Genomic DNA, 49,958 nt, shown 5'->3' on the forward strand with positions numbered 1-49,958 from the left:
CGCACGGGTCGGGCTCGACGTCGACCTGGCCGCACCGCTCGCCTCGCTGTCGCTGGCCGACCAGCAGCGCGTGACCCTGGCGCGTGCGCTGGCCGGGCAGCCATCGTTGCTGATTCTCGACGAGCCGACTGCCAGCCTGTCGGCGGCGGAGGCCGAGCGGCTGTTCGTGCTGGTGGACGCGTTGCGCCGCGACGGCGTTGCCATCCTGCTGGTGTCGCATCGGCTCGGCGATTTGCGCCGCATCGCCGATCGCGCGGCGATCGTTCGCGACGGGCGGATCGTCGCCGACCTGGCCGCGCCGATCGATTTCGACGCGGCGGTGGAAACGATGATCGGCCGGCCGTTGCCGCGTACGCGTGCATCGGTGCCGGAGCGTGCCGGGCTGGCCGGAGCCGGGGCAGGCCAAGGCTTCAGCGTGCGGCAGATGCGGCTGACGCCGACCAGTACACCGTTCGACCTCGATGTCCGGCGTGGCGAGATCGTCGCGATCGCGGGCCCTGTCGGCGGCGGCAAGTCGCGCTTCGCGCGGACGATCTTCGGCGCGGTGCGGGCGGCGGCCGGCGAGATGACGCTCGACGGCCGGACATGGCGGCCACGTTCGCCGGCTGACGCGATTCGCGCCGGCGTATTCCTGGCCGGCGAGGACCGCTGGCGCACGTCGCTGTTTCCCGACAGCGTTCCGTTCGCGTCGATCGCGGGCACGATCGGCTTTCCGTTCCTGTCGCGCTGGTTCGCGAACGGCACGGTGCGCCGAACGCGCGAACGCACGGCGGCCGCGACGGCGATCGCACGGTTCGGCATTCGCTGCGACGGGCCCGACGATCGCGTCGCGCACCTGTCCGGCGGCAACCAGCAGAAGGTCGTGCTCGCGCGCTGGCATGCCGAGCCGGCGCGGCTGTTGCTGCTCGACGAGCCGTTCCAGGGCATCGATGCGGGCGCGCGCGCCGATATCGTCGATACGCTGCGGCGTCATGCGCATGAGCGCACGACGATCGTGTTCGTCAGCGATCTCGAGGAAGCGGCCGAGATCGCCGATCGTATCGTGCGATTCGACCGCGCGACGCTTGATTGCGTGCCTCCCACTTCTTCCATCGTGCGTGCCTGCTCATGAAACCCGTGACTTCTTCCGCTGTCCGCCATGCCGCATCCGCCGAACGGTCGTCGCGCCCCGGGCCGGCGCGCATCCGCGATGTGCTTGAACGGACGGGCATCCTGCTCGTGCTGGGCGTCCTCGTGGTCGTGTTCGCGCTCAGGGAGCCGGCGTTCCTGAACGTCGACAATCTGTTCAGCATCCTGCAGGCGGTGTCGATCGTCGCGTTGCTCGGCATCGGCGTGACGGTCACGCTCGCGGCCGGCGGCTTCGACCTGTCGGTCGGCAGCGTGGCCGCGACCGCGCAAATGGCCGCGAGCTACGTGCTGGTCGTCTGGCACGGCAGCGCATGGGCGGCCGTGCTCGCCTGCGTCGTGCTTGGCGTGGCCGCCGGCTTGTTCAACGGCTTGCTGATTACGCGGCTGCGCGTGCCCGACCAGCTCGCGACGCTCGGCACGCTGTTCCTGCTGGCCGGCCTGCAGTTGATCCCGACCGGCGGCCGTTCGCTCGCGACCGGTTCCGTGCTGCCCGACGGCACGGACGCGACGGGCGTGTTCCCCGATGCGTTTCTCGCGCTCGGCCGGTTGCGCGTGTTCGACGTCGTACCGTTGCCGGTGCTGCTGCTCGCGGCTGTGACGGTGCTGGCCTGCGTGACGATGGAGGCGACCCGCTGGGGCCGCGTGATCTACGCGATCGGCGGCAACGAAACGGCCGCGCGGCTGGCCGGCGCGCCGGCCGCGCGCTACCGCGTCGCCGCGTATGTCGTGTCGGGTGCGATCGCGTCGCTGGGCGGCGTGCTGATCGCCGCGCGGGTCGGCCGCGGCGACGTGAGCGCGGGCCACTCGCTGCTGCTCGATGCGGTGGCGGCCGCGCTGATCGGTTACGCGGTGTGGGGCGCGAAGCGGCCCAACGTATTCGGCACGGTCGTCGGGGCGGTGTTCGTCGGCGTGCTGCTCAACGGGCTCACGATGCTGAACGCACCCTACTACATGCAGGATTTCATCAAGGGCGTACTGCTCGTGCTGGCCCTTGCATTTACGTTCGGCATCGGTCGCCGTACGGATGCCCGGGCGTGATGCGTGAGCTCGACGAGACCAGGCTCGGGCATCCACGGTTCGGAGAATTTTCAGGCAGGACGGTTTGTTATCCAAAATAATATCCATTGCTGAATCAGTCGGTTTGAATTCGCGCGGCGCGCTGATAGATTGAGCCGATATCGTCCTATATGGAGACAGACACGCCATGCGCTCGTTGCTTCGCCGGAAGTCGCGTATCGAACTGAAACTCGGTGCACTCGTGCTGGGCACTGCGCTCGTGTTCGGTGTGCCCACGGCCCACGCCGGTCCGCTCAAGGGGGCGCCTGCGCCGTTCGACAAGGGCGGCGTGAAGATCGCGCTCGTCAACTACCTGTCGACCGGCGATTTCTTCCAGGCCTACGAAGCCGGCGCGCAGAAGCAGGCGCGGGCGCTCGGCGTCGATCTGCGCATCTACGAAGGCCGGCAGGACGCGGCCGAGCAGCGTGAGCAGATTCAGCAGGCGATCAGCATCGGCGTGTCTGCGATCATCGTCAATCACGGCTTGCCGGAATCGCTGAAGGACGTCGTTCAGCGCGCGCTGGACAAAGGCATCAAGGTCGTCGCGTTCGACGTCGATCTCGCCAATCCGAAGGTGCCGCAGATCGAGCAGAACGATCGCGACCTGGCGAACCTGCTGCTGAATCAGGCGGTGAAGGACAACGGCGACACGTTCGCGGCAGGGTACGTGTACGTGGCCGGATTCGCGCCGCTCGACCGGCGCGATGCCGCGTGGCGCGATTTCAAGCGTGCGCACCCGAAGGTGCAGGAAAAGGCGCGCTGGGGCACCGTCGACAATCCGATCGCGCAATCGGTCGCGAACCAGGCGGCGGCCGTGTATCGTGCGAATCCCGACATTCGCGTCGTGTTCGCGCCGTACGACGAGTTCGCGCGCGGCGCAAAGCTCGCGGCGGACGAGGCCCGGCTCTCGTCGAAACTCCGCATCTACAGCGCGGACGTGTCGACGGCCGACATCGAGGCCATCCGCGCGCCGAACAGCGCGTGGGTCGCGACGGCCGCGACCAATCCGGCGGTCGTCGGCGCGGTCTCGGTGCGGGCCGCCGCGCTGCTGGTCGCAGGGCAGGACCCGGGCGCGCGCATCGCGGTGAAGCCGACGCTGATCACGCGTGACGATCTCGTGAAGAACGACATTCATACCGTGGCCGAACTCGCCGCGAAGTTTCCGGCGTTCCGCGCGAGCGACGCGGCGACTGCCGCATGGATTCCGGCAGTCGACTGAGCGCCTCGGCACGTAGCGCGCGACGATCACATTCTCGAGACGCGGACGCTGAAGGTGACCGCGCACGCGCCCGGTCGCAGCGGCGTGCGCGAGATCCGGATACGCGTGCGGTATTCGCCGTCGTGACCGCGGTACTCGTCTGGGGCATCGTGCGCGTGCGGCGCATCAGGTGATGCGCCGGCCACGTGTCGCGTGGCCGCTCGAGTGCGGTTATCCTGCGCGTTCGTCTATTTCATCGAGAAATCAAGAACGTCTTCGATTCGCTCTTCGGGATGGGGTAGCGCGACGGAGCCGTCCCGTCGCCCACTCAATCGCCCGATGGCCCCGGCCGGCTGAAGCGTTGCTCGACCACCTCGGTTCCCCAATGCGTGCCCGCGGATTCGCTGGTCAACGCAAAGCCGAACGACTCGTACAGATGGCGCGCCGAGTCCAGCCCCTTGAACGTCCACAGGTAGGTTTCGCGAAACCGCTGCGCGTCGACGAAGCGCATGGCTTCCGTCATGAGCCGGCGCCCGATGCCCGACCCGCGCAGCGCGTCGTTCACGATGAACCAGCGCAGGTGCGCGATGCCGGTTGCCGGGTCGCCGTCGATCGCGAGCGACGCGAGTGTCCGCCCGTCTTCCTGGCATAGCCAAAGCGCCTTGCCGTCGGCCGGCAGCACACCGGCGAACTCGGCCAGCTCGGTCGCCACCCGCTTTTCGAAAAAGGCGCCGAAGCCCCAGTGTTCCGCATAAAAACGCGCGTGAAGGCCCGCGATATCGCCGATGCAGCCCGGTTGGTAACCTTCTCGGATCGCGGGCGCGTCGAGTGCCGCGACGGGCGCTTTCGCGGCGTTGTCCTGCGCGAGCGCATCGGCATACAGCGCGAGCGAGCGCAGCAGCGCCTGCTGGTCGGCGGGCACCATGCGGCGCAGCGCATTCGACACCTGGTCCGTCGCGAACGTGTCGATTCTCTTCTGAAGTTTTTTCCCTTCGGCGGTCAGGTACAGCTCGATCGCGCGCGCATCGTCGCTCGACACGCGCCGCTCGACGACACCGGCCGCCTCGAGGCGCGCGAGTTGCCGGCTCGTGTTCGATTTGTCCAGCCGCAAGATGTTGCCCAGATCGCGGGCGTTGATGCCGGGCGCCATCCCGATCTCGAGGATCGCGTGGACGGCCGACGGCGCCCAGTCGCTGTCGGCCAGCGTCGCGCGCATGAAGCCGAGCTCGCGAACCAGTTTGCGGGAGAAGTCGCGCAGCTCGAGGATCGTGGCTTCGCGAGGCTTGGCGGGCGGGTCGATGAGGTCCATGGGTGGCCTGGAAAGGTTGCGGATCGCAATCAATAATAGTTGCGGGTCGCAACTTGATCAAGGCGGATTTTCATGGGGACGGGTTATGCCGACGGAGTCTTTCCGGAGGCCGGTGTCGGCGTGAACCAGGGCGGCGACGAGTGGTACTGACGCGGATGGCGGCGTGCCGCGAACCGGACGCATACTGGGTGCATCCGGCCTGCCTGCCATGCGCGCACGGGCGTCGGCTGGCCATCGATCCGCGGCGGCGGACAACGGAGCTCACCATGAACCATCTGAAGCCGATGACGATTGCGTTGCTTGCCGGATGCGGCATCAGCGCCGGCGCGGTCCACGCGGCCGGCAGCATGGATGCGCCGCCGTGCAGCGCGGCGCATGCGGCGGACCCGGGCGGTGTCGCCGCGATGCCGGGCACGTCGGTACGCAGCTTCTCGACCGCCGGCTGCTCGGGCGCCGTACTGCAGGGCGAACGGGCCACCGCGACGGTCAATGGCGACCGGGTCGAGCTGCGGGACGGCATCGTCTATGTGAACGGCCGTTCGTACGGCGCCGTCACGCCCGCGCAGACGGTCGAATACGAAGCCGCGCACGACCGCCGCACGCTGAAGGTCGACGGAGTCGTCCGCACGCCGGTGCGCTGACCCGCAAGCAGTTCAGGCTCAGGCGGACGGCAACCGCGCCGCGCTCATTCGACCAGCGTCAGCCGGCCGTCGCTGAGCCGCACCTCGCGCCCGACCCACGCCGCGTCGACACGCGGCAGCACGGCCGACGGCTTGCGCAGTTCGCGCAGCAGTGTCGCGCCATGCGACAGCCGGCCGCCCATGCGCGCGATCACGGCGCGCGCGGCCTGATATTGCGCGTGCCGGCCCGGATCGAGCGTGTCTTCCAGCAGGATGTCGTGGCCGAGCACCCCTTGCGTGTGGCCCGGATAGATCATGAAGCCGGCCGCTTCGTCGGTGCCTTCGCCGCCGTCCTGCCAGAAGCTGCCGTTGCGTTCGCGGCGCTCGGGATGGGGCGCGAACCACGCGTCGCGATCGGCGGCCGGCATCGCATGATGCAGGCGGAAGAACACGCGCATCAGGTTGTCGCGATACCACTCGCGGACCTGCAGATACCAGCCGCGCATGCCGGGCGCGCCGAGCGCGTGGAGTACGCGAACCGGCAGCGGCCAGTCAGGAAACGCCTGCAACGGCAGGCGGGTGGGCGCGGGCCGCGCGGTGCCCGGATCGGTTTCCCACGGCAGGCGATGCGGGCTGTCGTCGAGCTGGCCGTATGCGGTCGGCGGACGGCCCCACAGTGCGCCGCCGCTGCTGGCCAGCGACGACGCGATGCACAGGTTGCCCTGCACGACGAATACGTAGAAGCGCGTGAACCAGTCGGCCAGTTGCTGGCCGTCGGCGTGTTGCTCGACGAGCGTCGCGAGTTCCTGGTCGAAGCGCTGCAAGCCGCGCTCGAGCGTTGGCAGATGCCCGCGCGCGACGCGCAGCATGCGCCAGAACACCGGCAGCGAACGCAGCAGCCGCAGCGGGCGCCAGCGCAGCGGCGGCGTCGCGCCGCCGATCTCGCCGCTGTAGTTGCCGGCCGACACGCCCCAGTCGGCGAGGCGGGCGAGGAACAGGTCGTTGTTGATGTACGACGCGCCGCCATAGAGTGCGGTGAATGGTTCGTTATCCTGCAGTACGCGTGCATCCCAGCGCGCCATGATCGCCGGGATGCTGCCGGCCGCGCGTCGTTGCGCGTACTCGACCAGCCGGCTCGGCTGCGGCGGCAGGATCTCGGCGATGTTCGCGGCGGTCAGGTGGCGATGCCAGCCGTAGCTGCTGATCGGACGGTATTGCAGCAGCCACAGCTGCCGGCCGTCCCACGCCCATTCGACGTCGCCCGGCACGTAGTGGAACGCGCGCAGCACGCGCTGCAGGAAAGCCCACAGCTGCGGCGCGCCCAGGCCGTGCGCGGTGGGGAACGTACCGCGCTGCCAGGGCTCGCCGAGCCGCGACAGGATCGCGCGTTGCGGGCTGGCCTGTCCGTCGGCGAGCGTTTCGAGGTGGCCTTCCACCCATTCGACTTCGACCGCCAGATGCCGCACGAACGCGATGCCCGACAGCACGGGCGTGATGAAGCGCTGCACGACCGCTTCCTCGAGGCCGCCATCGAGCAGCTCCGCCACACGCGCGGCCGCCTGCGCTGCCGGTACGCGCAGGAACGTCGTATGCAGGCCGGCGTTGGCCGCATCGGCCTGGTCTTCACCGTGGCTCGACGAGCGGATCGCCCACTCGGCATCGGGCTGGCTCGCGAGAAAGCCGGGCAGGCGCGGATCGTCGGCGCGGGTCAGCGACAGCGCGGGCGGCACGGGCAGGCCGGCCATCGTCGCCAGCGCCAGGCGCCCGCCCTTGGTATGCGCGACGAAGCCGGCATCGCCCGCTTCGAGCCAGTGCACGAATGCCGCCGGCGCGTCGATCCACGGATAGTGTCCCCAGCCGGCCTGCAGCGTGACGGTGAGGTCGGCGCGCGCGAGGATCGCCGACCATGCGGCGGCCTGGCGCACGCCGAGCACGTTGTCCTGGTCGCCCCACACGAGTTCGATGCGATCGGCGACCCACTCGAGCAGCGGCAGCGCGGTATCGGCGCGCACGAGATCCCAGTGCGGCAGGAACGCACGGCAGCGCGCATAGCCGGCGCCCATGCGGCGGTACTGTGCGCGTGTCCAGGCCAGGTTCGAGAACTTGCGGGCGAACAGCGTCGGGTAGTGCGCGAGCAGCCAGTGGATGGTCTTGCGCAGCGGCTTCGGCGCCATCAGTTTCGGCAGGCGCCGTTCCCACAGGAACGCGCCGACGGGCGCGAGCAGCACGCTGCGGCTGAAGTGGCCGGGGCGTCGCTGCAAGGCGTGCAGCACCAGCAGCGCGTTCACGCCGACCGCCATGATCGCGTGGCCCGGCTCGGTCATGTCGAGCAGCGCTTGTGCATAGGCGGCGAGATCCTCGCAGGGCGGCGCGGGGTTGCCGCCGAACCCCGGCAGTTCCAGCGGCACAGGCTGGTAATGCCGGAAGTGGGGCAGCGCATCGTCCCACCAGTCGGCCGCGCTGCCGTTGCCGGCGAGGAGGTACAGGATCGGTTTGCTCATGGAGGCTTCGTCGGCGGGCGATCGTCGCAAGGGCGCGCGGTCGGGGCGGCGCCGTTTGCGGATGCCACGGGTCGTGTCCGTGTTGTCTTGTTCGCGTTGCGCCGGTGCGAGTGGAATGGAAGGGCGGCCCGCTCGGCTTGATGTTCGATTGTTGCGGGCATTCTACGCGAGTCGAATTCATGCAATGCGCGATGCATTCGGCGCTCGGATTTTTCTATACGCGCTCGATAGGCGTGACCGGATGTCGATTGGAAGAAATGATTTGAAGTCGGTGAATGATCCGGTTTGAATCGCGCACGTCACGCAACCGGAGAAAGTAGAATCAGGCCGCCGGATTTCACCGAACCGGATTCGAGGAATGAAAATGAAAAGACGCTGGATTGCGGGTGCATTCCTTGCGCTCGTCGCAAGCGGGGCATGGGCCGAGAGCTGGATCACGCTTGGCCCCGGCCCGGCCATCGCGCTCTATGTGGATCCCGCTTCCGTCGAGCGTTATCCGCTCAATTCGTGGGTGACGGTCAAGATCGTTTATGCCGAGCCGCGCCGTTACTCGGCGCCGTTTCCGGTGAAGCGCCTCGTTTCCGATTGGTCGTTCGACTGCGAGAACAAGACCTGGGCGATGGGCAAGACCAGCATGGTCGGAGCGCAGCCGGGCGAGGTCTACGTATCTCGCGAAAATTCGGATGATTACCGGTATGTCGAGCGCGACTCCATTCAGACGCTGGTCATGGATTACGTCTGCGGCAAACGCGGATGATGGAAATGGCGTCCGCTCGCCGGTTCCGGTTCGACGGTTTTCAGTTGAAGGCGGGTCAGGCGGCGTTTGATCGCCGGGCCTGGCCGCACGTTTTTTTCCATCACGCACGGTATCGATTCGCTTGGCCGTGCCGGTGCGACGCTGCACCGGCACGGAGACGAATCAGTGCGTGGCGCTTGCCGCGACCGCATCGGCCGGGCTGCCGGGCGGCTGGCCCGTCTGCCGGCGCGAGCGGCCCGAGCTGAGGTACGCGGCGATCGAATCCTGCGTGATCTCGCCGAGCCATGCGCCGTCGGGGTCGAGCACCGGCATCCACGACGCGCTGTACTGGTACATCTTCGACAGCACGATGCGCAGGTTGTCGTCCGCCGCGACACCGGCCGGGAAGGGCGTCACGCGCTCGCCGCACACGCCGCCGCCGGTGCGCGCCGCGCGGCGCGTCACGTAGCCGAGCGCGCGGCCCGCGTCGTCGAGCACGGTCAGGTAGCGGCAGTCGGTTTCGTCCATCACGGCGAGCGCGTGCGCGAGCGGCGTATCGACCCGTGCCGTTTCGGGCTGCGTGGCGGCGTCGCCGGCCTTCACGAGCAGCAGGCGCTTGAGCGTGCTGTCCTGGCCCACGAACTGCGCGACGAATTCGTCACGCGGGCGGGCGAGCAGCGTGTCGGGGTGATCGTATTGCACGAGCTGGCCGCGCCGGAACACGGCGATGCGATCGCCCAGCTTGATCGCTTCGTCGATATCGTGGCTCACCATGATCACGGTCTTGTTCAGTTGCCGCTGCATCTGGAAAAACTCGTTCTGGATCGATTCGCGATTGATCGGATCGACCGCGCCGAACGGTTCATCCATCAACAGCACGGGCGGATCGGCGGCCAGCGCGCGAATCACGCCGATCCGCTGTTGCTGCCCGCCCGACAGTTCGCGCGGATAGCGTTTCAGGTACAGCTTCGGATCGAGCGCGACCATCGCCATCAGGTCGCGCGCGCGCTCGGCGCAGCGCTTCTTGTCCCAGCCCAGCAGGCGCGGCACGACGGTGATGTTTTCCTCGATCGTCATGTTCGGGAACAACCCGATCTGCTGGATCACGTAGCCGATGTGGCGCCGCAGGTCGACCTCGTTCAGCTGCGCCGTATCCTCGCCGTTGATCAGCACGCGGCCGGACGTGGGGGCGATCAGCCGGTTGATCATCTTCAGCGTGGTGGTCTTGCCGCAACCCGACGGGCCGAGGAACACGCAGATTTCCCCCTCGGCCACCGAGAGGCTCACGGCGTCGACGGCGCGCACGGCCTGGCCGTCCTTGCGCGTGAAGGTCTTGGTCAGTTTGTCGAGTTCGATCATGTCTTCTGGACTCCCTTCGGTGTCAATGCTCGCTGCAGCCTCTGCAGGAGCCGGTCGGCGACGATCGCGAGCAGGCTCACGAGCACCGCGCCCACCAGCAGTTTCATCATGCTGCTCTGGCCGATGGCGCGCAGGATCAGCGTGCCGAGCCCGCCCGCGCCCACCACGGCGGCGATCGTCATCACGCCGATGTTCATCACGACCGCGGTGCGCACGCCCGCGAGAATCACGGGCACCGCGAGCGGCAGGTCGACGAGCCGCAGGCGCTGCCACGACGTCATGCCGATGCCGGTGCCGGCTTCCTTGATGCCCGCATCGACGTTGTGCAGCGCGAGGTACGTGTTGCGCATGATCGGCAGCAGCGAGTACAGGAACACGGCGGTGATCGCGGGGGCGGCGCCGATCCCCTGGCCGAAGCGCGAGAAGAGCGGGATCATCAGGCCGAACAGCGCGATGGACGGCAGCGTGAGCACGATGGTCGCGACGCCGAGCAGCGGCCCGGCAAGCCAGTCGTGGCGATTGATGAGGATGCCGAGCGGCACGCCGGCCACGATCGCGCAGCCTACGGCGATGCCGACCAGCCAGATGTGCTGCAACGTGAGTTGCAGCAGCTCGGGCCAGCTCGATGCGAGATAGTCGAATACGCTCATCGGTTCTCCTTCAGGGCAGCTTGTGCGTGCGCAGGAATGCGTCGGCGACGTCGCGCGGCGACTTGCCGTCGAGGTCGACCTCCTTGGCCATCGCCTGCATCACGTCGTTGTCGAGCGCGGCCGACAGCGCGTTGAGCTGCGTCGCAAGTTTCGGATTGCGATCGAGCGTGCCCTTGCGCACCACGGGCGTCGCGTTGTACGGCGGGAAGAAGTGCTTGTCGTCCTCGAGCGGCACGATGCCGAAGCCCTTCACGCGCCCGTCGGTCGTGTAGACGAGACCGATCTTCAGCTGGTTGTTGTGCAGCGCCGTGTAGACGAGCCCCGGGTCCATCTGCTTGAGCTGCGCGCGGCTGAACTGCATGCCGTAGGCGGCGAGCAGTGGCTTCAGCCCGTCGGGGCGATTCGCGAATTCCGCGTCCATCCCGAACACGTAGTGCTTCGCGGCCGGGTCGGTCTTCAGGTGCTCGGCGAGCTGCGAGACGGTCCGGATGCCGGTGGCCTGCGCAAGCGGGCTGGGCAGGCCGATCGCATAGGTGTCGTTGAGCGGCGACGCGTCGAGCCAGACGAGCCCGCGCGGCACGTCGAGCGCCTTGACGCGCCGGTACATTTCCTCGGGCGACAGCTTGTCGTTGATCTTGTTGTAGACGAGCGCGGCGGTGCCCGTGTAATCCCACATGAGATCGAACTGGCCGTTCTCCAGCGCGCTGCGCACGAGCGTGCTGCCGAGGCCCGAACGGACTTCCACGTCGTAGCCGCGCGCGCGCAGGTACTGCGCGGTGAGTTCCGCCAGCACGTATTGCTCGGTGAAGTTCTTCGCGCCCAGCACGAGCTTCGCCGCGCAGGCCGGTGCGCTCGCCGCCACGCACAACGCGGCGACGGCGCACAGGCGCGCGAGCGATCGAATGGTGCGGTGGAGCGTCATGCGGCACCTCCGTGGCGGGCGAGCCAATGGCGGCTGCCGGCCGCGACGAGGCCGTCCAGCACGAGCGCGAGGATCGCGGTGAGCGACGCGCCGAGCAGCAGCAGCGGCTGGTTGTCGAGATAGATGCCGGGGAAAATCAGCGAGCCGAGACTGTCCGCGCCGATCAGGTAGGCGAGCGGGGCCGTGCCGACGTTGATCGCGAGCGCGGTGCGCACGCCGCCGACGATGATCGGCAGCGCATTGGGCAACTCCACGCGCACGAGCGATTGCCAGCCCGTCATGCCGATGCCCTTGGCGGCTTCGCGCAGCGCGGCCGGCACGTTCTTCATGCCTTCGTAGGCATTGCGCGTGATGGGCAGCAGCGACGCGAGGAACAGCGCGACGATCGCGGGCACGCTGCCGATGCCGAAGATGCCGAGCGCGATGGCGAGCACGGCGAGCGACGGGATCGTGTTGCCGATGTTGAAGACCTGCATGAAGCGCTCGGCCTGATGCTGGAAGCGCGGCCGGCTCAGCAGCACGCCGGCCGGCACGCCCACGGCGATCGCGAGCGCCATCGAATAGACGACCAGCAGCATGTGCTGGCCCGCGTAGTACGCGAGATCGTCCGCGCGCTGGCTGAATGTGTCGGCGCCGATGCCGCGGGCGAGTGCCCAGGCGATGGCGACGATGGCGATCAGGCTGCCCACCAGCTGGACAGTGCGTCGAGTCATGAAGATACACCCCCTCAATCTCGGTGCGGCACACGCACGGGCGCGCGCCGCGTGGACGCCGGATGGCGCCGCGATGGAAGTTCGTGATCCCGGCATGGCCGCGATTTGAACTGACGGAAACAGTCATGCCGGCCGCAACGAGGTGCGACTGGCGGTCGAGTGAACGCAATGCTGCGTTCGTCTGATTGTCATGTTCAGCCCGGCGGCGCCGTCATGGCGAGGCGCGTTCGAGCAGGGCACCGTCTCGTGAAGACGGCATGGATGCGGCGGGCATGAAACCTGCCGCTGGAGCCGGAGGCCCCCTTGACGTGGCGAAACGGATGCATGCGCAACGAATTGCGAAATGACATCACGTTGCACACGAGATCATGCATTTTGTGATGAAGTTGGGCTGAGTATAGAGTAATCGAATGATCGCGTCTACCGTGGGGGGCGATCGGGATTGCGTGCCGACGATCATGCGGTGGCGATGAAACGGGGAAGGATCAGGTGTTTGAAAAATGATTCGAATTCCGAATCGATTGGCGAGGGCCGTCAACTTGAAGCGGGTTTCGCGAGCGCCCCAGCGTCGTGCCCGACCGTCACGCACCACCATGTCTCCACGCGCGCCCGGCCTATTCGCTTCCGTCCTGATCGGCGCGCGGTGCCCTGCCGGTCCAGCGTCGATACGCATGACGGAAACTGCGCGGCTCGCTGTAGCCGAGACGTTCCGCGATGGCCGCGACCGTCAGCTCGGGATCGTCGAGCATCCTCACCGCCTCGTCGCGGCGCACGTCGTCGAGGAGCGACTGAAACGTGAGACCGTCCTTGTCGAGCCGCCGGCGCAGCGTGCGCTCCGTCAGGTGCAGGGCATCCGCGAGCGACGTCATCGACTTGAAGCGCGCGAGGTCGCGCGCCATCAGCTCTCTCGCGCGATCGGCGAAGCGCGTGCCGACCGACGCGGCCCACTGCCGTTCGAGCGCCTCGCACTGGCCATGCAGCGCATTGAAGCTGACTTCGTTCGCGAGCAGCGGCGTCTCGGTGCCGTTCACCGACGTGAACACGAGACGGTTGTCGCCCGCATTGAACACGACCTTGCAGCCGAAGTGGCGCGTGTAGTCGGCCGCGTTGCGCGGCGTGCGGCGCGCGAGCTGCACCTGCTCGGGCCAGACCGGCTTGCCGACGAGATCGGACACGATCAGCCGCAGGCTCGACAGGCACATGTCGACCTGGAACACCTCGAGATCGGGCTCGCCGTTGTAGCGGCTGATCGTCACGCTCATGCCGTCCGCGTGCGCATCGATACGCACATCGAAATACAGCCCCATGAACAGCGGAAACTGGCCCATGCACCGGAATGCCTGCATCACCGAGCCGCTGATCAGCATCGCATAGCCGGCGAGGCCGAGCGTCGACACATGCAGTCGCGCGCCGATCGACAGCCCGATCGACGGCACGCCGCTGCACTGCAGCAGGTTGTGGAAGCAGCGCTGCTCCTGGCCGCGATTCACGTGCAGGTTCGGCGACGCGACTTCGTCCGCGCCGAGCCCCGTGCCTTCGAGCAGTGCGGCGCCGTCGATATGCCGCACGCGGCACTCGTCCAGCGCGACCGCGATCGCGTGGACGGTGGCGGGAATGTCCTCCTGGCGCCCGGCCGGGCGTGCGAGGCCGAGCGACGAGCGCAGGCTGCGCTCGGCCCGGCTCTGGTCTGGATGGGGGCGACTGTTCATGGTGCTGAAGGGGCGACGGGGTCGCGTAGAACATAGCCGGAATGTCCGCAAAACGCCAGTGCCGCACAGCAGCATGCATGGCTCGCGGGCGCGACGCGCGGCGGTGTGTCCGGAAATATCCCCTGATTACGTCCGCTTTTCTCATTCGTGGCCGATTTTTTGGCGCACCACACTTTCTCCCAGTCGTGCGCCGCCGGCCGTGCCGGGCGAACGAGTGTTGCAGCCGTGAACGCCACCCACGTGAGGACAGCATGGACAACGACAGCCCAGGTCGATACGCATCAGCCGCCGTGACGCATGACGTCGGCGCGCACGCGATGCGAGGCGACGCGGACCCACACCGCAAGCCGCATCTGCTCGGGCTCGCGACGCTGGTGATCTTCGGCCTCGCGTACATGCTGCCGATGACGGTGTTTACGACTTACGGGATCGTCACGAGCGAGACGAACGGGCACCTGACCGCCGCGTATGCGGTCACGCTGGTGGCGATGCTGTTCACCGCGCGCAGCTACGGCCACATGGCGCGGCTGATGCCGAGCGCCGGGTCGGCCTATACGTTCGCGAGCCGCAACTTCGGCACGTCGGCCGGCTTCATGGTCGGCTGGGCGTTGCTGATGGACTACCTGTTCATCCCGATGATCAGCTACCTCGCGATCGGCATCTACATGAAACAGATTTTCCCCGGTGTGCCGGCCGGCGTGTGGATCGTCGGCAGCATCGTGCTGATCACCGGGCTGAACATCGTCGGCATCCGGCTCGTCAATCGCGTGAACCTGATCCTGATCGCGAGCCAGCTCGTGTTCATCGCGATCTTCTTCATCGCTTCCGCGCGGGTCGCGTCGGGCGAAGGGCTGTCGATGGCCGTCGCGCTGCCGTCGTCGGGCGATGCGCGGGCGATCTTCGCCGGCTCGGCGATCCTGTGCCTGTCGTTCCTCGGCTTCGATGCGGTCACCACGCTGTCGGAGGAGACACGCGAGCCGAAGCGCACGGTGCCGCGCGCGATCCTGCTCTGCACGCTGGCGAGCGGCGTGCTGTTCATGCTGGTCGCGTACGTCGGGCAAGTGGTGTTTCCCGACTGGCACGCATTCAAGGATCTCGATTCGGCCAGCCTCGACCTGATGCGGCGCATCGGCGGCGGCACGCTGTCGGCGTTCTTCGTCGCGGTGTACGTGGCCGGCTGTTTCGCGAGCGCGATGGCGGGCCAGGCGAGCGTGACGCGCGTGCTGTTCGCGATGGGCCGCGACCGCGTGCTGCCCGAACGCGTATTCGGCCACCTGCATGCACGGTTGCGCACGCCGGTGCGCGCGACGCTCGCGGTCGGCATCGTGTCGCTGTCCGCGCTGTTCATCACGCTCGATCTTGCGTCGACGATGATCAGCTTCGGTGCGCTCGTCGCGTTCGCGGTGGTGAACCTGTGCGTGATGCGCAGCTATCTGTGCCGGCCCGAGCATCGCCGCTTCGCGGGCTGGATCACGTTCGGCGTGATGCCGGCGATCGGCTTCGCGATGAACGTGTGGCTCTGGTCGGGCCTGTCGCGCCAGACGTTCTACGTCGGCATCGGCTGGCTCGTGCTCGGACTCTGCCAGCTCGTGTGGCTCACGCGCGGCTTCACGCGCCCGGCGCCGACGCTGTCGATGAATTGAATGACCGGTGGCCGACTGCCGGCCGCCGGCTCTGAAAACCCTGAAGGAGGAACGACCCATGAACGCTGTTGACGTCAATCTCGATGCGGACCTGCAGGCCATCGGCAAACGCCACCTGCTGATGCATTTCACGCACGCCGATGCGTATCGCGACCACGCGCTCACCGTGTTCGACCGCGGCGAAGGCTGCTGGCTCGTCGACCGCAACGGCAAGCGCTACTTCGACGGGCTGGCCGGGCTGTACTGCGTGCAGGTCGGCTACAGCCACGGCGCGGAAATCGGCGACGCGATCCGCGAGCAGATGGTGCGGCTGCCGTTCGCGACCAACTGGGGGGTGGGCCACGAGCCGGCGATCAAGCTCGCGCACAAGCTCGCGGCGCTCGCGCCGCAAGGGCTGAACCGCGTGTTCTTCACGTCGAGCGGCTCGGAGTCGAACGAATCGGCGATCAAGCTGGTGCGCCAGTATCACCAGTCGCGCGGCGAGCCGCAGCGGCGCAAGTTCATCGCGCGGCGCGTCGCGTATCACGGCACGTCGTTCGGCGCGCTCGCACTGAACGGGATGACGAACTTCCGCAAGCATTTCGAGCCGCTGATGTCGGGCGTGCGGCACGTGGGCAACACGAAGCGCTACGGCCGCCCGGCGGGCGAGACGGAAGCGCAGTTCACGCGCCACCTGCTCGACGAGATCGAATCGCTGATCGTGCAGGAAGGGCCGGATACCGTCGCCGCGATCGTCGTCGAGCCGCTGCAGAATGCGGGCGGCAGCCTGACGCCGCCGGCCGGCTATGCGGCCGGGTTGCGCGACATCTGCGACCGGCACGGCGTGCTGCTCGTCGCCGACGAAGTGATCTGCGGGTTCGGCCGGCTCGGCGAATATTTCGGCTCCGCGCGCTACGGGCTGAAGCCGGACATCATCACGTTCGCGAAAGGCATCGCGTCGGGCTACGTGCCGCTCGGCGGCGTGATCGCGAGCGACGCGGTGGTCGACACGGTGCTCGACGGCCCGCAGCAGATGTTCCTGCACGGCGCGACCTACGGCGGCCACCCGGTTGCCTGCACGGCCGCGCTCGCGAACCTCGCGATCATGGAGCGAGAAGGCGTGCTGGAGAATGTCCGCAGCAACGAAGCGGTGTTCCGCCAGACGCTCGACGGCCTGCTCGAACTGCCGTGTGTCGGCGACGTGCGCGGCGACGGCTATCACTACTCGCTCGAACTCGTGACCGACAAGGCCGCGCGCCGCTGGGCGGCCGGCATCAGCGCGCAGGCGTTCGTGTCGACGCTGCTCGCGCCCGCGATCTTCGACGCGGGGCTGCTGTGCCGCGCGGGCGTCGATCACGAAGGCACGCCGATCGTGCAGTTCTCGCCGCCGCTCGTGATGTCGCGCGACGAGATCGTGTGGTTCGTCGCGAAGATTCGCGACATCCTCGTCGACACCTATGCGCGGGCGACGCGCTGAGCGCGGTGTCCATCATTTCAGGAGCATTCGATGAGAACGACACGACAGTCCTATATCGACGGCCAGTGGCTCGATCCGGCCGATGCACGGTCGATCGACGTGATCGATCCGAGCACGGCGCGGCCGTATGCGCAGCTCAGGATCGGCGGTGCGGCCGATGTCGATCGCGCGGTCGGCGCGGCGAAGCAGGCTTTCGACACGTATTCGCGCTGGCCGGTGGACGAGCGCGTCGCGCTGCTGCGGCGCGTGCTCGACATTTACCAGCGCCGCTACGAGGAGGTCGCGCGGACGATCAGCCAGGAGATGGGCGCGCCGATCGCATTCGCGCGCGCGATGCAGGCGGCCGTCGGCACCGCGCACCTCGAACAGACGATCCGCGCGTTGCAGTCGTTTCGCTTCAGCACGCAGACCGATTCGCTGCTGGTGTCGCACGAGCCGATCGGCGTGTGCGCGCTGATCACGCCGTGGAACTGGCCGATCAACCAGATCGTGTGCAAGGTCGCGCCGGCGCTCGCGGCCGGCTGCACGATGGTGCTCAAGCCGAGCGAGATCGCGCCGTTCAGCGCGATCCTGTTCGCGGAGATCCTGCACGAAGCCGGCGTGCCGCCCGGCGTGTTCAACCTCGTGCACGGCTACGGGCACGAAGTGGGCGACGCGCTGTCGCGCCACCCGGATGTCGACATGGTGTCGTTCACGGGCTCGACGCGCGCCGGTGTCGAGGTCGCGAAGGCCGCCGCCGATACCGTGAAGCGCGTGCACCAGGAGCTCGGCAGCAAGAGCCCGAACCTGATCCTGCCCGACGCCGATATCGAGGACGCGGTCACGCGTGGCGCGCGCAGTTGCTTCAGCAACAGCGGCCAGTCGTGCAATGCGCCGACGCGCATGCTCGTGCACGCCGATCATCTGGCGCTGGCCGAGCAGGCCGCGCGGCGGGAGGCGGAACGCACGGTCGTCGGCGATCCGCGTTCGACGGAAACCGGTATCGGGCCGGTGGTCAGCCGCACGCAGTTCGACCGTATCCAGCACTTCATCCGGCTCGGGATCGAAGAAGGCGCGACGCTCGTCGCCGGCGGGCCGGGGCGGCCGGACGGGCTCGGCGACGGGTTCTACGTGCGGCCGACGGTTTTCTCGAACGTCACGCCGGACATGACGATCGCGCGTGAGGAAATCTTCGGGCCGGTGCTGTCGATCATGACCTACCGGACCGAGGAAGAAGCCATCGCGCTCGCGAACGATTCGGTCTACGGGCTCGCGGCCTACGTGCAGTCGAAGGATATCGAGCGTGCGCGCAGGGTGGCGGCGCGGTTGCGGGTGGGCAACGTCCACATCAACTACCCGGCATGGAACCCCGCCGCGCCGTTCGGCGGCTACAAGCGCTCGGGCAACGGCCGCGAGTATGCGGAGTTCGGCCTCGTCGAGTATCTGGAGACGAAGGGCACGACGGGGTACGCGTGAGCAACCGTACGATGCGGCGCCCGCCCGGGTGAATCGCGGCGCGCATGCGCGATTGCCTGCGCCGCTCGCGGCGGCCGGCCGCCACGGCCACGCACGGCGTCGGCAATTACCGCGTGGCTGATACTTCCCGTGCGCTGCGGAGCACGCGGCGTCGCGCCGACGCCGCGCTTGCCGGCAGTCAGTCCTCGTCGGGATCCGTTGCGCCCGCATCGGATCCCGCAACGGGCGCGGCGGCCCGCCGGCGGATCTCGGAATCGAGGATCAACCGCCCGCGCAGCTTGCCCTTCATCCGCTTCACATGCTTGGGCGCCTCGGTCATGTGCTCGACCATCAGCGCCCGGACGCGCTCGGCGTCGCGCTCGCGCGCGGCTTGCAGGATCGCCTTGTGGATCGACACGTTCGCTTCGCCGAAGCGCTTGTGCTCCACGAGCGGCGTATCGTTCCGGAACTCGATCAGCTGCCGGATCATCTCGTTGATCAGCTCGCAGCTGAAGCGCAGGAACGGGTTCGGGTTCGCGGCCGCGAGGATGTCGTGGAACGTCGTGTCCTCCTGGCGCTGGCGCAGCATGTGCCCGCGGTCGTGCACGCCCGACGCGCCGTCGCAGCACGCGATGTTCGCCTCCAGCGCCGCGAAGTCGCGCTCGCCCAGATGCGGCACGGCACCGGCCGCCAGCTCGGGTTCGAGCAGCTTGCGCACGGTGTAGATGTCGTCGATCGTCACGTCCTTGAAGAACAGGTAGTTCTGCAGCAGCTGCAACGTGCGGTCGAGCGGCACCTCGACGACCATCCCGCCGCCGGACGGCCCCGTGGTGACCTTGATCAGCCCTTGCACCTCGAGCGACTTCAGCGCCTCGCGGATCGTGCTCTTGCTCACCGCATAGAGCTGCTGCAGCTCGGCTTCGCGCGGCAGGCGATCGCCCGGCTTCAGGTCCTTCTCGGTGATCAGCCGCTTGATCTCCTCGGCGACGAGGTCGGCCCGCTTCGGCTGCTTGATTTCGACCGCGAGGCCCGCCCTGGCTCGGTCCATGACCATCTTCACGACTCCTTTGTCTGACTCCGCGCCGCGTCATCGTCGACGATCCGTTCCGGCGCGGGTACGGAATTTTGCCTGATTGACACCAATTTTGATCAACTCTAGCATCAGGTTCATTCTATTTATCATGATAAATAGGATCAACCGGCGGCGCGCATCCTGCAGGGCGTGGGCACGGTTTGGCAGTCGGTCGCATCGCGTGTGTCCCCCTTTATCAGGAGCGTCAACTTGAATCGCCGAGAACTGTTGAAACTGGCCGCGCTGTCGGCCGTGCCGGGTGCGCTCGGCAGCATGTCGTCCCGCGCCGCGTTCGCGCAGGGTTCGTCCATCCAGCTCGCATGCCCGGTGCCGATGTCGGGGCCGTTCGCGGCCAACGGCAAGTACGCCGATCTCGGCATGCAGCTCATCGTCCAGCAGTACGGCAAGGTGCTTGGCGCGCCGCTCGCCTACACGGCGCTCGACACCGAGGGCAAGCCCGCGACCGCCGTGCGGCGCGTGCAGGAGATCGCGCAGCAGAAGGGCGTGCGTTTCTTCGCGGGCGGCATCCTGTCGTCCGAGTCGCTGGCGATGGGCAAGGAAGTCCAGAAGGCGGGCGGCGTGTTCATCACGACGGCCGGCGCGGACGAGATCACCGGCAAGGATTGCAACGCCGCGACGTTCCGCTGGTCGGTGCCGACCTTCGGCGCGATCGAGCAGACGGTGCGCCCGTTGACCCGGATGCTGCCGAAGGCGAAGCGCTGGTACACGATCACGCCGCAATACGTGTTCGGCGAGGGGCTGCTGTCGGCCGCGAAGGCGATCTTCAAGGAAAAGGGCATCGAGCATGTCGGCAACAGCTACCACTCGCTCGCCGAGAAGGAGTTCAGCGGCTACCTGACGAATGCGGCGGCCGCGCAGCCGGACGTGCTGCTGATCCTGAACTTCGGCTCGCAGTCGTCGGACACGCTGCGCCAGGCCGTCAGCTTCGGGATGAAGCGCAACTGCACGATCCTGCTCGCGTGGGCGTCGGGCCTCGAGCAGTTCGAGGCGCTCGGGCCCGACATCTGCGACGGCGTGTATTTCGGCGCGCAGTACTGGCACGGCATCGATTCGCCGCTGAACCGCGACCTCGTGAAGCGCGCGAACGCCACGTTCAAGGCGAACCCGAACTACAGCCTCGCGGGTTCCTACATCTGCTCGAAGATCCTGGTCGACGCGATGGTGAAGGCCGGCAGCGCCGATCCGAAGAAGGTGGTCGCGGCGATGGAGGGCATGAAGTACGACGGCCTCACGGGCCCGGAGGAAATCCGCAAGGGCGACCACCAGGTGCTGAAGAACTACTACCTGCTGAAGGGCAAGCCGAAGAGCCGGATGAAGAACGCGGACGACTACGCCGACATCGTCAGTTCGGGCCAGTCGTTCCTGCCGGTCGACAAGACGAGCTGCAAGCTCGCGTGACGCAGTGCATGCGTCCGCGGCCGTCGCGCGCCGCGGACGTCCGTTACCTTCCTTTCTGACACGGAAGCCATGAACGTCTATCTGCTGCAGATCGTCAACGGCATCGGCGTGGGCATGCTGTATTTCCTGCTCGCCGTCGGCCTGTCGATCGTGTTCGGCCTGCTGCGCTTCGTGAACTTCGCTCACGGTGCGTTCTACCTGCTCGGTGCGTATCTCTGCTACCAGGCGCTGCAATGGTCGGCGAATTTCTGGGTCGCGCTCGCGGTCGTGCCGCTCGTCGTCGGCGCGTTCGCGTGGAGCGTCGAAAAGCTCGTGCTGCGTCATGTGTACGCGCAGCAGCACGAATTCCACATCCTCGCGACGGTCGGGCTCGCGCTCGTGCTGCAGGAGTGCGCGATCCTCGCGTGGGGCCCGCTCGGCGACAACGTGCCGCCGCCCGACGCGCTGAACGGCGTCGTGATCTGGGGCGGCTTCGTCTACCCGAAATACCGGCTGTTCGTGATCGCGTTCACGGCCGTGCTCGCCGCGCTCCTGTGGTGGGTGCTCGAAGGCACGCGGCTCGGCAGCACGGTGCGCGCGGGCAGCGAATCGACGGAGATGGTGTCGCTGCTCGGCATCAACGTGACGCGCGTGTTCAGCCTCGTGTTCGCGCTCGGCGCGGCGACGGCCGCGCTCGCGGGCGTGCTCGCCGCACCGATCCGCGGCGTCGACCCGTTCATGGGCATCGAGGCGCTCGGTGTCGCGTTCGTCGTGGTCGTCGTCGGCGGGATGGGGAATTTTCTCGGGGCGCTGGTCGGCGGGCTGCTGGTCGGCATCGTGCAGAGCCTGATGAGCACGCTGTGGCCGGAAGGGGCGCGGCTGATGATCTATGTCGCGATGGCGGCTGTGCTGCTGTTGCGTCCGAACGGGTTGCTGGGGAGGGCCGCATGATCGAATCGTCGAAACCGCTGCCGCCCGGGACGGCGGCCTCGTCACGCCCGCGACCGTGGCGCGGCGCATGGCAGCGGCCGGAAGGCTGGCTCGCGGTGGCCGTCGTGTGCGCGCTGCCGGTTGCGCTGAGCTCGGGCTCGCTCGCGACCGAGGTGCTGGTGTTCGCGCTCGCCGCGCTCGGCTGCAACCTGCTGCTCGGCTACACGGGGCTGCTGTCGTTCGGACAGGGCATCTTCTTCGGGCTCGGCAGCTACGCGGCGGGGCTGGTGCTGACGCACGGCGTCGCATCGGTGACTGCCGCGCTGGTGGCAGCCACCGTGCTCGGTGCCGTCGCGGCCGCGCTCGTCGGCTGGTTCTCGATCCGGCAGCGCGGCACTTATTTCGTGATGCTGACGCTCGCGTTCGGGCAGCTGTTCTACTTTCTCGCCTATACGACGCCGGACCTCACGGGCGGCGACAACGGGCTGCTCGACATCCCGCGCCCCGCGCTGTCCCTGTTCGGGCATCCGCTCGTCTCGCTCGATTCACCGTGGCGCTACTACGGCTTCGTCGCGGTGCTGTTCGTCGCGGTGTTCTGGCTGTTGTTGCGCGTGTCGCGCTCCGTGTTCGGCCGTACGCTGCTCGCGATCCGCGACAACGAAGCGCGCGCGGCGGCGGCCGGCTACGACGTGAAGCGCTTCAAGCTCGCGGCGTTCGTGCTGTCGGGTGCGGTCACGGGTTTGGCCGGTGCGCTGCACGCGTTGATGACGGGCATCGCGCCGCTGTCGAACATCGACTATCACACGAGCGAGATGATCCTCGTGATGACGGTGATCGGCGGCACGGGCAACCTGTTCGCGTCGGTGCTCGGCGCGGCGTTCTACGTGCTGTTCGCGGACTGGCTGTCGACGCTGTGGCCGCGCTGGCTGCTGCTGCTCGGCCTCGTGCTGATCGCGGTCAGCCTGTTCATGCAGCGCGGGTTGTGGGGGTTGGGTGAACGCGTCGCGGCGTCGCTGCGGCGCGGCGCACGGACGGCGACGACGACCGGGGAGCAGCAATGAGCGAAGCGATTCTCGAGGCGCGCGGCATCGTCAAGCGCTACGGCAAGTTCACGGCGCTGGGCGGCGTCGACCTGCGGATCATGCCGCGCACCGTGCATTCGGTGATCGGGCCGAACGGCGCCGGCAAGACGACACTGTTCCATACGTTGACGGGCACGCTGCCGATCACGTCGGGCTCGATCCTGTTCGACGGTCACGACGTGTCGCGCGAACCCGATCACAAGCGCGTGCGGCGCGGCATCGCGCGCTCGTTCCAGGTGACGAGCCTGTTTCCGAACCTGAGCGTGCGCGAGAACCTGCGCGTCGCCGCGCAGGGCGTCGAAGCGCGGCGCGCGCTGAATCCGTGGGCGGCGCCGCGCGGAGCGCTCGCGCACGACGGCATCGTCGACGACGTGCTCGAGCGGCTCGGCCTGCAGCGCTTCGCCGATACGGCGGCGGGCGTGCTGTCGCACGGCCAGCAGCGCCGGCTCGAGGTCGGGATGGCGCTGGCGGCGCGACCGCGCGCGATCTTTCTCGACGAGCCGACGTCGGGCATGGGGATCGACGATCTCGGCGACATGAAGGCACTGATCCGCGGCCTGCGAGACGACTACACGGTCGTGCTGATCGAACACAACATGGGCATCGTGATGGACATCTCGGACACGATTACGGTGATGCAGCAGGGCCGCGTGCTGGTCGAAGGCAAGCCGGACGCGATTCGCGGCGACGAGCGCGTGCGCAGCGCGTATCTCGGCAACATGATCACGGGAGGCCGCGCATGATGCTCGACGTGAAGGACGTTCATGCCTGCTACGGCAAGAGCCACATCCTGCAGGGCATTGCGCTGAACGTGAACGAAGGCGAGACGGTGACGTTGCTCGGCCGCAACGGCGCGGGCAAGTCGACGACGCTCAAGACGATCGCGGGCGTCGTCGCGCCGACCGGCGGCACGGTGACGTTCGCGGGCCGGCCGGTGTCCGGGCAGCCCGCGCACCGGATCGCCGCGCGCGGCCTGTGCTTCGTGCCGGAGCATCGCGGGATTTTCCGCCTGCTGTCGGTCGAGGAGAACCTGCGGCTCGGTGCGCGCCGCGATTCACCGTGGCAGCTCGACGACATCTACCGGATCTTCCCGCGCCTGAAGGAGCGCCGCCGCAACGGCGGCGCGCAGTTGTCGGGCGGCGAGCAGCAGATGCTCGCGATCGGCCGCGCGCTGATGAACCACCCGCGGCTGCTGATGCTCGACGAGCCGGTGGAAGGGCTCGCGCCGGTGATCGTCGAGGAGATCGTCGAGCAGTTGAAGCAGATCAAGGCGGCCGGCGTGGCGATCCTGCTCGTCGAACAGAACCTCGAAGTGTGCACGCAGCTCGCCGACCGCCACTTCGTGATCGAACAGGGCGTGATCGTCTACGAAGGCAGCAACGCGGCGTTCGCGGCCGATCACGAGGTGAAGGACCGTTACCTGGGCGTCGGCGTCGCGTAAGCGCCGCGCCCTTTCATTGCGAGGAATTCCATCGATGCAAGTTCAGGATTCGACACCGGGCGTCGCGGCGTCCGGCTTGCGCGTCGACGGCGCACGGCTGTGGGACAGCCTGATGCGTCTCGCGCGGATCGGCGCGACCGACAAAGGGGGCGTGTGCCGCCTCGCGCTCACCGAACTCGATCGCGAGGCGCGCGACCTGTTCGCCGCGTGGGCGAAGGAAATCGGCTGCACGGTGCGCGTCGACGCGATCGGCAACATCTTCGCGCGGCGCGCGGGCGAACGCGACGACCTGCCGCCCGTGACGACGGGCAGCCACATCGACACGCAGCCGACCGGCGGCAAGTTCGACGGCAACTACGGCGTGCTCGCGGGCCTCGAAGTGCTGCGCACGCTTGACGATGCGGGCGTGCGCACGCGGGCGCCGCTCGAGGTCGCGGTGTGGACCAACGAGGAAGGTTCGCGCTTCGTGCCCGTGATGATGGGTTCCGGCGTGTTCGCGGGCGCGTTCACGCTCGACCATGCGCTCGCTCAATGCGACCGCGACGGCGTGTCGGTGCGCGACGCGCTGGCCGCGATCGGCTATGCGGGCGATGCGAACGACGGGCGCGGCGCGCATCCGGTCGGCGCGTATTTCGAAGCGCATATCGAGCAGGGCCCGGTGCTGGAGGCGCACGACACGACGATCGGCGTGGTCGAGGGCGCGCTCGGGCAGCGCTGGTATGACGTAACCGTGCACGGCATGGAGGCGCACGCGGGCCCGACGCCGATGGCGCTGCGGCGTGACGCGCTGCTCGTCGCGTCCGATCTGGTGCGCAAGGTGAACGACATCGCGTGCGCGCATCCGCCGCATGGGCGCGGCACGGTCGGCTGGGTCGACGTGCACCCGAATTCGCGCAACGTGATTCCGGGCCGCGTGACGCTGACCGTCGACCTGCGCGCAGCCGACGATGCGACGCTTGCGACGATGGATGCCGAGCTGCGTGCGGCGTGCGCCGACCTGGGCGCAGCGGCCGGCATGCCAATCGACGTCGAGCAGGTCGTGTACTTCCCGCCGCAGCCGTTCGACGCGACGCTGGTCGAGCAGGTGCGTGCGGGCGCACGCGCGCTCGGGCTGTCGTCGATGAACGTGATCAGCGGGGCGGGCCACGACGCCGTGTATCTCGCGCGCGTGGCGCCGACCGCGATGATCTTCGTGCCGTGCAAGGACGGGATCAGCCACAACGAGATCGAGGAGGCCGATCCCGCGCATCTGGAGGCCGGCTGCAACGTGTTGCTGCACGCGATGCTCGGCGCTGCCGGGATCGCGGAGGGCCGCGCACGATGAAAATCCTGATCGCACGGATGAACCACGAGACCAACACGTTCTCGCCGGTGCCGACGCCGCTCGCCGCGTTCGGCCGCAACGGCCCCGACTGGGGCGACGACGCCTATCGCGCGAATCGCGGGATGCGCACCGCGATGGCCGCGTTCCTCGACGCGGCCGAACGTGAGGGGGCCGAGATCGTGACGCCCGTATCGGCGGCCGCGAACCCGAGCGGGCCGGTCGCGGCCGACGCGTATGCGGCGATCCGCGACGCGATCGTCGCGGCGGCGCCCGGCTGCGACGCGGTGATGCTCGACCTGCACGGCGCGATGGTCGCCGAGCAGAGCGCGGACGGCGAGGGCGACCTGCTCGAGCGCGTGCGCGCGGCGCTGCCCAACGCGTCGATCGCGGTCGCGCTCGACCTGCATGCGAACGTCACGCAAAAGATGGTCGATCACGCGGACGTGATCGTCAGCTTCAAGACTTACCCGCACGTCGACATGTATGAGACGGGCGAGCATGCGGCGCGCGTGCTGCTCGACCGGCTGCACGGCCGCGCGCGGCCGGTACTCGCGTGGCGGCAGCCGCCGCTGATGACGTCGACGCTGCTCAGTGCGAGTGCGGAAGGCGCAATGCGGCGCGCGGTGGAGGCCGCGCGCGCCGCCGAGGCCGACGGGATGCTTGCGGTATCGGTGCTGCCCGGCTTCTCGCTCGCGGACATTCCCGCGCCGTGCATCAGCGTGGTGGTGGTGGCCGATGGCGACCGCGCCGCGGCCGACGCGGTGGCCGAGCGCATCGCGCGGCAGATCTGGAACGCGCGCGACGACTTCGTCTATCGCAGCGCGCCGCTCGCTGAATCGGTTGCGCAGGCCGCGACGCTCGCGCACGGCGCGGATCGCCCGGTGCTGATGCTCGATCACGGCGACAACTGCATGTCGGGCGGCCCGTGCGACACGATGGACCTGCTGGAGGCCGCGCTCGCGCACGGGCTCGACGGTATCGTCAGCGGGCCGTTGTGCGACCCGCAGGCCGTCGCGGCGCTGATCGACGCGGGTGTCGGCGCGACCGTCACGGTATCGGTGGGCAACCGCCTGCCGTCGCACGGCGGCGTGCAGCGCGCACCGTTCCGCGCGACCGGCATCGTGCGTGCGCTCACCGACGGCGAATACGTGATCACGGGGCCCACTTACACGGGCCAGCGTGCGTACATGGGCCGCACGGCCGTGCTCGACATCGGCGCGGCCACGCTGGTCATCACCGAGCGGACGCAGGAGCCGTGGGATCTCGGTGTGTTCGAGAGCGTCGGCGTCGATCCACGCCGCGCGCGCTTCCTGCTGCTGAAGTCGCGGATGTATTGCCGGCCGGTGTTCGTGCCGATCGCGGCCGCGCTGGTCGAATGCGACAGCCGCGGCGTGACGGGGTCGGACTACGGGCTGTTCCAATACGAGCGGCTGGCGCGGCCCGTGTATCCGCTCGACGAGGTGGGCGAATGGTCGTCGTCCGGCGCGCGCCGGACGGCGTGACGGAAACCGACCGGGCGCGAAACGCCGGATTTGCCGGCTTTCGGGCATCATGCGATGGCACCGACCCGTCGAGCAGCAGGGTCGATGCCATCCATTGTGTCCGCAACCGATCCGGAGAATCGACCGACATGCATTCGAATCCTTTTCGCCCGCGCAGTGCGCGCCTGCTCGCCGCGCTGACCCTCGCCACGACGGCCGTTGCCGCCCACGCCGCCGACTGGATCGTGTCCGGCAACGACGGCAAGTACCAGCGCGTCGAGGGCCGCGACACCTTTCTGGCTTCACCGCCCGCCGACACGCTGACGCTGCTCGACGCCAGCACGTTCCCGCCGAAGGTCGCGCTGCAGGTCGACGTCGAGAACGGCATCCAGGGGCCACCGCAGGCCGTCGCGATCACGCCGGACGCGAAGCTCGCGCTCGTCGGCGCGCCGACACGTTACGACACGGCCGCGAAGCAGCTCGTGTTCGACACGTTTCTGCAGGTCGTGAATCTCGACGCCGCGCCGCCGTCGATTACGCGCATCGAGCTCGGCACGCATCCGCAAGGGATTGCGATCGATCGCTCGGGCAAGCTCGCGCTGGTCGCGAACGTCGACGGCAGCGTGTCGATCCTGCGTATCGACGGCACGAACGTGACGCTCGACGGCAACCTGAAGATCGGCAAGAAGCGGCTGGCGGGGATCAGCTTCACCCATGACGGCAAGCATGCGCTCGTGTCGCTGCGCGACGAGCAGGGCATCGCGGTGCTGAACGTCGACGACGGCAAGGTGACCGACAGCGGGTCGCGCCTGAGCACCGGTGTCGCGCCTTACACGATCGACGTGTCGAGCGACAACCGCTGGGCCGTCGTCAGCAACGTCGGGCTCGCGGGGCTGCCGGGCTATACGGGCACGCTGGCGGGCGACGCCGATACCGTCGCGCTGATCGACGTGTCGCGCGTGCCGTTCCGCACGGTCCAGTACCTGACGGTACCGTCGTTGCCGGAAGGCGTCGCGATTTCGCCGAACGGAAAGTGGATCGCCGTGCAGGCGATGGACGGCTCGAACCTGACGGCCGAGAACCCGGGCCGCCACAAGATCGGCAAGGTGCTGCTGTTCGAGATCCGCAACGGGCAGGCCGTGAAGGTGAGCGAGTTGCCCGGTGGCGAAGCCGCGCAAGGCATCGTGTTCACCGCCGACAGCCGGCACGTGATCGTGCAGTTCAACGTCGAACGGCAACTGGCGCTCTATTCGGTCGAAGGCGGCAAGCTGCACGATACGGGCAAGCGGATCGCACTGACGGGCGGGCCTTCTTCGTTGAGGACGTTGCCGCGCTGACGCGCACGGCATTCGTTCGTTCCGTTCCGCCAGTTCATGCGGCGCCCGGATTCGCCGGGCGCCCGTCAAAGCACACCTCCCGTGCGCCGCCGTTGCAACGCAACAATGGCGGAACTTTGTACCCAAAGCCACTTAACGCCGGATTGTTTAGTTAAACAAACTGAAAATTCGGGAAACTTCTTGTAGTGAATAAACAGTCGTTGCGGCACTGTAAGCCCCTGGGAAGCCTGTGACGCTCCAGGAGGCAGGGCGGTGGAGGCGACGGTTGCGGCGGCAACGATCGTCGCCGGGTGTTCGCATCTGAAAGTCAGCGTGACGTCGTTTGGGGGGGGCAGCCGACGCCACGCCGCGCGGCATCGATGTGCCGCGCAGGGGCGCAAGCCGGGCGGCGTGCCGGATGATCATCGGCGCCGGATCAATCGTTTTAATTAACGGTACTAAACGAAACAATGAAAAATCCACGACTCTTGCTCGCCGCCGCACTGGCTTGCGCGGCATTGGCCGCGTGTGGCGGCGACGACGTGAACAGTGTCCAGACGGCCAGCAACGGCGCAGGCGACACGCCGTCGACCGTCCCGCCGACGGCGGGGCCGTCGCAACCTTCCCGGCCGGATCAGCCGGCCCCGCCGAAGCGCACCGACATGGCGTTGACACAGTTCGTCAATCCGTTGATCGGCACGCAGGTCAATGCGGATTCCGGCTACGCGGGCAACGTGAGCCCGGGCGCGATGGTGCCGTTCGGGATGGTGAATTTCGGGCCGAACACGCCGCGCTACAACTTCAACGGCTCGGGCGGCTACCTGTCGACAGGCGGGTCGGGCGGCACCATCGACTTCTTCAGCGTGACGCACCTGAGCGGTGTCGGGTGCCCGGGGCAGGGCACGGTCGCGATGCTGCCGACCGACGCGGCGACGGCCGTGGCCTCGGGCGGCCGGCCGATCGGCATCGGGTACCGCTACGCGGATGAAACGGCCGAACCCGGGTACTACAAGGTGCGTCTCGCGAACGGCATCGTGACGGAGCTGAGCGCGACCGCGCGCGCCGGCATCGCGCGCTTCACGTACACGAGCAAGGACAAGGGCTTCTTCTCGATCGACGCGAAGCTGAACGGCAACAGCGATTCGGGCAGCACGAAGGTCACCGCGAACAACGTCGCGCTGGCGCTCGCGAGCGACGGCAAGTCGATGAGCGGGCAGGCCGTGGCGCCGGCGTTCTGCACGCCGTACGGCACCGTATGGAATGCGCCCGTGTATTTCTACGCGACCTTCGACAAGCCGCTGCGCAAGCAGGCGGGCACCTCGGCGGTGAATACCGCCAGCAACGGCGCGGCGACGCTGCAGTTCGACCTGACCGACGCGGACCGGACCGTCACCGTGAAAGTCGGGGTTTCGTCCGTCAGCGTCCGGAATGCGCAGGCGAACCTGAAGGCCGAGGGCGAGACGCTCGCGTTCGACGACGCACGCAAGAACGCGTCCGGCCTGTGGAACGACCGCCTCAACACGATCCAGATCGACCAGGCCGCGACGCCCGCAGCGTTGAATGCGACGCAGAAGGCGAACCTGACGAAGTTCTACACCGCGCTCTATCGCGTGTTCGGCACGCCGACGCTCTACAGCGACACGAACGGCGAATTCCGCAGCATGCGCCAGCCCAGGAACGCGGATGGCAGCTATCCGAAGTCGGTCGACCAGACCGGCACCATCCCGGCGCGTGCGACGGCGAAGGTCAGTGACTACGCATTCCGGCGCGCCGATGGATCGCAGGGCGGCGCAGGCAACCACTACACGGGGTTCTCGCTGTGGGACACGTACCGGTCGCAGGCGCAGCTGCTGGCGCTGCTCGCCCCGAAGGAGTCGAGCGACATGATGCAGTCGCTCGTCGTCGACGCATTGCAGTGCGGCGCGTTCCCGCACTGGGTCGACGGCAGCGACGACTCGACGCCGATGGCGGGCGACAACGCGCTGAACGTGATTGCCGGCGCGTACAAGTTCGGCGCGACCGATTTCGACCTGGTGTCGGCCGCCCGCCTGACGAAGCAGTCGGTGTTCGATCCGTCCAGCGCGTGCAACGATCGCACGAGCGCAGCGGGCCTGGCCAATTTCCTGACGGCCCACTACCTGTCGCAGAGCGATGACGGTCACTCGTCGTCGGCGACCATCGAGCGCGTGCTGAGCGACCGCTCCGCGGCCGCGTTCCTGCAGGCGCTGCCCGCCAGCGTGCTGAACGCGCCGTCGGTCGGCGTGACGCCGGACACCATCGGCACGCTGTACACGCGGGCCGGGTGGTGGCGCAACATCTTCGACTACACGAACAAGGTGATCGCCGCGCGCAACGCGCCGCCGGCCGGCTCGGCGCCCGGCACGCTGGGCACGCTGGTGCAGGGTTCGTTCCACGAATCGACGGAGCCGAACTACTTCTGGACCTTCGCGCAGGACTGGAGCGCGCTGATCGATGCGATCGGCGGCAAGCAGGCGGCCGTCACGCGGCTGAACAACCTGTTCGCGATCACGACGCCGTTCTCGACCGTGCCGTCCTCCGGCAGCCTGAACGGCGGCGAATCGTCGAACACCCTGTACATCGGCAACGAACCGTCGTTCCAGTCGCCGTGGGGGTACAACTGGGCCGGGCAGCCGAGCGGCGCACAGTACGTTCTCCCGATCATCATGTCGAAGGCGTTCACGACCGCCCGCGACGGGCTGCCGGGCAACGACGACATGGGCGCGACGTCGAGCTGGTACGTGTGGGCAGCGCTCGGCATGTTCCCGGTCATTCCGTCGGAGGCGGGGCTCGCGCTGTCCACGCCGCAGTTCAGCGGGATCACGGTGTGGTTCGGCAACGGCAAGACGCTGCGGCTCGAAAGCGACAAGCAGGTGGCGATGGACAGCGCGGGGCGCCCGTCGTTTGCGTATGTCCAGTCGCTGAAGGTCAATGGCGCGGACTACGCGGGGTCATGGCTGCCGCTGGGCAAGATCGCCAATGGCGGCACGATGAGCTACGCGCTGTCCGCGACGCCGACGCAATGGGCGGCCGCCGACAACCTGACGCCGCCGTCCGGGCCGAACGCGGACTACGCGCAGATGACGGCCGGCGGGTCGGCAGCGGCGATGCGCATGCGCGAGGCCGGCGCGCGCTAAACCCAAGCGGGCACGACGCGCAGGGGCCACCCTGCGCGCCCGTCGAGACGACGCCATCCGGGAGAACGACACCATGCAATCGACATCGCGCCGGAAATTCCTGTCTTACAGCGCAGCACTCGCCGGTACGAGCTGGCTCGCCGGTTGCAACGGCGATATCGATCCGGCATCGGGCACCGCCGGCACGCCGGGCGCCGACGGTCCCGCGACGGTCACACCGACCGTGCCGGGCGTGCCGAACGACCCGGCGCGCAGCCTGCTGGCCACGCAGGAACTTGCCACGAACTGGACGTTCGCATCGGCGAGCAGCCTGCCGGGCGCCGGCGGGGCGCAACTGTCGGGCGCCGCTGGCGTGGCGGGCATGGCGCCGGCAACGGTGCCCGGCACCGTGCTGAACAGCATGATCGTCAACGGCAAGTATCCCGATCCGTTCTACGGCCGCATCGTCACCGACACCATTCCCGATACGCTGAAAGACACCGACTACTGGTACCGGACGACCTTCGCGGCGCCGGCGCGGCAGCCGGGGCAGCGGCTGTGGCTGCGTTTCGGCGGCGTCAACTACTGCGCCGAGGTCTGGCTGAACGGCGCGCTCGTCGGCCGGCTGGAAGGCGCGTTCAAGCAGGGCGCGTTCGACGTCTCGCGGCTCGTGCCGCAGGCGGGTGGCGCGGCCAACCTCGCGGTGCGCGTGGTCAAGCTGGATTTCTCCGAAGGGCCGCTGCTGCCGAGCTACAAGAGCGGCGTCACGCGTGGCGGACGCAACGGCGGCCCGACCGGCGTCACGCTGAAGAACGGGCCGACGTTCTTCTGCTCGGCGGGCTGGGACTGGCTGCCGACGATCCCCGATCGCGCGCTCGGCATCTGGCAGCCGGTGACCTGGTTCACCACGGGTGCGGTGCGCATTGCGGCGATCCACGTCGCGCACACGCTGTCCGCGGACCTGTCGCGCGCCGAGCTGCGGCTCGATCTCGAACTGGACAACGGCTCGGGCGCCGATCTCGTCGCGACGCTCGTCGGCGCGATCGGCAACGGCACGCCGTTCAGCCACGACATCGCGATTCCCGCGTCGAGCACGACGACGAAGGTGTCGCTCACGTCGTCGGAGATCGCGGCGCTGTCGATCAAGCAACCGCGCCTGTGGTGGCCGAACGGGTATGGTGAACCGAATCTTCATGCGGTGACGGTCGGCGTCAAGGTCGGTCGCCTGCTGTCGGACGAGCGCACGCTGAACATCGGCCTGCGTCGCATCGAATACGCGCGCGACATCGGCATGGGCCGGCAGTTGAGCATCACGGTCAACGGCCTGCCGATCCTCGTGATGGGCGGCAACTGGGGGCTCGACGAAGCGTTGAAGCGCATTCCGCGCGCGCGGCTGTTCCACCAGGTGCGGCTCCATCGCGACGCGAACCTCAACCTGATCCGCAACTGGAACGGGCAGAGCACGAGCGACGATTTCTTCGACGCATGCGACCGCTACGGGATCCTCGTCTGGCAGGATTTCTTCTTCTCGACCGAAGGAGACGGGTCGGGCCCGGCCAACGTGCCGCGCGATCTCGACGACATCCGCGACGTGATCGCACGCCACCGTCATCGACCGTCGATCCTGCTCTGGTGCGGCGGCAACGAAGGTGCGCCGCCGCCGGCACTCGTCAAGGGGCTCGACGCGCTCGTCGCCGAGCTGGACCCGCAGCGCCTGTGCCTCACGAGTTCGGCCGGCGATACGGGCGCCGGCGCGGTGAACGGCTATTCGTCAGGCGGCCCGTACAACTGGGCGTCGCCGCAGGCCGCGTTCAGCCGCGGCTACGGCACGACGTCGGTCGCGTTTCACAACGAAGTCGGTTCGCACTCGATCCCGACGCTCGAATGCGTCGAAGCGATGCTGCCGCCCGCCTCGTACGAATGCCCCGACGACTTCTGGGCCGATCGCGACATGAACGGCAACGGCGCGTACTACCCGGCGGTCGGCAAGCAGGGCGGCGCCGGCTACATCGCGATGACGGCGCTGCGCTACGGCGCGATCCGGAATCTCGCGGACTTCGTGCGCAAGGCGCAGATGATGAACTACGAATGCATCCGCTCGATCTACGAGGCGAACGCGGCCGTGATGATCGGCCCGGTGGCCGGGAAGATCACGTCGCCGGCCACCGGCGTGATCATGTGGATGACGAACCCCGCGCAGCCGAGCTTCGTGTGGCAGATGTACAGCCACGATCTCGAGGCGCACGCGTCGTTCTTCGCGGTGCGGCACGGGTGCCGTCGCGTCAATGCGATTCTCGATGCGAGCACGGCCGACGTGACGATCGCGAATCACACGGCGGCGGCCGTCACCGGCCGCGTCGAGATGCGCGTGTACAACCTGGATGGCACGCTGAGCAGCCGGACGAGCGCGGATGTCGGCGGCGTCGCGAAGGCGTCGTACCGCGTGGTGGCGAACCTCGCGTCGGCGCTGGCCGCCGCGAAGTCGGACGTGTGCATCGTCGCGCTCGCGCTGACCGATGCGGGCGGCAATGCGCTGGCCGAGAACGTCTACTGGCGGCAGCGCGACGGGGGCGACGACGCATACACGTCGCTCGACACGATGCCGGGTGCGGCCGTATCCGTCCACGCATCGTCGGCCGAGGCCGACGACGTGACGACGCGCATCACGGTCGACGTCGCGAACCTCGGCGCCGCCGTCGCGCTGATGACGCACCTGCAGGTATTCGATCCGGCGACCGGCGCGCGTGTGCTGCCGGCGTTCTACAGCGACAACTACCTGAACCTGATACCCGGCGGGAAGCGGCAGATCACGATCGACCTGCCGCATGCGGGTGGCGCGCCGGTGTCGCGCGTCGCGCTGCGCGTCGACGGGTGGCGGCTCGATCGCCCGAACTGCCGGCTGGGGCTCGGCGGCGTGCCGGTGGTATTCAACGAGCGCGCGCTGGCGGTCGCGCCGGCGGTGCCGACGTTCGCGGCCTGCTGACGCAGGTGGGTGCTGCGTGAGGGCGCGCCAAGCGGGAGCGGGCCGGTGACGCGCCGCGTGAATGCGCGCGGTGTTCGTTGCCTGGCGGATAGCCGCCGGGCCGCTACTGCTTGAGGAATTTGTCGAGCCAGCGCGGTGTCGCCGCGCGATCGAAGACGACGTGCAGCGACGAACCGAATGCGCCATATTCGAGCCCGTGGCGTTGGGCAAGCAGCGTCAGGGACTGGGCGGTGTGAAACGAGATGTGCCCGTTGCGCGGCACGCAGTACCACCACTGATCGATGCCTTGATCGAGGATGTCCCGGGTGATCAGCGACGTCTGGAACAGCAGCGCGCCGTCGGGCTTCCGATGGCGCATGATCTGGTCGAAGAGGTCGACGGGCGCCTGATGATGCTCGAACACCTCGAATGACAGGATCGTATCGAAGCTGCCTTCGGGCGGAACCGGGTGCGAGAACGGATCGTACGACGTCACGTCCGCGAAGCCGCGCGATGCCAGCTTCCGTTCCAGCAAGCCCAGCCCCGAGCCGAAATCGAGCACCCGGCCTTCCCGCATTTCCGGAAAACTGGTGCAGATCAGGTCGGCATGCTGTTGCGGACGGATCTCGAGATACTCGGGGTCGTGGCGCGGGTAGTCGGCGTTATAGACATGCTGCGCGAAATCGTCGTGGGTCCAGCTGTCGAACATCGGGGCCCACGTGAAGCCGCATTGCTCGCATGCATGGTAGTAGACCGGCACCCCCGCATACGGGTCGACCTTTTTCCCGGCAATGAAGTCGGCGCCGCAGCGCGAAAAATCGACCAGGCCGCAGATGGGCGCGTGGGCAGCACACACTTTGCAGGCAAGGGCCGCCGGGTGGCGATTCAGGTCGTGATTCAATTCCCGTTCTCCTGTTCTCGCCAGCGGCGCGTGCATCTGACGGATGGTGCGGGAGAGGCTATCACAATCGCATCGGCCATCGCGGCCGTGCGCGGTGGCGTCGCCACGCGTGCCTACGGGCGCAGCAGATCGAACCCGCCGAATACGACGACACCGCTCAATACGATCATCGCGACGGAGTGCTGGCCGAAGTAGAGAATCGCGGCGGCAAGCCACGTCGTGATGCAGAAGGCGCCGATGCGGGCCATCGTGGGTTCCTCGAATACGTGATGAAGTGCGTGCGCGCCGCATGGCGCTCGCCGCTCGACAGGGCGAGCGGGGGCACACCGGCGCACGAAAAAGGCGACCCGCGCAGCCGCGACCGCGGCGCCGGCACGTACTGCGTGCCGCGCCCGGCAGGGCGGGAGTCGAAGCCGGCGGCGTTGCGCGCTCGTGCCCGGAGGCGATCGGCGCGCGAATCCCGCTGGCGAAGCCGCGATTTTACCAGCGCCGCCGGGCCGTCAATCTGGCCCTTTCGCGGCTAACCCGGTCGATCTTCGGCTAAATCAGTCCGTCCCCGATACTCAAGTTTCGTGTGACGAATGCCGTAAACATTCTGGAAGGCAGTTTCATCCCAGTCACGATTCGCTTACCGACATACGGACCGACACGATGCAGATCGATTTCTCCACGACCACACGCTCGCCGCTGGCGGACGGCAACCTGAACGCGAACGCTTCGTCCGGCGCTGCGGCGACGTCATCCACCGATGGCGCGACGCGTACCTCGGGTGCTACGAGTACGACCGCCACCTCCGGCACGAAGGCGTCGACCGGCGCCACCGGCGAAACGCTCGGCGCATCGGGCGCGTCGTCGGACGACCCGGCGGTCAGCCAGTTGAAGGCGCTGATCGAGCGGCTGCAGAAGCAGCTCGCGGCACTGGAGCAGCAGATCGCGAGCGCGAGCCAGCGCGCGAAGGACGACCCGGCCGCGGCGATCGAACAGCAGTCGCTGAGCGCGCAAGCCAGCGCGATCTCGGGGGCGCTTTCGACCGCGATCTCGCAACTCGCGGCGGCGATCCAGAAATCGGGCGGCTCGCAGGCGGGCGGGCTGGTGTCGACGCAGGCCTGACCGGTCGCGGCCGTGTCGGCCGCACGCATTACAATCGCGAGCACGTCTCCCTCGACAGGACGGCTGAACGATGAATGCGGAATTCAACGACGACGACCTCGCCCGCTTCGAGTCGCAAGGCGGCACGCCGCTGCCGGCGGCCGATGAGCAAGGATGGCTGGAACACGACGGCGCGCGCATCTGGCACGCGTCGTTCGGCCATGGCCCGGCGGTCGTGCTGCTGCACGGCGGCCTCGGCCACAGCGGCAACTGGGGCAACCAGGTGCCGGCGCTGCTCGCGGCCGGCTACCGCGCGATCGTGATCGACAGCCGCGGCCACGGCCGCAGCACGCGCGACGACGAACCCTATTCCTACGAACGCATGGCGTCGGACGTGCTGGCGGTCCTCGACGCGCTGCACGTCGACCGTGCACGCTTCGTCGGCTGGAGCGACGGCGCGTGCATCGCGCTCGTGCTGGCCGATCGCGCGCCGGAACGGGCGGCCGGCGTGTTCTTCTTCGCGTGCAACATGGACCCGAGCGGGACGAAGGAGATCGTGCCGAGCCCGCTGCTCGACCGCTGTTTCGCGCGGCACCGCAAGGACTACGCGGCACTGTCCGCGACGCCGGACCAGTTCGACGCCTTCGTCGCGGCGGTCAGCGAAATGATGCGCACGCAACCGGATTACCGCGCGCAGGATCTCGCGGCGATCGCCGTGCCGGTGACGATCGTGCTGGGCGAGCACGACGAATTCATCCGGCCCGAGCACGCGGCGTACCTGGCGCGCACGATTCCGGGCGCGACGCTGACGACCCTGCCCGGCGTGAGCCATTTCGCGCCGCTGCAGCGGCCCGAGCGGTTCAACGCGGCAATGCTGGCGTTTCTCGAGCGGCTGCCGGGGTGATGGTCGCGCGGCCCGCCGGCGGCCGCATTATCCATCGCTGTGCCGATTTCATCCGTTCGACGAAGGCGGTTCTTCTACCCAGCCCTGTTCGGCGTACGGGTCGAAAGACGGCACGACGCGGCCGAAAAGGTTCGCCGGGCTGCGAACAAGAGCGTGGGCCTGAAGTGAATGCGGTGTCTCGCATGATCGAGATACCAACGCTGCGTCGGACATGCTCCGATGCGGACGTGCATCGCCAGGCATGGGAATCCCCTGCCGTTCGGAAGGGGACGGCGCCAAAAGATTTTCTTTCGTCTCGCGCAACATATCGTCGATTGTTGGCGGCGGATCGACAGGGGATAGTCCTGCTTCGGCAGGCCGGCCACTGCGATTTCCGCATGGCGTGGCCGGACCGTTGTCCACGCAACCATCAGAAATCAAAGGAACCGCCACCATGCGATTCAACGCGACACGCTTCGCCGCGACCCTGCTCGTCGCCGCGTGCGCCACCGCCGCGGCCGGCCGCGCGGCCGCCGTCACCCAGGACGAACTCCACGACACCGTCACCCGCCACATCGCGCCGTTGATGAAGCAGTACGCGATTCCCGGCATGGCGATCGGCATCATCGCCGATGGCAAGCCCTACGTGTTCGACTACGGCGTGATGTCGACGCAATCGGGCAAGCCCGTCACCGGCGAGACGCTGTTCGAAATCGGCTCCGTCAGCAAGACGCTGACCGCGACCCTCGCGGCCGACGCGCAGGAGGGCGGCGAACTGTCGCTGGCCGACCCGGTGGGCAAGTACCTGCCCGCGCTGCAGGGCAAGCCGTTCGGTGTCGTGACGCTGCGCGATCTCGGCACGCACACGTCCGGCGGCATGCCCGTGCAGGTGCCGGACAGCATCCGCGACGACGCGGGCCTGATCCGCTATCTCGACGCGTGGCGGCCCGCGCACGCGCCGGGTACGTACCGTACGTATTCGAACGTGTCGGTCGGCATGCTCGGGTGGCTCACCGCGAAGGCGATGCACAAGGATTTCGCGGTGCTGATGGAGCAGCGGCTCTTTCCCGCGCTCGGCATGACGCACACGTACATCAACGTGCCCGATGCGCGCCAGGCCGACTATGCGCAGGGCTATACGCAGGACGGCAAGCCGATCCGGATGACGGGCGGCATGCTGTGGCAGCCGGCCTACGGCGTGCGGACCACGGCGGCCGACCTGCTGCGCTTCGTGCAGGCGAACATGGGGCTGATCGAAACCGCGCCGCGCCTGCAGCGCGCGCTCGAACGCACGCACACCGGCTATTTCCGCTCGGGGCCGCTGACGCAGGACCTGATCTGGGAACAGTATCCGTATCCGGTCGCGCTGCCGACGCTGCTCGAAGGCAACTCGATGAAGATGCTGCGTGACGGGCTACCGGCCGCCGCGATCAAGCCGCCGCTCGCGCCGAGCGCGGACACGTGGATCAACAAGACGGGCTCGACCAACGGCTTCAGTACCTATGTCGCGTTCGTCCCGTCGAAGCGGATCGCGATCGTGATGCTCGCGAACCGCAGCTATCCGAACGAGGATCGCGTGAAGGCCGCGTACGGGATCCTCGGGGCGCTCGACGGCCGGCGGTAACGTTTCCGACGCCGTGGCCGGTGCGGCTCATGCCGTCGGCTGCGCTTCGTACGCGACGAAGATCTTCCGCGTGCGCTCGACGACTTCCCACGTGCCGCGAAAGCCCGGCGGAATGACGAAGCGATGGCCGGCGCGCAGGGTTTTCGCGTTGCCTTCCTCGTCGGTGATCACCGACGTGCCTGCCAGGATCTCGCAGTATTCCGCTTCGGTATACGCGACCCGCCAGCAGCCCGGCGTGCTTTCCCAGATGCCGGTCGAGAAGCGGCCGCACGGGCTCGTGAAGCCGGGCGTGAGCGTCTGCAGCGGGTCGCCCGCCAGCAGCTTCTCGGGCGCGACGCGGTATTGCACGGGTTCGCCGTTCGGGGTGAGGGCATCGGTGATGGCGGTAATGTCGAGCACGGCTGGCCTCCTGAGTCGTTGTGCTGAGTCGTTGTGAAATGAACGCGCCGACGGCGCGTTCGCATGATTCCATACTTGCGGGCGGGTTTGGCGGTTGCCGGTGCCGCGTCTCGTGTCGCGAACGCACGGCCGTGACGAACGCTTATGATGAGCGGACGACGCGCCGGCCGGATGCGCGAGAGGCGAAAGGAGAAAACGGTTGGGCATCACATGGGATGGAATAACGGGCGCCGATGTGCTCGACGACGCGCAGGTCGCGAGCCGGCACGCGCTGGCCGATGCGGCGCGCAACGGCGACTGGGCGACGATGCTCGACTGCATTGCAAAAGAGCACAAGCTCGTCAACGCGACACGGCTCGGCGGGAAGTCGCTTTATACCCCGCTGCACCAGGCTGCCTATGGCGGCGCGCCGCAGGAGGTCGTCGTCGAACTGTTGCAGCTCGGTGCGTGGCGCATGCTGCGCGATGCAGACGGCGCGCGCCCGGTCGATATCGCCGCGCAGCGCGGGCATCGGCACCTGATCGATCTGCTGACGCCGCAGCCGCGACGCTTCGTGCCCGACGAAACGCTGCGCGACATCCAGCGCCACTTCCACGCGATGATGCTCGGCCGCATCGCACACCTGCGCGTCGACGCGCTGCGCCTGCCCGAACTCGAACCGCTGCTGGAACTCGACGCGCAGGCCGACAGCGTATGGTTCGGCGTGCCGGGCATGTATGGCGGGTTCGGCTATGCGCTGCACGCCGACGGCGCCGCGGCCATGCTCGTGTCGAAGAGCTGGAGCCGCGTGGTCGGCGGCTCGGGCCAGCGGCACGAGATCACGGCGCACGGCTGCACGTTGGTCGAAGAAGGTTTCGTGTGACGGCCTTGCGCCGTCACGTTACCGCTCAGGCGAGCACCGTGGGCGCTGCCTTGACCGCCGTCGCACCGTGCGCAGCCGACGCCCGCGCGGCCGCCGCGCCCGCCAGCCGCCGATAGCGCGCGAGCGCCCACAGCGGGAAATACGCGGTATAGCCGTGATACTTCAGGTAGAAGATGCGCGGAAAGCCCGGCGCATTGTGCGAGCGGTGCCACCAGAAGCCGTCTTCCTGCTGGACCGACAGCAGATACGCGATGCCGCGCTTCACCGAATCGGATTCGCAATCGCCGAATGCCATCTGCGCGAGCAGCGCCCACGCGGTGAAGTTCGACGTGCTCTCGCCGCCATTGGTGCCGCCCAGCTTCGGGTCGATGTAGCTGTCGTTCGTCTCGCCCCAGCCGCCGTCCGCGTGCTGCCGTGAGCGCAGCCATTCGATCGCGCGCGCGATATACGGCTGCGACTTGTCCTCGCCGGCGAGCGCGAGGCCGGCCAGCACGCTCCACGTCCCGTAGATGTAGTTCGTGCCCCAGCGGCCCCACCAGCTGCCGTCGGGCTGCTGCGTGCGCTTCACGTAGTCGATGCAGCGCGCGACCGACTCGCGTTCGTCCGCGCGTTTCGTCACGCCGAAGCACAGCAGCACGCGGCCCGACACGTCCTCGGTCGGCGGATCGAGCAGCGCGCCGTGGTCGGCGAACGGGATCGCGTTCAGGTACATGCGGTCGCAGTCGGCGTCGAATGCCGCGAAGCCGCCGTTGCGCGACTGCAGCCCGCGCATCCAGTCGAGCGCGCGCGCGACGCGCGGCGCATACGGGTTCGTGCCGTCCGCGTTGGCATGCGTGCGGCCGCGGCGATCGAGCATCGCGGTGACGACCGCCGTATCGTCGATGTCGGGGTAGTACGGGTTCGCGTACTGGAACGCCCATCCGCCCGGCTGGACCTCGGCCGGCGCGTTCTCGATCCAGTCGCCGCGCAGGTCGTTCACCTGGCGTTCGGCCAGCCAGTCGTACGCGCGTGCGATGCGTTCGTCGAGTGCGCGCCGTGCGTCGCCCGGCTCGCCGTCTTCCGCCACCGCCACGCCGCGCGCCTGCTCGAGCGCCATCGTGCTCCACGCGGTATCCCACACCGGCGACAGGCACGGCTGGCAGTACATGCTGCCGTCCGGCCGCGTGACCAGCAGCTTCTCCAGCGCGTTGTCGCAATCGCGCCGCAGCGGATGGTCGTCCGGGTAGCCGAGCACCTGCATCATCTGGTTGGCATACACGATCGGCGGGAAAATGCCGCCGAGCCCGTCCTCGCCGTTCATGCGCTCCGCGCACCACGCCTCGGCATGGCGGATCGCGCGCTGTCGCAGCCCCTTCGGCATCAGCGGTTCGACATGGCGCACCGTGCGGTCGAGCGCGAGGAACAGCCGGCGCATGCCGCGCGCGGGCGGGAAGTACCGGCGTTCCTCGTCCGGCGGCGTGACGAACAGCTCGCGGATCGAGACGTTGCGCGGATTGCGCGCGCGCGCCTTCAGCGAGCACAGCACCAGCAGCGGCACCATCGTCGTGCGCGCCCAGTACGCGACCTTGTACATCGAGATCGGCACCCACTTCGGGAACAGCACGAATTCGATCGGCATGAACGGCGTCGCGCGCCACGGCACCTGGCCGAACGTCGCGAGCAGGATGCGCGTGAACACGTTCGCGCGGGCCGCGCCGCCGAGCTTCAGGATCGCGTCGCGCGCGCGGACCATGTGCGGCGCATGTTCGCTGTCGCCGGCCGCCTTCAGCGCGAAGTACGCCTTCACGCTGCACGACACGTCCGGATCGCCGTCGACGTACAGCGCCCAGCCGCCATGCGTGTCGAGCCGCTGGTTCGCGCGCAGGTAGCGCGCCATCTTCTCCTGGCGGATGTCGTCGATCTTGTCCATGAAATGCATCATCAGGATGTATTCCGCGGTGATCGTCGCGTCGGATTCGAGTTCGAAACACCAGCTGCCGTCGGGCTGCTGGAGACGCACCAGGGCGTCGCGTCCACGGGCGATGGCGGTGTCGAGCGCGGACCAGGGGGAGGAGGTCGGTGTAGTCATGCGGCGGATCATACCATCCGGCCGGAATGTTTATATCGAGACGCCGGGTGCTACCATCCGCACCATGAAAAAACACCTCGAACCCGCGCCGCACGATGCGTCCGCGCCCGTCGAACCGGCTGGAACGGCCGGCGCGCGGGCGCCTGACGCAGCCTCGGCGCCGGCTGTCCCCACCGCCGGCGTGCGTCGGAAAAAAGCGCCGGATCAGGTGCGTGCGCAGTTGCTGGCGGCTGCATCGGAAATCGCGACACATCACGGCGTGGCCGCGTTGACGCTCGATGCGGTGGCCGAGCGGGCCGGCGTGACGAAAGGCGCGCTGCAGTATCACTTCGCGAACAAGCAGGGGCTGCTGGATGCGCTGTTCGGCCAGGCGACCGAGCGGTTCGCCGCGCAGATGGCCGCGCGGGTGGCGGCGGATGCCGAAGGCGCCGGCGCGGTGGCGCGGGCCTACATGCACGCGGTGCTCGACGAGTCGCATTCGGTCGCGAGCACCGACGTGCTGCGCGTGCTGGTCGCGTCGATGATTACCGACCAGGACACGCGCGCGCGCTGGTCGGTGCCGATGCGGGAATGGACGCGGCCGGACCCCGTGCCGCTCGAGCAGGCCGCGACGCTGATGATCTGCCGGCTCGCCGCCGACGGGCTGTGGATTTCGAAACTGCTCGACAGCCTCGAGATCTCCGCCGAATTGCGCGCGGAGATCGGCCGGCAACTCGATGCGATGAGCCGCGGCGTGTTTCCGAAGGGGCGCGACGGCGCCGCGTGATGCACGCGTCGTGGCGTATGGCCGACCGCGCGCCCGCGCGACGGCCGGCATCACCGCGCGCGTCGACGTCAGCGGCACGGGCCGGCAGACGCCTCGGCGGTGTCGCATCGCACCGCATCGGCCAATGCCTCGCCGATCGCGTGCTGAACGGCGGCCGGGTTTTCCAATAGATAGAAGTGCCCGCCGTCGAACGCGCGGAAGGTGACCGTGTGCCGTGATGCGCGCGACCAGTCACGCTGCCCGGCGGGGCTCAGCAACGTGTCGTCGCGGCCCGAGAAGACCGTGACGGGGCAGGGCAGCGCCGTTGCGGACGGCAGCGGGAAGCACGCCTCGATCACGCGGAAATCCGCCTTGGCCAGCTTCAGCAGCATCGCCCGCAGCGCGTCGTGCTCGGCCACTTCGCGCGGCGTGCCGCCGAGCGACACGACATAGTCGACGATGTCCGCGTCGTTGCGCCGGTGCACCGGCGCGCCATCAAGCGGCGCGTGGCGATGCGGGTAGAACGGCGCGTCCGTGCCGGACGCACCGAGCCAGACGGGCGGATGCCCCAGTTGCGCCATGTCGCGCGCGAAACAGTACGCGATCAGCGCCCCCATGCTGTGGCCGAACACCGAGTAGTCGCGCGGCAGCAGCGGCCGGAGCGCCCGCAGGAAGTCGATCAGTTCGGATAACGTATCGATCGCGCGCGTGCCCAGGCTTTTGCCGCGACCGGGCAGTTCGATCAGCCAGACCTCGATATCGTCCGGGAAGGACGCCGCCCACCGGTAGTAATTGGCCGCCGCGCCGCACGCGTGATGGAACACCAGCAGCCGGTGCCGAGCCGTCGGGCGCTCGCGCGGGATGGTGAGGGTACTGGGTAGCAAGGCCATGCGTCGGGACTCCGCTTTAAAAACGAACCATACAAAATATTCAAACAATTAAGCCGATTATCGATTTAATCGAAAGGACAGATTGTTTGTCATCGATTCACATATTTATAAACAATGGACTGGATTATTGGCCGGCGCCGCGTATGATTTACTTTGTTTTTATTCAATAGAAATGTAATTGTTTTTGGATGGCTTATGGTAAAGTCTGCTCGCTTCGATTTCAAAGTGCTTGCATCGTTACCCGGCATGGCTGGGCGTGCTGTTTTTATAGAAATATCGAATCATGTTATGCGTGTGACACGCTTGATCGATTATTGAAACGAGAGAGACATGGAAGCCGAAATGCCGAACCACGACACCATTTTCAAGGTGGTCGTCAATCACGAGGAACAATACGCGATCTGGCCGGACGACAAGCTCGTGCCGGACGGCTGGCGGGCGGCGGGCCCGTCGGGAACCCGGGACGCCTGTCTCGAATGGATCAACGCCAACTGGACCGACATGCGGCCATTGAGCGTCCGGGTCGCGCTGTCGGCCTGACGGTCGACGCGTCGCGCCACGCACGGCGCAATAAAAGATAAAGGAACGATGCGGCCTCTCGCGGCCCGGTGACGGGGCGCGCGGGCGCATGCAGCGTTTCGCCGAGAGAATCCGAGGGCAAACACACCATGTCTGTCGATGATCGCCTGGGGGTCTTCCTCAATACAGGCATTCTGGCTTCGCGCGCGCATGACCTGGGCCGGCTGATCGAGCAGCAGGACGCGCTCATGCAGCAATTCATGGCAGCGAAATTCGAGCCGGCCGCCTGCGCCGCGCTGTTGCGCGACGCGATTGCGCGCTATCCGTTCCTGGAGGAGCTGTTCGATCCGGATTCGGTGGCGGCCGGCGGCTGCATCGCGAGCCGCGCGCTGCTCTACGATCTGCATCAGCAGCGCGACCGCTGGACGCTCGCGCTCGCGCCGCGGCACGGCGAGCCGATCGTGCTCGACACTGCCGCCGGCGACGTGCCGCAACTCGCGAACGCGCTGCGCGACGCGCTGCAGCGCAACCATTGGCAGCCGCTGTCCGCGCTGTACGCGGATCCCCGCCTGCTCGGCTGCGAACGGCCCGCGGGCGACGCGGCGCTGGCATGGCCGGCGTTCGACGGCCCGGGCATCCAGCGGCTCGAACACGCGTCGCTGCTGATCGCCTCCGACACCACCCGCCTGTTGACGGACCCGATCAGCCTCGCGATCGGCGGCAACGTCGGCCTGCCCGATCTCGATCGCGCGCCGTCCAACCTGGGCCAGCGGATCGACGGCATGCTCGTCACGCATGGCCATCTCGACCACTGGCATGTCCCGACGATCCTGCGGCACGGCGGCGACGGATCGGTGCCCGTCATCGTGCCGCGCATCCCGGTCGCATCGCTGCTGGCGCAGGACGACATGCAGCAGTCGCTGCGTGACGTCGGGCAGACGGTGCTCGCGCCCGGCTGGGGCGAGACGGTGCGGATCGGCGACATCGAGATCGACATCCTGCCGTTCTACGGCGAGCAGCCGACCATCGGCGCGGCCGTGCCGCCGCACGACGTGCGCAACTGGGGCAATTGCTACCGGGTCACGACGCCGCAGTTCTCGGTGATCCTGCTCGTCGACAGCGGCGAGGATGCGAAGGGCTCGGTGATGGACGTGATCGACCAGTCGGTCGCCCGTCGCGGCCGGCCCGACCTGGTCCTGAGCTGCTGCCGCGAACTGCGCAAGGCGCCGTTCTGGCAGGGCCTGTTCACGTTCTGGATGGTGCTGCCGATGACCGAGCTGCAACGCCTGCCGCGCATCGCGGAGGCGGGCGACGGCCCGTCCATCACGCTCGGCCCGGACGGCATCGGCGAGCTCTGCGCACGCGCCGGCGCGCGCGCGTTCGCGCCGTATGCGAACGGGTTCTGCGGCATCGCCACCGAGATCGGCGACATCGGCTGGATCAACGGCGAGCCCGCGGAAGCCGACACGCTCGACCAGATCGACGCGCGCATCGGCGCACTCGGCGGCGCCACCCGCGTGATTCGCTGGCTGCCCGGCGACGTGCTGCGTCACCACGGCGACTGGCAGGTGTCCTGATTTTCTTCCCGTCGACAGGAGCCCCACGATGACTGGCAGCAAGATTGTGCCGATGCCGCGGATTCGCTACGACGGCAGCCGCAGCATGCGCGACGTTCTGGCCGGACTGAAGCATCCGGCCGTGCTGGAAGGCTTCATCGAAGCCTGGCCCGCGCGCACGCGCTGGACGCCGGATTTCTTCGTCGAGCGCTACGGCGAGCACGAGATCACGGTGGAGACCTCGCAGCTGTCGCCGACGCCGACGCAGCCGGACCTGTACCTGGGCGCGCGCCGCTACGAGACCGCACGCCTCGGCGCAACGATCCGGGCGATGCAGGCGCAGGGCAGCGCCCGCACGGCGTACATCACCTACGCGGCGATCTATTCGACGGCGCCGGCGTTGAAGGACGACATCGCGCCGCTGCACGAGCAGCACGGCTTTCCCGGCTGGATGCCGCACTGGCTGCGGCGCAGGCTGGTGTTGCGGCCGGGCTTCTGGCTCGGCCCCGCCGGGATCTCGTCGCCGATGCATTTCGACCGGCACGAGAACCTGAACGTGCAGGTGTACGGCCGCAAGCGCTGGGTGCTGTTCGCGCCCGGGCAGTCCGCCAACGTGTATTACCGGCAGCGCCGCGACCTGCCGGTGATCTTCAGCCCGGTGGACATGAGCGATCCGGACCCGGTGCGGTTTCCGCGCGTGCAGTCGGCGCCGCGCCACGACTTCGTGCTGGAGGCGGGCGAGGTGCTGTACCTGCCGCCCGGCTGGTGGCACTACGTGGAATCGCTGAGCGATTCGATCAACGTGAATTACTGGTGGTGGTCGCCCCGCGCCGTGCGGACCTTCTGCCGGGTCGAGCTCGCGAGCCTGTGGCAGGCGCTCGCGCGCCGGTGGGGCCGCGCGGCGGGCACGGCCGGCAAGCCGATGTCGATGCCGCGCTGACGCGCCGGCGCCACGCCGTTCGTTCTATCGGGCCGCCGTGCCGGCGGCCGTGTCTCTTCAGGAAGCCATGATGCAGAACGAGTTTGATTTCACCGTCATCGACGCGCTGTACGCGACCGGCTATCACGGGCCACGCGCGCTCGACAAACCGGAGTTCTACTGGCGCTCGATGCTGGGCTCGATGGTCGCGTATCGCGACAGCTTCTTTCGCCCGCTCGGCGAGGAGATCGCGCCGGCCGACGCGCGCGACGGCATCGAGATCGAAGCCGCGCGCTGCGAATACGAGGGCAGCCGGTTTCATCACGCGCTGCCGATGAACATCTCGTCGCTGCGGCAGTTCGCGAACCACTGGCACCTGGTGCTGCCGACCATCTCGACGCTGCGCGACGGGTATTGCCGCCTGCGCGGCCACGACGGCGCGGTGTCGATGCTCGACCTGTGGTTCATCAGCAAGCTGTGCCAGCTGCTGCCCGCGTACCTGATCCGCCGGCGCGAGCAGCCGGCCGACCCGGATGCCATTCCCGTCGTGCCGTCGATCATCTACCGGATCTCGCTCGGCATGCACCGGATCGTGCATATCTCGCTGATCAAGCGGATGGCGTCGGGCGGCGATCCGGCCGCGCCGTGCCTCGCCAGCGACGCGTATTACCTGGTCGCCGAGGCGGCGGGCCTGCTCGTCGGCCGCAACTCGGTGTGCGCGGGGCCGCAGACGATGGTCGAGCAGGCCTATCGCGCGATGATCGAGCCGGCGCCGCTGGCGGGCGCCGAAGCGAGCGCGGCCGAGCCCGGCTTCTACCGCTACGCGGCGGCGTTCCTGAAGCTCGAAGCCGAAAAATACCTGTTCGCGGTGCGTGCGGCGCAGCAGTTGCGCGCGCTGATCGTCGCGCTCGACGCGGTGCCCGGGCAGGCGCGCACGCACGCGTTCCGCGACGCGCTGGCGCGCTTCGAGGACTGGTCCACCGAACACACGAGCCCGCTCGCGCACGAAATCGCCCGCGAGGATCTGACGATGCTGCTGCAGGGCGACGAGGCCGAGATCGCGCGTGCGCGGCAATGGCCGGCGGGGACGGTGCTGCGCCAGATGACGGCCGGGCTGAACCAGCTCGTCGCCGCGGCGGACCGGATGTGCGTGGCCACGCTCGGCGCGCACGGGCCGGCGCTGCTGGCGGAGATCGACGCGATGCGCGATGCGCCGCGCGACGCTGGCGCATGGTCGGCCGACGCGTTCGCGGCGCATGGGCTCGACGCGGCGGCGGCGCGGGCGACGGCGGACGCGCTCAATACGTACCTGCACGACGAGCGCGCCGCGCAGCGGATCTTCACGCGGCTCCAGCAGGAAGTGGATCGCACGCTCGGCATCGACGACGCCATCGCGCCGTACTCGGCCGACGACATCGCCGCCGTGTTCGGGCCGCGGCTGCGCCACTGCATCGCCGAACACTTCGCGGCACCGGACGTCGCGGACCACGCGGTCCGTTGACGCGCGGCGCGCCGGGCGCGACCCGCCGCGCCGTCCTCCATGTCCTTCACGTCCTTCATGCATCCAGACAGGGGCTACCATGCGTACCACTTCGCTTTCAGCCTATCAGTACCGCTTCTGGCTCGAGTGGCAGCTCAATCCGCACTCGTCGGCCTACACGACCGCGCTCGTCTACCGCCTGTCGGGTCCGCTGGATCGCGACGCGCTGCGGCGCGCGCTGGATGCGTTCGTCCACGAGCATGACGAAGGATGCCGCAGCACGTTCCGGATGGGCGACGCCGGCGTGGTGCGGGACGTGCACGACCGCGTGACGGTCGCGCTCGACTACCGCGACGCGCGGGCGGCGCCGGCGCTGGACGCCGCCGAGGCCGACGCATGGATCGCCGCGCGCGCGGCGCACGTGTTCGCGCTCGACGACGCGCCGCTGTTTCGCTTCGCGCTGTTGCGCGAGGAGGCCGATGTGCACCGGCTCGTGCTCAGCTTTCCGCACATCATCTCCGATGCGTTTTCGGCGGTGTACATCAACCAGCGGCTGACGGCGCTGTACAACCACGCGCTCGGCGTGGGCCCGGCGCCCGCCCGCACGTTGCGCGGTCTCGGCGAGCAGCTCGCGTTCGAAGCCGCGTACCGCGCGTCGCCGCGCTACGACGAAGACCTCGCCTATTGGCTCGGCGCGCTGGCGCACGCGCCGCTCGGGCTCGAGTTCGAGGCGGCGGCAGCGGCAGCGGCGTCGGCCGCTCCGGGCGAGGGGCGCATCCACCGGCTGCGCTTCGATGCGGACATCACGCGCCGGCTGCGCGCGCGTGCCCGCGCGAGCCGCTCGACACCGTTTCTCGTGCTGTCGAGCCTGTTCGCGATCGCGCTGGCCCGCTGGCAGGACGTGCGCGAGCTGGTCGTGACCTATCCCGTCAACATGCGCTCGCCGGGTTTTCGCGATGCGAGCGGATGCTTCGTGAACAACCTGCCGATGATCTTTTCGCTGCGGCAGGGCGATACGTTCATCGACATCGTCGCGCGCACCACCGCCCAGCGTGCGGAGGCCAAGTGCCATCAGCAGCTGTCGCTGACCGATCTCGTGACGGCACTGCGGCGCACGCGCTCGCTGGCCGATGCGCCCGTCTTCAACGTCGGCGTGACGGAAGCGTTCTTCGTGCAGGACGCACCGCTCGCCTTCCACGGCGTGCAAGCGGAATTGCTGCCGGCGGTCGCCGCCGAGCGGCCGTTCGACCTGAACTTCGCGTATCAGCTGACGCCCGACGGCCTGCACGTGAATCTCGAATACGACACGGGCCGCGTGCCGGCCGCGCGGATCGGCGAGTTCGCCGCGTCCTTCGGCCGGCTGCTGCGCGCGTACCTGGACGACGACGCGCAGCCCGCGCTCGCGGTCGACCTGCTGGCGCCCGAGCAGCGCGCGCGGCAGGTCGACCG

At 68.2% G+C, this 49,958-nt stretch carries 41 protein-coding genes and 1 pseudogene; 29 read left to right on the plus strand and 13 right to left on the minus strand.

Going from position 1 to position 49,958, the window contains the following annotated elements:
• From G3N98_RS16070 to G3N98_RS16080, 3 genes are all read left to right on the plus strand, one after another.
• Positions 1 to 1,111: ATP-binding cassette domain-containing protein (locus G3N98_RS16070; protein WP_241025938.1), on the plus strand; the 1,111-nt coding region annotated here is incomplete at its 5' end.
• Positions 1,108 to 2,166: an ABC transporter permease gene (locus tag G3N98_RS16075; protein WP_206148653.1), complete on the plus strand. Its 1,059-nt coding sequence runs from the start codon at positions 1,108 to 1,110 to the stop codon at positions 2,164 to 2,166. The genes G3N98_RS16070 and G3N98_RS16075, both read left to right, overlap by 4 nt.
• A gap of 166 nt (positions 2,167 to 2,332) precedes the next feature.
• Positions 2,333 to 3,403 carry a substrate-binding domain-containing protein gene (locus G3N98_RS16080; protein WP_175238612.1) on the plus strand — a complete coding sequence of 357 codons (1,071 nt, stop codon included), beginning with the start codon at positions 2,333 to 2,335 and terminating at the stop codon, positions 3,401 to 3,403.
• Positions 3,404 to 3,710: 307 nt separating this feature from the next.
• Here G3N98_RS16080 and G3N98_RS16085 read toward each other — a convergent pair whose 3' ends face one another.
• Positions 3,711 to 4,691 (minus strand): helix-turn-helix domain-containing GNAT family N-acetyltransferase, encoded by a 981-nt coding sequence (locus G3N98_RS16085; protein ID WP_206148654.1) that lies wholly within the window; start codon positions 4,689 to 4,691, stop codon positions 3,711 to 3,713.
• Between the two features lie 266 nt (positions 4,692 to 4,957).
• Here G3N98_RS16085 and G3N98_RS16090 point away from each other — a divergent pair, with 266 nt between their 5' ends.
• A complete protein-coding gene (locus tag G3N98_RS16090; protein WP_206148655.1) occupies positions 4,958 to 5,332 on the plus strand; it encodes a sugar ABC transporter ATPase in 375 nt (124 codons plus the stop codon).
• 44 nt (positions 5,333 to 5,376) lie between these two features.
• Here the strand turns inward: G3N98_RS16090 and G3N98_RS16095 are convergent, their stop codons facing one another.
• Positions 5,377 to 7,812, minus strand: a complete 2,436-nt coding sequence (locus G3N98_RS16095; RefSeq protein WP_206148656.1) for a PEP-utilizing enzyme — start codon at positions 7,810 to 7,812, stop codon at positions 5,377 to 5,379.
• A 358-nt stretch (positions 7,813 to 8,170) separates the two neighbouring features.
• Here G3N98_RS16095 and G3N98_RS16100 point away from each other — a divergent pair, with 358 nt between their 5' ends.
• Positions 8,171 to 8,569 (plus strand): surface-adhesin E family protein, encoded by a 399-nt coding sequence (locus G3N98_RS16100; RefSeq protein ID WP_175238609.1) that lies wholly within the window; start codon positions 8,171 to 8,173, stop codon positions 8,567 to 8,569.
• Between the two features lie 162 nt (positions 8,570 to 8,731).
• Here the strand turns inward: G3N98_RS16100 and G3N98_RS16105 are convergent, their stop codons facing one another.
• From G3N98_RS16105 to G3N98_RS16125, 5 genes are all read right to left on the minus strand, one after another.
• Positions 8,732 to 9,907 carry an ABC transporter ATP-binding protein gene (locus G3N98_RS16105; RefSeq protein ID WP_089429931.1) on the minus strand — a complete coding sequence of 392 codons (1,176 nt, stop codon included), beginning with the start codon at positions 9,905 to 9,907 and terminating at the stop codon, positions 8,732 to 8,734.
• Positions 9,904 to 10,557 carry an ABC transporter permease gene (locus tag G3N98_RS16110; protein WP_089429930.1) on the minus strand — a complete coding sequence of 218 codons (654 nt, stop codon included), beginning with the start codon at positions 10,555 to 10,557 and terminating at the stop codon, positions 9,904 to 9,906. Before G3N98_RS16110 ends, G3N98_RS16105 begins: the two co-directional genes overlap by 4 nt.
• 10 nt (positions 10,558 to 10,567) lie before the next feature.
• Positions 10,568 to 11,479, minus strand: a complete 912-nt coding sequence (locus G3N98_RS16115; RefSeq protein ID WP_206148657.1) for a glycine betaine ABC transporter substrate-binding protein — start codon at positions 11,477 to 11,479, stop codon at positions 10,568 to 10,570.
• Positions 11,476 to 12,192, minus strand: coding sequence for an ABC transporter permease (locus G3N98_RS16120; RefSeq protein WP_089429928.1), 717 nt, complete (start codon positions 12,190 to 12,192; stop codon positions 11,476 to 11,478). Before G3N98_RS16120 ends, G3N98_RS16115 begins: the two co-directional genes overlap by 4 nt.
• 614 nt (positions 12,193 to 12,806) lie before the next feature.
• Positions 12,807 to 13,901, minus strand: a complete 1,095-nt coding sequence (locus G3N98_RS16125) for an AraC family transcriptional regulator (RefSeq protein ID WP_175238607.1) — start codon at positions 13,899 to 13,901, stop codon at positions 12,807 to 12,809.
• 251 nt (positions 13,902 to 14,152) lie between these two features.
• On the opposite strand from G3N98_RS16125, the gene G3N98_RS16130 reads away from it, so the two are divergent.
• From G3N98_RS16130 to G3N98_RS16140, 3 genes are read left to right on the plus strand one after another with little or no spacing between them, the layout of a single operon-like run.
• Complete coding sequence (locus tag G3N98_RS16130) at positions 14,153 to 15,544, plus strand: APC family permease (protein ID WP_175238606.1); 1,392 nt, start codon at positions 14,153 to 14,155, stop codon at positions 15,542 to 15,544.
• Positions 15,545 to 15,602: 58 nt separating this feature from the next.
• Positions 15,603 to 17,000, plus strand: coding sequence for an aspartate aminotransferase family protein (locus tag G3N98_RS16135; RefSeq protein WP_175238605.1), 1,398 nt, complete (start codon positions 15,603 to 15,605; stop codon positions 16,998 to 17,000).
• A 30-nt stretch (positions 17,001 to 17,030) separates the two neighbouring features.
• Positions 17,031 to 18,455 carry an aldehyde dehydrogenase family protein gene (locus tag G3N98_RS16140; protein ID WP_206148658.1) on the plus strand — a complete coding sequence of 475 codons (1,425 nt, stop codon included), beginning with the start codon at positions 17,031 to 17,033 and terminating at the stop codon, positions 18,453 to 18,455.
• Between the two features lie 178 nt (positions 18,456 to 18,633).
• Here G3N98_RS16140 and G3N98_RS16145 read toward each other — a convergent pair whose 3' ends face one another.
• Positions 18,634 to 19,488, minus strand: coding sequence for an FCD domain-containing protein (locus tag G3N98_RS16145; protein WP_089430150.1), 855 nt, complete (start codon positions 19,486 to 19,488; stop codon positions 18,634 to 18,636).
• A gap of 228 nt (positions 19,489 to 19,716) precedes the next feature.
• On the opposite strand from G3N98_RS16145, the gene G3N98_RS16150 reads away from it, so the two are divergent.
• The 10 genes from G3N98_RS16150 (at position 19,717) to G3N98_RS16195 (ending at position 34,595) form a co-directional block, all read left to right on the plus strand.
• Positions 19,717 to 20,925 (plus strand): ABC transporter substrate-binding protein, encoded by a 1,209-nt coding sequence (locus tag G3N98_RS16150; RefSeq protein WP_206148659.1) that lies wholly within the window; start codon positions 19,717 to 19,719, stop codon positions 20,923 to 20,925.
• 69 nt (positions 20,926 to 20,994) lie between these two features.
• The gene (locus G3N98_RS16155) at positions 20,995 to 21,855 is read left to right on the plus strand and encodes a branched-chain amino acid ABC transporter permease (protein ID WP_089459596.1); all 861 of its coding nucleotides are present in this window, start codon (positions 20,995 to 20,997) and stop codon (positions 21,853 to 21,855) included.
• Positions 21,852 to 22,895, plus strand: coding sequence for a branched-chain amino acid ABC transporter permease (locus G3N98_RS16160; RefSeq protein ID WP_206148660.1), 1,044 nt, complete (start codon positions 21,852 to 21,854; stop codon positions 22,893 to 22,895). Before G3N98_RS16155 ends, G3N98_RS16160 begins: the two co-directional genes overlap by 4 nt.
• Positions 22,892 to 23,659, plus strand: a complete 768-nt coding sequence (locus G3N98_RS16165; RefSeq protein ID WP_206148661.1) for an ABC transporter ATP-binding protein — start codon at positions 22,892 to 22,894, stop codon at positions 23,657 to 23,659. The genes G3N98_RS16160 and G3N98_RS16165 overlap by 4 nt, the downstream gene beginning before the upstream one ends.
• A complete protein-coding gene (locus G3N98_RS16170; RefSeq protein WP_206148662.1) occupies positions 23,656 to 24,357 on the plus strand; it encodes an ABC transporter ATP-binding protein in 702 nt (233 codons plus the stop codon). The genes G3N98_RS16165 and G3N98_RS16170 overlap by 4 nt, the downstream gene beginning before the upstream one ends.
• Before the next feature lie 34 nt (positions 24,358 to 24,391).
• Entirely contained in the window at positions 24,392 to 25,681 is a 1,290-nt protein-coding gene (locus tag G3N98_RS16175; protein ID WP_089429919.1) for a Zn-dependent hydrolase, read from the plus strand.
• The gene (locus tag G3N98_RS16180; protein ID WP_206148663.1) at positions 25,678 to 27,183 is read left to right on the plus strand and encodes a M81 family metallopeptidase; all 1,506 of its coding nucleotides are present in this window, start codon (positions 25,678 to 25,680) and stop codon (positions 27,181 to 27,183) included. The genes G3N98_RS16175 and G3N98_RS16180 overlap by 4 nt, the downstream gene beginning before the upstream one ends.
• Before the next feature lie 128 nt (positions 27,184 to 27,311).
• On the plus strand, positions 27,312 to 28,499 hold the full coding sequence (locus G3N98_RS16185; protein WP_206148664.1) for a beta-propeller fold lactonase family protein: 1,188 nt from the start codon (positions 27,312 to 27,314) through the stop codon (positions 28,497 to 28,499).
• Between the two features lie 449 nt (positions 28,500 to 28,948).
• Positions 28,949 to 31,633, plus strand: a complete 2,685-nt coding sequence (locus tag G3N98_RS16190) for a glycoside hydrolase domain-containing protein (RefSeq protein ID WP_241025939.1) — start codon at positions 28,949 to 28,951, stop codon at positions 31,631 to 31,633.
• A gap of 73 nt (positions 31,634 to 31,706) precedes the next feature.
• Positions 31,707 to 34,595, plus strand: coding sequence for a sugar-binding domain-containing protein (locus tag G3N98_RS16195; RefSeq protein WP_206148665.1), 2,889 nt, complete (start codon positions 31,707 to 31,709; stop codon positions 34,593 to 34,595).
• A 103-nt stretch (positions 34,596 to 34,698) separates the two neighbouring features.
• Here G3N98_RS16195 and G3N98_RS16200 read toward each other — a convergent pair whose 3' ends face one another.
• Both G3N98_RS16200 and G3N98_RS40190 read right to left on the minus strand, forming a co-directional pair.
• Positions 34,699 to 35,475 (minus strand): class I SAM-dependent methyltransferase, encoded by a 777-nt coding sequence (locus tag G3N98_RS16200; RefSeq protein WP_089476368.1) that lies wholly within the window; start codon positions 35,473 to 35,475, stop codon positions 34,699 to 34,701.
• Positions 35,476 to 35,588: 113 nt separating this feature from the next.
• Complete coding sequence (locus tag G3N98_RS40190) at positions 35,589 to 35,723, minus strand: hypothetical protein (RefSeq protein WP_006767081.1); 135 nt, start codon at positions 35,721 to 35,723, stop codon at positions 35,589 to 35,591.
• Positions 35,724 to 36,126: 403 nt separating this feature from the next.
• Between G3N98_RS40190 and G3N98_RS16205 the strand changes: the two genes are divergently transcribed.
• The 4 genes and pseudogenes from G3N98_RS16205 (at position 36,127) to ampC (ending at position 39,071) form a co-directional block, all read left to right on the plus strand.
• Positions 36,127 to 36,585: a hypothetical protein gene (locus tag G3N98_RS16205; protein WP_206148666.1), complete on the plus strand. Its 459-nt coding sequence runs from the start codon at positions 36,127 to 36,129 to the stop codon at positions 36,583 to 36,585.
• A gap of 70 nt (positions 36,586 to 36,655) precedes the next feature.
• On the plus strand, positions 36,656 to 37,468 hold the full coding sequence (locus tag G3N98_RS16210; protein ID WP_206148667.1) for an alpha/beta hydrolase: 813 nt from the start codon (positions 36,656 to 36,658) through the stop codon (positions 37,466 to 37,468).
• 58 nt (positions 37,469 to 37,526) lie between these two features.
• A pseudogene (locus G3N98_RS39805) lies at positions 37,527 to 37,724 on the plus strand (RNA-guided endonuclease TnpB family protein); the annotation flags it as partial.
• Positions 37,725 to 37,901: 177 nt separating this feature from the next.
• Positions 37,902 to 39,071 carry a class C beta-lactamase gene (ampC, locus tag G3N98_RS16215; protein WP_206148668.1) on the plus strand — a complete coding sequence of 390 codons (1,170 nt, stop codon included), beginning with the start codon at positions 37,902 to 37,904 and terminating at the stop codon, positions 39,069 to 39,071.
• Between the two features lie 27 nt (positions 39,072 to 39,098).
• Here the strand turns inward: ampC and G3N98_RS40345 are convergent, their stop codons facing one another.
• A complete protein-coding gene (locus G3N98_RS40345; RefSeq protein ID WP_244115299.1) occupies positions 39,099 to 39,470 on the minus strand; it encodes a cupin domain-containing protein in 372 nt (123 codons plus the stop codon).
• A 199-nt stretch (positions 39,471 to 39,669) separates the two neighbouring features.
• Between G3N98_RS40345 and G3N98_RS16225 the strand changes: the two genes are divergently transcribed.
• Positions 39,670 to 40,332 (plus strand): ankyrin repeat domain-containing protein, encoded by a 663-nt coding sequence (locus G3N98_RS16225; RefSeq protein ID WP_206148669.1) that lies wholly within the window; start codon positions 39,670 to 39,672, stop codon positions 40,330 to 40,332.
• Positions 40,333 to 40,357: 25 nt separating this feature from the next.
• Here G3N98_RS16225 and shc read toward each other — a convergent pair whose 3' ends face one another.
• Complete coding sequence (gene shc / locus G3N98_RS16230) at positions 40,358 to 42,412, minus strand: squalene--hopene cyclase (RefSeq protein WP_206148670.1); 2,055 nt, start codon at positions 42,410 to 42,412, stop codon at positions 40,358 to 40,360.
• A 52-nt stretch (positions 42,413 to 42,464) separates the two neighbouring features.
• On the opposite strand from shc, the gene G3N98_RS16235 reads away from it, so the two are divergent.
• The gene (locus G3N98_RS16235; RefSeq protein WP_206148671.1) at positions 42,465 to 43,166 is read left to right on the plus strand and encodes a TetR/AcrR family transcriptional regulator; all 702 of its coding nucleotides are present in this window, start codon (positions 42,465 to 42,467) and stop codon (positions 43,164 to 43,166) included.
• 68 nt (positions 43,167 to 43,234) lie between these two features.
• On the opposite strand, the gene G3N98_RS16240 is transcribed toward G3N98_RS16235, so the two are convergent.
• A complete protein-coding gene (locus G3N98_RS16240) occupies positions 43,235 to 44,035 on the minus strand; it encodes an alpha/beta fold hydrolase (RefSeq protein WP_089476362.1) in 801 nt (266 codons plus the stop codon).
• A gap of 330 nt (positions 44,036 to 44,365) precedes the next feature.
• Between G3N98_RS16240 and G3N98_RS16245 the strand changes: the two genes are divergently transcribed.
• From G3N98_RS16245 to G3N98_RS16265, 5 genes are all read left to right on the plus strand, one after another.
• Entirely contained in the window at positions 44,366 to 44,575 is a 210-nt protein-coding gene (locus G3N98_RS16245; protein ID WP_089476361.1) for an MbtH family NRPS accessory protein, read from the plus strand.
• A 128-nt stretch (positions 44,576 to 44,703) separates the two neighbouring features.
• Complete coding sequence (locus G3N98_RS16250) at positions 44,704 to 46,131, plus strand: MBL fold metallo-hydrolase (RefSeq protein WP_206148672.1); 1,428 nt, start codon at positions 44,704 to 44,706, stop codon at positions 46,129 to 46,131.
• Positions 46,132 to 46,159: 28 nt separating this feature from the next.
• On the plus strand, positions 46,160 to 47,050 hold the full coding sequence (locus G3N98_RS16255) for a cupin-like domain-containing protein (RefSeq protein ID WP_089476359.1): 891 nt from the start codon (positions 46,160 to 46,162) through the stop codon (positions 47,048 to 47,050).
• Positions 47,051 to 47,120: 70 nt separating this feature from the next.
• Positions 47,121 to 48,530 carry a hypothetical protein gene (locus G3N98_RS16260; protein WP_089476358.1) on the plus strand — a complete coding sequence of 470 codons (1,410 nt, stop codon included), beginning with the start codon at positions 47,121 to 47,123 and terminating at the stop codon, positions 48,528 to 48,530.
• A gap of 79 nt (positions 48,531 to 48,609) precedes the next feature.
• Positions 48,610 to 49,958: condensation domain-containing protein (locus G3N98_RS16265; protein WP_241025941.1), on the plus strand; the 1,349-nt coding region annotated here is incomplete at its 3' end.

It is taken from the genome of Burkholderia sp. Tr-20390 (assembly GCF_017104595.1).
Taxonomy (GTDB): Bacteria; Pseudomonadota; Gammaproteobacteria; order Burkholderiales; family Burkholderiaceae; genus Burkholderia.

Bases quoted from the DNA above. Each gene is read 5' to 3' on its own strand.
- G3N98_RS16205 (WP_206148666.1), top strand. From the start codon at position 36,127: ATGCAGATCGATTTCTCCACGACCACACGCTCGCCGCTGGCGGACGGC.
- G3N98_RS16185 (WP_206148664.1), top strand. From the start codon at position 27,312: ATGCATTCGAATCCTTTTCGCCCGCGCAGTGCGCGCCTGCTCGCCGCG.
- G3N98_RS16255 (WP_089476359.1), top strand. From the start codon at position 46,160: ATGACTGGCAGCAAGATTGTGCCGATGCCGCGGATTCGCTACGACGGC.
- G3N98_RS16130 (WP_175238606.1), top strand. From the start codon at position 14,153: ATGGACAACGACAGCCCAGGTCGATACGCATCAGCCGCCGTGACGCAT.
- G3N98_RS16135 (WP_175238605.1), top strand. From the start codon at position 15,603: ATGAACGCTGTTGACGTCAATCTCGATGCGGACCTGCAGGCCATCGGC.
- G3N98_RS16235 (WP_206148671.1), top strand. From the start codon at position 42,465: ATGAAAAAACACCTCGAACCCGCGCCGCACGATGCGTCCGCGCCCGTC.
- G3N98_RS16120 (WP_089429928.1), bottom strand. From the start codon at position 12,192: ATGACTCGACGCACTGTCCAGCTGGTGGGCAGCCTGATCGCCATCGTC.
- ampC (WP_206148668.1), top strand. From the start codon at position 37,902: ATGCGATTCAACGCGACACGCTTCGCCGCGACCCTGCTCGTCGCCGCG.
- G3N98_RS16180 (WP_206148663.1), top strand. From the start codon at position 25,678: ATGAAAATCCTGATCGCACGGATGAACCACGAGACCAACACGTTCTCG.
- G3N98_RS16190 (WP_241025939.1), top strand. From the start codon at position 28,949: ATGAAAAATCCACGACTCTTGCTCGCCGCCGCACTGGCTTGCGCGGCA.
- G3N98_RS16210 (WP_206148667.1), top strand. From the start codon at position 36,656: ATGAATGCGGAATTCAACGACGACGACCTCGCCCGCTTCGAGTCGCAA.
- G3N98_RS16250 (WP_206148672.1), top strand. From the start codon at position 44,704: ATGTCTGTCGATGATCGCCTGGGGGTCTTCCTCAATACAGGCATTCTG.
- G3N98_RS16110 (WP_089429930.1), bottom strand. From the start codon at position 10,557: ATGAGCGTATTCGACTATCTCGCATCGAGCTGGCCCGAGCTGCTGCAA.
- G3N98_RS16080 (WP_175238612.1), top strand. From the start codon at position 2,333: ATGCGCTCGTTGCTTCGCCGGAAGTCGCGTATCGAACTGAAACTCGGT.
- G3N98_RS16175 (WP_089429919.1), top strand. From the start codon at position 24,392: ATGCAAGTTCAGGATTCGACACCGGGCGTCGCGGCGTCCGGCTTGCGC.
- G3N98_RS16165 (WP_206148661.1), top strand. From the start codon at position 22,892: ATGAGCGAAGCGATTCTCGAGGCGCGCGGCATCGTCAAGCGCTACGGC.
- shc (WP_206148670.1), bottom strand. From the start codon at position 42,412: ATGATCCGCCGCATGACTACACCGACCTCCTCCCCCTGGTCCGCGCTC.
- G3N98_RS16260 (WP_089476358.1), top strand. From the start codon at position 47,121: ATGCAGAACGAGTTTGATTTCACCGTCATCGACGCGCTGTACGCGACC.
- G3N98_RS16090 (WP_206148655.1), top strand. From the start codon at position 4,958: ATGAACCATCTGAAGCCGATGACGATTGCGTTGCTTGCCGGATGCGGC.
- G3N98_RS16245 (WP_089476361.1), top strand. From the start codon at position 44,366: ATGGAAGCCGAAATGCCGAACCACGACACCATTTTCAAGGTGGTCGTC.
- G3N98_RS16075 (WP_206148653.1), top strand. From the start codon at position 1,108: ATGAAACCCGTGACTTCTTCCGCTGTCCGCCATGCCGCATCCGCCGAA.
- G3N98_RS16095 (WP_206148656.1), bottom strand. From the start codon at position 7,812: ATGAGCAAACCGATCCTGTACCTCCTCGCCGGCAACGGCAGCGCGGCC.
- G3N98_RS16195 (WP_206148665.1), top strand. From the start codon at position 31,707: ATGCAATCGACATCGCGCCGGAAATTCCTGTCTTACAGCGCAGCACTC.
- G3N98_RS16100 (WP_175238609.1), top strand. From the start codon at position 8,171: ATGAAAATGAAAAGACGCTGGATTGCGGGTGCATTCCTTGCGCTCGTC.
- G3N98_RS16155 (WP_089459596.1), top strand. From the start codon at position 20,995: ATGAACGTCTATCTGCTGCAGATCGTCAACGGCATCGGCGTGGGCATG.
- G3N98_RS16125 (WP_175238607.1), bottom strand. From the start codon at position 13,901: ATGAACAGTCGCCCCCATCCAGACCAGAGCCGGGCCGAGCGCAGCCTG.
- G3N98_RS16145 (WP_089430150.1), bottom strand. From the start codon at position 19,488: ATGGTCATGGACCGAGCCAGGGCGGGCCTCGCGGTCGAAATCAAGCAG.
- G3N98_RS40190 (WP_006767081.1), bottom strand. From the start codon at position 35,723: ATGGCCCGCATCGGCGCCTTCTGCATCACGACGTGGCTTGCCGCCGCG.
- G3N98_RS16085 (WP_206148654.1), bottom strand. From the start codon at position 4,691: ATGGACCTCATCGACCCGCCCGCCAAGCCTCGCGAAGCCACGATCCTC.
- G3N98_RS16105 (WP_089429931.1), bottom strand. From the start codon at position 9,907: ATGATCGAACTCGACAAACTGACCAAGACCTTCACGCGCAAGGACGGC.
- G3N98_RS16170 (WP_206148662.1), top strand. From the start codon at position 23,656: ATGATGCTCGACGTGAAGGACGTTCATGCCTGCTACGGCAAGAGCCAC.
- G3N98_RS16240 (WP_089476362.1), bottom strand. From the start codon at position 44,035: ATGGCCTTGCTACCCAGTACCCTCACCATCCCGCGCGAGCGCCCGACG.
- G3N98_RS16115 (WP_206148657.1), bottom strand. From the start codon at position 11,479: ATGACGCTCCACCGCACCATTCGATCGCTCGCGCGCCTGTGCGCCGTC.
- G3N98_RS16140 (WP_206148658.1), top strand. From the start codon at position 17,031: ATGAGAACGACACGACAGTCCTATATCGACGGCCAGTGGCTCGATCCG.
- G3N98_RS16160 (WP_206148660.1), top strand. From the start codon at position 21,852: ATGATCGAATCGTCGAAACCGCTGCCGCCCGGGACGGCGGCCTCGTCA.